The 57,671-nt window shown below is 54.9% G+C and carries 49 protein-coding genes (2 of these 49 only partly in view); 14 read left to right on the forward strand and 35 right to left on the reverse strand.

Translation table 11 applies throughout. The annotated features are described in order from the left end of the window. Both FHW66_RS04465 and FHW66_RS04470 read left to right on the forward strand, forming a co-directional pair. On the forward strand, positions 1–684 hold the 3' portion of the coding sequence (locus FHW66_RS04465) for an 8-oxoguanine deaminase (RefSeq protein ID WP_183378490.1). Its footprint begins 678 nt before the window's first position; only the last 684 of its 1,362 coding nucleotides appear in the window; the start codon falls outside the window, past its left edge; the stop codon is at positions 682–684. 175 nt (positions 685–859) lie between these two features. Further along, a complete protein-coding gene (locus FHW66_RS04470; RefSeq protein ID WP_183378491.1) occupies positions 860–1,333 on the forward strand; it encodes a hypothetical protein in 474 nt (157 codons plus the stop codon). 167 nt (positions 1,334–1,500) lie between these two features. Here the strand turns inward: FHW66_RS04470 and pyk are convergent, their stop codons facing one another. The 5 genes from pyk to gcl form a co-directional block, all read right to left on the reverse strand. Beyond that, entirely contained in the window at positions 1,501–2,919 is a 1,419-nt protein-coding gene (pyk, locus tag FHW66_RS04475) for a pyruvate kinase (RefSeq protein WP_183378492.1), read from the reverse strand. Between the two features lie 61 nt (positions 2,920–2,980). Further along, positions 2,981–4,246, reverse strand: a complete 1,266-nt coding sequence (locus FHW66_RS04480; RefSeq protein ID WP_183378493.1) for a glycerate kinase — start codon at positions 4,244–4,246, stop codon at positions 2,981–2,983. 199 nt (positions 4,247–4,445) lie between these two features. Further along, positions 4,446–5,333 (reverse strand): 2-hydroxy-3-oxopropionate reductase, encoded by an 888-nt coding sequence (glxR, locus tag FHW66_RS04485; RefSeq protein ID WP_183378494.1) that lies wholly within the window; start codon positions 5,331–5,333, stop codon positions 4,446–4,448. Between the two features lie 68 nt (positions 5,334–5,401). Then, positions 5,402–6,181, reverse strand: coding sequence for a hydroxypyruvate isomerase (gene hyi / locus FHW66_RS04490; RefSeq protein WP_183378495.1), 780 nt, complete (start codon positions 6,179–6,181; stop codon positions 5,402–5,404). Positions 6,182–6,242: 61 nt separating this feature from the next. Then, positions 6,243–8,018, reverse strand: coding sequence for a glyoxylate carboligase (gene gcl / locus FHW66_RS04495; protein ID WP_183378496.1), 1,776 nt, complete (start codon positions 8,016–8,018; stop codon positions 6,243–6,245). A 173-nt stretch (positions 8,019–8,191) separates the two neighbouring features. On the opposite strand from gcl, the gene FHW66_RS04500 reads away from it, so the two are divergent. The 6 genes from FHW66_RS04500 to guaD all read left to right on the forward strand — a co-directional run bounded on the left by FHW66_RS04500 (position 8,192) and on the right by guaD (position 17,354). Beyond that, positions 8,192–9,100, forward strand: coding sequence for a LysR family transcriptional regulator (locus FHW66_RS04500; protein WP_183378497.1), 909 nt, complete (start codon positions 8,192–8,194; stop codon positions 9,098–9,100). 336 nt (positions 9,101–9,436) lie between these two features. Beyond that, a complete protein-coding gene (locus FHW66_RS04505; protein WP_183378498.1) occupies positions 9,437–10,735 on the forward strand; it encodes an NCS2 family permease in 1,299 nt (432 codons plus the stop codon). Between the two features lie 203 nt (positions 10,736–10,938). Further along, positions 10,939–12,468 carry a xanthine dehydrogenase small subunit gene (xdhA, locus tag FHW66_RS04510; RefSeq protein ID WP_183378499.1) on the forward strand — a complete coding sequence of 510 codons (1,530 nt, stop codon included), beginning with the start codon at positions 10,939–10,941 and terminating at the stop codon, positions 12,466–12,468. 22 nt (positions 12,469–12,490) lie between these two features. Beyond that, positions 12,491–14,869, forward strand: a complete 2,379-nt coding sequence (gene xdhB / locus FHW66_RS04515; RefSeq protein ID WP_183378500.1) for a xanthine dehydrogenase molybdopterin binding subunit — start codon at positions 12,491–12,493, stop codon at positions 14,867–14,869. Between the two features lie 11 nt (positions 14,870–14,880). Further along, on the forward strand, positions 14,881–15,963 hold the full coding sequence (xdhC, locus tag FHW66_RS04520) for a xanthine dehydrogenase accessory protein XdhC (RefSeq protein WP_183378501.1): 1,083 nt from the start codon (positions 14,881–14,883) through the stop codon (positions 15,961–15,963). 92 nt (positions 15,964–16,055) lie between these two features. Continuing rightward, the gene (guaD, locus tag FHW66_RS04525) at positions 16,056–17,354 is read left to right on the forward strand and encodes a guanine deaminase (RefSeq protein ID WP_183378502.1); all 1,299 of its coding nucleotides are present in this window, start codon (positions 16,056–16,058) and stop codon (positions 17,352–17,354) included. 60 nt (positions 17,355–17,414) lie between these two features. Here guaD and FHW66_RS04530 read toward each other — a convergent pair whose 3' ends face one another. From FHW66_RS04530 to frc, 4 genes are all read right to left on the reverse strand, one after another. After that, the gene (locus FHW66_RS04530) at positions 17,415–18,116 is read right to left on the reverse strand and encodes a YoaK family protein (RefSeq protein ID WP_183378503.1); all 702 of its coding nucleotides are present in this window, start codon (positions 18,114–18,116) and stop codon (positions 17,415–17,417) included. Positions 18,117–18,139: 23 nt separating this feature from the next. Beyond that, complete coding sequence (gene yfdE / locus FHW66_RS04535; protein ID WP_183378504.1) at positions 18,140–19,315, reverse strand: CoA:oxalate CoA-transferase; 1,176 nt, start codon at positions 19,313–19,315, stop codon at positions 18,140–18,142. Between the two features lie 77 nt (positions 19,316–19,392). Beyond that, on the reverse strand, positions 19,393–21,114 hold the full coding sequence (gene oxc, locus FHW66_RS04540) for an oxalyl-CoA decarboxylase (protein ID WP_183378505.1): 1,722 nt from the start codon (positions 21,112–21,114) through the stop codon (positions 19,393–19,395). 76 nt (positions 21,115–21,190) lie between these two features. After that, a complete protein-coding gene (frc, locus tag FHW66_RS04545; protein ID WP_183378506.1) occupies positions 21,191–22,441 on the reverse strand; it encodes a formyl-CoA transferase in 1,251 nt (416 codons plus the stop codon). Positions 22,442–22,874: 433 nt separating this feature from the next. Between frc and FHW66_RS04550 the strand changes: the two genes are divergently transcribed. The 3 genes from FHW66_RS04550 (at position 22,875) to FHW66_RS04560 (ending at position 27,579) form a co-directional block, all read left to right on the forward strand. Continuing rightward, on the forward strand, positions 22,875–23,441 hold the full coding sequence (locus tag FHW66_RS04550; RefSeq protein ID WP_183378507.1) for a histidine phosphatase family protein: 567 nt from the start codon (positions 22,875–22,877) through the stop codon (positions 23,439–23,441). A 425-nt stretch (positions 23,442–23,866) separates the two neighbouring features. Beyond that, positions 23,867–26,503, forward strand: coding sequence for a DNA mismatch repair protein MutS (mutS, locus tag FHW66_RS04555; RefSeq protein ID WP_183378666.1), 2,637 nt, complete (start codon positions 23,867–23,869; stop codon positions 26,501–26,503). Then, a complete protein-coding gene (locus tag FHW66_RS04560) occupies positions 26,500–27,579 on the forward strand; it encodes a hypothetical protein (protein ID WP_183378508.1) in 1,080 nt (359 codons plus the stop codon). Before mutS ends, FHW66_RS04560 begins: the two co-directional genes overlap by 4 nt. A 79-nt stretch (positions 27,580–27,658) precedes the next feature. Here FHW66_RS04560 and FHW66_RS04565 read toward each other — a convergent pair whose 3' ends face one another. Continuing rightward, on the reverse strand, positions 27,659–28,216 hold the full coding sequence (locus FHW66_RS04565; protein ID WP_183378667.1) for a peptidylprolyl isomerase: 558 nt from the start codon (positions 28,214–28,216) through the stop codon (positions 27,659–27,661). A 28-nt stretch (positions 28,217–28,244) separates the two neighbouring features. Then, on the reverse strand, positions 28,245–28,370 hold the full coding sequence (locus FHW66_RS20865; RefSeq protein ID WP_255458811.1) for a hypothetical protein: 126 nt from the start codon (positions 28,368–28,370) through the stop codon (positions 28,245–28,247). Positions 28,371–28,462: 92 nt separating this feature from the next. Between FHW66_RS20865 and FHW66_RS04570 the strand changes: the two genes are divergently transcribed. Together FHW66_RS04570 and FHW66_RS20870 are read left to right on the forward strand one after the other, a co-directional pair. Next, positions 28,463–29,587, forward strand: a complete 1,125-nt coding sequence (locus FHW66_RS04570; RefSeq protein WP_183378509.1) for a cupin domain-containing protein — start codon at positions 28,463–28,465, stop codon at positions 29,585–29,587. Positions 29,588–29,870: 283 nt separating this feature from the next. Beyond that, on the forward strand, positions 29,871–30,113 hold the full coding sequence (locus tag FHW66_RS20870; RefSeq protein WP_255458812.1) for a hypothetical protein: 243 nt from the start codon (positions 29,871–29,873) through the stop codon (positions 30,111–30,113). A 79-nt stretch (positions 30,114–30,192) separates the two neighbouring features. Here the strand turns inward: FHW66_RS20870 and FHW66_RS04580 are convergent, their stop codons facing one another. From FHW66_RS04580 to FHW66_RS04625, 10 genes are all read right to left on the reverse strand, one after another. After that, positions 30,193–31,002, reverse strand: coding sequence for an MBL fold metallo-hydrolase (locus tag FHW66_RS04580; RefSeq protein WP_183378511.1), 810 nt, complete (start codon positions 31,000–31,002; stop codon positions 30,193–30,195). Positions 31,003–31,063: 61 nt separating this feature from the next. After that, a complete protein-coding gene (bamC, locus tag FHW66_RS04585; protein WP_183378512.1) occupies positions 31,064–32,230 on the reverse strand; it encodes an outer membrane protein assembly factor BamC in 1,167 nt (388 codons plus the stop codon). A gap of 65 nt (positions 32,231–32,295) precedes the next feature. Beyond that, positions 32,296–33,174: a 4-hydroxy-tetrahydrodipicolinate synthase gene (gene dapA / locus FHW66_RS04590; protein WP_183378513.1), complete on the reverse strand. Its 879-nt coding sequence runs from the start codon at positions 33,172–33,174 to the stop codon at positions 32,296–32,298. 137 nt (positions 33,175–33,311) lie between these two features. Then, positions 33,312–34,511 carry a tryptophan--tRNA ligase gene (locus FHW66_RS04595; RefSeq protein WP_183378514.1) on the reverse strand — a complete coding sequence of 400 codons (1,200 nt, stop codon included), beginning with the start codon at positions 34,509–34,511 and terminating at the stop codon, positions 33,312–33,314. A gap of 9 nt (positions 34,512–34,520) precedes the next feature. Beyond that, the gene (locus tag FHW66_RS04600; RefSeq protein WP_183378515.1) at positions 34,521–35,204 is read right to left on the reverse strand and encodes a site-2 protease family protein; all 684 of its coding nucleotides are present in this window, start codon (positions 35,202–35,204) and stop codon (positions 34,521–34,523) included. Positions 35,205–35,416: 212 nt separating this feature from the next. Then, entirely contained in the window at positions 35,417–36,043 is a 627-nt protein-coding gene (locus tag FHW66_RS04605) for an L-threonylcarbamoyladenylate synthase (protein WP_183378516.1), read from the reverse strand. A gap of 81 nt (positions 36,044–36,124) precedes the next feature. After that, positions 36,125–37,000, reverse strand: a complete 876-nt coding sequence (htpX, locus tag FHW66_RS04610; RefSeq protein ID WP_183378517.1) for a protease HtpX — start codon at positions 36,998–37,000, stop codon at positions 36,125–36,127. A 97-nt stretch (positions 37,001–37,097) separates the two neighbouring features. Further along, positions 37,098–37,934, reverse strand: coding sequence for a 3',5'-nucleoside bisphosphate phosphatase (locus FHW66_RS04615; RefSeq protein WP_183378518.1), 837 nt, complete (start codon positions 37,932–37,934; stop codon positions 37,098–37,100). A 128-nt stretch (positions 37,935–38,062) separates the two neighbouring features. Next, entirely contained in the window at positions 38,063–38,941 is an 879-nt protein-coding gene (locus FHW66_RS04620) for an alpha/beta fold hydrolase (protein ID WP_183378519.1), read from the reverse strand. An 82-nt stretch (positions 38,942–39,023) separates the two neighbouring features. Then, positions 39,024–40,049, reverse strand: coding sequence for a patatin-like phospholipase family protein (locus tag FHW66_RS04625; protein ID WP_183378520.1), 1,026 nt, complete (start codon positions 40,047–40,049; stop codon positions 39,024–39,026). 197 nt (positions 40,050–40,246) lie between these two features. Between FHW66_RS04625 and FHW66_RS04630 the strand changes: the two genes are divergently transcribed. Continuing rightward, positions 40,247–40,846 carry a TIGR00730 family Rossman fold protein gene (locus FHW66_RS04630; protein WP_183378521.1) on the forward strand — a complete coding sequence of 200 codons (600 nt, stop codon included), beginning with the start codon at positions 40,247–40,249 and terminating at the stop codon, positions 40,844–40,846. A 68-nt stretch (positions 40,847–40,914) separates the two neighbouring features. Here the strand turns inward: FHW66_RS04630 and FHW66_RS04635 are convergent, their stop codons facing one another. The 14 genes from FHW66_RS04635 to leuD form a co-directional block, all read right to left on the reverse strand. Beyond that, on the reverse strand, positions 40,915–42,156 hold the full coding sequence (locus FHW66_RS04635; protein WP_183378522.1) for a cystathionine gamma-synthase family protein: 1,242 nt from the start codon (positions 42,154–42,156) through the stop codon (positions 40,915–40,917). Positions 42,157–42,308: 152 nt separating this feature from the next. Continuing rightward, entirely contained in the window at positions 42,309–43,829 is a 1,521-nt protein-coding gene (purF, locus tag FHW66_RS04640) for an amidophosphoribosyltransferase (protein WP_183378523.1), read from the reverse strand. Positions 43,830–43,854: 25 nt separating this feature from the next. Then, entirely contained in the window at positions 43,855–44,343 is a 489-nt protein-coding gene (locus FHW66_RS04645) for a CvpA family protein (RefSeq protein WP_183378524.1), read from the reverse strand. Positions 44,344–44,382: 39 nt separating this feature from the next. Beyond that, entirely contained in the window at positions 44,383–45,432 is a 1,050-nt protein-coding gene (locus FHW66_RS04650) for an SPOR domain-containing protein (RefSeq protein WP_183378525.1), read from the reverse strand. Between the two features lie 65 nt (positions 45,433–45,497). Continuing rightward, positions 45,498–46,811 (reverse strand): bifunctional tetrahydrofolate synthase/dihydrofolate synthase, encoded by a 1,314-nt coding sequence (folC, locus tag FHW66_RS04655; RefSeq protein WP_183378668.1) that lies wholly within the window; start codon positions 46,809–46,811, stop codon positions 45,498–45,500. A gap of 132 nt (positions 46,812–46,943) precedes the next feature. Further along, the gene (accD, locus tag FHW66_RS04660) at positions 46,944–47,816 is read right to left on the reverse strand and encodes an acetyl-CoA carboxylase, carboxyltransferase subunit beta (protein WP_183378526.1); all 873 of its coding nucleotides are present in this window, start codon (positions 47,814–47,816) and stop codon (positions 46,944–46,946) included. Between the two features lie 116 nt (positions 47,817–47,932). Then, the gene (trpA, locus tag FHW66_RS04665; protein ID WP_183378527.1) at positions 47,933–48,730 is read right to left on the reverse strand and encodes a tryptophan synthase subunit alpha; all 798 of its coding nucleotides are present in this window, start codon (positions 48,728–48,730) and stop codon (positions 47,933–47,935) included. 100 nt (positions 48,731–48,830) lie between these two features. Beyond that, on the reverse strand, positions 48,831–50,090 hold the full coding sequence (gene trpB / locus FHW66_RS04670; RefSeq protein ID WP_183378528.1) for a tryptophan synthase subunit beta: 1,260 nt from the start codon (positions 50,088–50,090) through the stop codon (positions 48,831–48,833). A 66-nt stretch (positions 50,091–50,156) separates the two neighbouring features. Beyond that, entirely contained in the window at positions 50,157–50,816 is a 660-nt protein-coding gene (locus tag FHW66_RS04675) for a phosphoribosylanthranilate isomerase (protein WP_183378529.1), read from the reverse strand. A 50-nt stretch (positions 50,817–50,866) separates the two neighbouring features. After that, positions 50,867–51,721: a tRNA pseudouridine(38-40) synthase TruA gene (truA, locus tag FHW66_RS04680; RefSeq protein ID WP_370543404.1), complete on the reverse strand. Its 855-nt coding sequence runs from the start codon at positions 51,719–51,721 to the stop codon at positions 50,867–50,869. A gap of 183 nt (positions 51,722–51,904) precedes the next feature. Further along, the gene (locus FHW66_RS04685; protein WP_183378530.1) at positions 51,905–54,574 is read right to left on the reverse strand and encodes a FimV/HubP family polar landmark protein; all 2,670 of its coding nucleotides are present in this window, start codon (positions 54,572–54,574) and stop codon (positions 51,905–51,907) included. Positions 54,575–54,882: 308 nt separating this feature from the next. Continuing rightward, on the reverse strand, positions 54,883–55,989 hold the full coding sequence (asd, locus tag FHW66_RS04690; RefSeq protein WP_183378670.1) for an aspartate-semialdehyde dehydrogenase: 1,107 nt from the start codon (positions 55,987–55,989) through the stop codon (positions 54,883–54,885). Positions 55,990–56,066: 77 nt separating this feature from the next. Then, positions 56,067–57,137 carry a 3-isopropylmalate dehydrogenase gene (leuB, locus tag FHW66_RS04695; protein ID WP_183378531.1) on the reverse strand — a complete coding sequence of 357 codons (1,071 nt, stop codon included), beginning with the start codon at positions 57,135–57,137 and terminating at the stop codon, positions 56,067–56,069. Positions 57,138–57,245: 108 nt separating this feature from the next. Beyond that, a protein-coding gene (gene leuD / locus FHW66_RS04700) for a 3-isopropylmalate dehydratase small subunit (protein ID WP_183378532.1) crosses the window boundary here: on the reverse strand, positions 57,246–57,671 show its 3' portion. Its footprint extends 222 nt past the window's final position; the window shows 426 of its 648 coding nt (coding positions 223–648); its start codon lies beyond the right edge, outside the window — the gene reads right to left on this strand; the stop codon is at positions 57,246–57,248.

Below are 57,671 nucleotides of genomic sequence, written 5' to 3' on the forward strand. Positions count from 1 at the left end.
CAGGTTTCACTACATACCCATCTGGCAGAAAACGTCAACGACATTGCCTACAGCCGCGAGAAATTCAACATGACGCCGGCTGAATATGCCGAAGACTGCGGCTGGGTCGGCCAGGATGTCTGGCATGCGCACTGCGTGCAACTGGATGATCACGGTATCAATCTGTTTGCCCGCACCGGCACCGGTGTGGCCCACTGTCCCTGCTCCAATATGCGGCTGGCATCCGGCATTGCCCCGGTGCGCAAAATGATTGATGCCGGTGTTACGGTCGGTCTTGGGGTCGATGGTAGTGCCTCCAACGATGGAGCCCACATGCTCGGTGAAGTCCGTCAGGCCATGCTGCTGCAACGGGTCGGTTTCGGCCCCGATGCGATGACAGCCAGACAGGCATTAGAAATCGCAACCCTGGGTGGTGCCAAGGTCTTGAACCGCGATGATATCGGTGCACTCAAGCCCGGCATGTCGGCTGATCTGGTACTGTTCAAACTGGACCAGATTGCCTTCGCTGGTGCCCTGCATGATCCGGTAGCAGCGCTAGTGTTTTGTACGCCGGCCAATGTTGACTACAGCATCATCAATGGTCGCGTGATTGTGCGTGAAGGCCAATTCGCGACTATTGATCTGGGTGCGGTAATCGAGCGGCATAATGCACTGGCCTATCTCTTGGCGGCAAAGTCCAGCTGAGCTTGAAGACATCAACGATGTGGCGAAAGCTGCATCGCATCGCCACGCTCCGCTCTCGATAATTCCTCCGGTCCGATTTCGGTCAAAATCTACACTAGGGACAGCGAGCCTTTAACCTTTCATCACCATAGACCTATACGTGATAGGTCAGGGACAAATGAAAGGTAGGACTCAAATGAAAACTATCAGCAGGTTTAGCGCCACTTTACTTCTGTTGTTTTTGTGTGCGAGCTTGAATGCAAACGCGGCAGATCCAGAACAAGCGATGTCTCCTTGGACTTGTCAGTTAGTGAATGCAAGATCAAGTGGCACTCAAATTCCAGAGCCTTTTGTGTTCAATTTTTGCCTGCAATACAGTGTAGACGGTCAGGTCAGGCTCGGCATCTCCGAACTCATGGATGGACGCGGGCAACTTAATGGTCCGATGACGCCGCAATACCGACTAACGGCCGAGCTCACTTCAGGGACGCAAATAGTGAATTCAGCGGTGACCAATGCCAACATGCTGTTTGATCTTTCGAGATACGGGCGCACTCCAGCCAGATTTACCCTGTCAGGAGTAGGAAGCTGGATAGCGCCTGACGGGCAAAGAATTCCGCCATTGGACGTCACTCCTACCTCGATCTCAATCGTAATTGGAGGTAGATAAGTCTTATCGGTAGCTGGCGCTGATCATCTCGCCTTAGCGGCATGACTGCCGCCTCGATCGGCTCCACGAAATTGGTTTTCCGAATCGGATAGATCAACGCAAGCAACACACCAACAAAAGACGGGGTTACCATCACCGGCAACCCCGCCTTAAATCATGACTTCAGACTAGCCCCATATTTTTGCCAGCCGCAGCAGATTGGTACTCCCCGGCTGCCCGAACGGCATACCGGCAGTAATCGCAATCTGGTCTCCGGCAACAGCAAAACCTTCCTTCAAAGCAGTCTCGCAGGCAGCGCTCACCATCTCGCTTTCGTTATGAACCTGAGCGCTGATGGTCGAATGTACTCCCCATACCAATGCCAGCTGACGTGCCGTACTGAGCTTGGGCGTAATGCTCAGTATCGGTGCCATCGGCCGCTCGCGCGCCGCCCGCAGGCTGGTATGACCGGAGCTGGTATAAGTCACCGTCGTGGTAGCACCCAGGATACGGGTGACATCGCGCAGTGCCGAGCAGATTGCATCCGAACTATTGGCCTGCGGTACTTCATGCTGGGCGTCTAGCATGTTGCGGTAAAGCGGGTCAAGCTCGACTTCTTTGATCACACGATCCATCATCGTCACCGCCTGCAAGGGATAGGTACCATTGGCTGATTCAGCGGACAACATGACCGCATCTGAGCCATCATAAATGGCACTGGCAACGTCAGAGACTTCGGCCCGCGTCGGTACCGGACTGGTAATCATCGATTCCAGCATCTGGGTCGCGATCACGATTGGCTTACCCTGCTGGCGGCAGCTGCGCAAGATACGCTTTTGCGTGCCCGGCACACGCTCCGGCGGTAACTCCACGCCAAGGTCACCACGTGCCACCATGATCGCATCGGAGGCCGCCACAATGGCTTCCAGCTGATCCAGTGCAGCCGGCTTTTCCAGTTTGGAGAGCACGGCGGCACGACCAGCGATCAGGACGCGCGCCTCTTCCACATCTTCCGGCCGTTGTACAAAAGACAGGGCAATCCAGTCCACACCGAGCTCCAGCGCGAAGGCCAGATCACGTTTGTCCTTCTCGGTCAGCGCCGGAATCGGCAGCACCGCATCCGGCACATTCACGCCCTTGCGGTCCGACAAAATACCGCCATTGACGACCTTGGTCAGAATCCGTTGGCCGTCGCTGGCCAGCACCTGCAAACGCAGCTTGCCGTCATCCAGCAGGAGCGACTGACCGGCCGCAATCACCTCGAACAATTCGGCGTGCGGCAGACAAACACGGTGCTGGTCGCCGGGACGGTTATCTCGATCCAGCACAAAATCCTGTCCGGCCTGTAACTCGACCTTGCCGGCGGCAAACTGCCCGACGCGCAACTTGGGTCCCTGCAGGTCGGCGAGGATAGCGATAGGACGTCCGACTTCACGTTCGACCGCACGCACAATCTCAAACCGTGCGTGATGATCGGCATGGGTGCCGTGACTGAAGTTGAAGCGAAATACATCGGCACCGGCCTCGAACAAGGCCTTGATCATGTCCTTGGTGGCACTGGCCGGACCGAGTGTGGCGACAATTTTTGCCTGGCGTTGACGTCGCATGGACGGGTCTCCCTTTTATTGGTTGGAACGCACTTACTGGATCAGAACAAAATGATGAAAGCTACAAAATTAAAATCGCGCGAAAATCATTGACGTTGGTACGGGTTGGTCCACTGACCACCAGGTCATCAAGGGCGCTAAAGAAACCGTAGCCATCATTGTTTTCCAGCAGCGCTTTGGGATTGAGTCCCAAGGCTTGCGCCCGCTGGATCGATTGCGGCTGGTAGAGCGCGCCGGCATTGTCTTCGGAGCCATCAATACCATCGGTGTCGCAGGCAATGGCATGAATGCCGGGAGCCCCGTTGAGCGCCGTCGCCAGACTGAGCAGGAACTCGGCATTGCGTCCACCACGCCCGCTACCGCGCACAGTGACCGTCGTTTCGCCACCAGAGATCAGAACACAGGGCTTCTTGAACGGCTGATCGTATTGCGCGACATGGCGGGCAATCGCGGCATGCGCCAGTCCGATATCACGCGCCTCGCCTTCCATGTCATCCGACAGAATATAGGGCGTGATCCCTGCTGCCAGCGCCTGCGCTGCTGCAGCCTGCAATGCCTGACGGGCAGTGGCAATCACGTGATGGGTATTGGCAGCCAGACGCGGGTCACCCGGCTTGGGCGTCTCATCACGCCCATCCAGCAGATGCGCACGCACCTCGGCTGGTACCTCGATCTGGTATTTATCGAGTACCGCCAGCGCGTCAGCACAGGTGGTAGGATCGGCCATTGTCGGGCCGCTGGCAATGATGCCGGGATCATCACCGGGAATATCGGAAATCATCAGCGTCACCACCCGCGCGGGTGCGCAGGCCAACGCCAGTCGCCCCCCCTTGATGGCCGAGAAGTGCTTGCGGACGCAATTCATTTCAAAAATGGTGGCACCGCTCTTGAGCAAGGCCTTGTTGATGGCTTGCTTCTGCGCCAGATTGATGCCAGCCGCGGGTAATGCCAGCAACGCCGAGCCACCGCCGGAGATCAGACATAACACCAGATCATCGGCAGTCAGCCCCTGCACCATCTGCAGCATGCGGGCAGCAGCTTGCCGACCAGCTTCGTCCGGCACCGGGTGCGATGCCTCGACCACTTCAATGCGACCACAATCGGCGCCATGTCCATAACGCGTGACCACGAGTCCTGACAACTGACCGGGCCAGTGCTGCTCCACGGTTCTGGCCATGGCAGCAGCACCCTTGCCAGCGCCGATGACGAGCGTGCGACCACGGGTCGGTGGTGGCGGCAAAAAGGCTGGCAGACATTTGTCGGCGCTGACAGCAGCGACTGCACTGTGATATAGGTCGAGCAGGAATTGACGAGGTTGCAATGACATGGAGTCGGTTTCCTTATGAAGGCAAGGCGGCAATCAATGACGAGGAAGTGCGATTGAAACTGGAGGGACATGCGGATTGGATAAATCAGATCCGTCGAGGCAGCCCCTCCCTCTGCCCCGACGATCTGAGAGCAAGCGCAGCCGTGTCTTATTGCACGGTTGGAAACTTGTGCGCGCTCATCACAACGGTGCAGCGTGATCAGCCTTGTGCGATCTGATGATTCGACATCAGCTCGATTGCCCGGCACAACGCCGAGTGATCCAGACCGCTCATGCCATTGGCGGCGCAGGCATTCATCAATTCCTGCGCCGCCGCAGTGTTCGGCAGACTGACGCCGAGTGCCTTGGCGCCCTGCAGTGCCAGATTCAGGTCCTTCTGATGCAACTCGATACGGAAGCCAGGCGTGAAAGTACGCTTGACCATCCGTTCGCCATGCACTTCCAGAATCCTGGACGCAGCAAAGCCGCCCATCAGTGCCTGACGCACGCGTGCCGGATCGGCACCGGCCTTGGACGCGAACAACAGCGCCTCGGCGACGGCCTGAATATTCAGTGCCACGATGATCTGATTGGCGACCTTGGTGGTCTGACCATCACCGTTGCCACCAACCAGCGTGATGTTTTTGCCCATCAGTTCAAACAGCGGCTTGACGTCATTGAAAGCCGATTCGTTACCACCCACCATGATGGTCAGCGACGCTGCCTTGGCACCGACTTCGCCACCGGAGACGGGCGCGTCCAGATATTCGCAACCGAGTGCATTGATCTTTTGTGCAAAGCCTTTGGTGGCAATCGGCGAAATTGAGCTCATGTCGACGACGACCTTGCCCGCGCTCAAGCCTTCTGCCACACCGCCCTTGGCAAACAGAACCGCTTCCACATGCGGTGTGTCCGGCACCATCACGATGATGATGTCTGCGCGCTTGGCCACTTCTGCACCGGATGTACAAACGGTAGCACCACCTTCGATCAACGCAGCTGGTGGGTTCTTCTGGTCATGCAGATACAGTTTGTGACCGCCCTTTTGCAGGTTTTCTGCCATGGGCGATCCCATGATGCCTAACCCGATAAATCCGACTTTTGCCATGATGTGTCTCCTCTGAAAATAAAATGACTATCTTGAATCTCGTGAATTGCGTGAATCCCGCTGTCTGATCAGACCCAGTGGGCGGCACGCCAGCCCAACCCTTCAACCGTACCTGCACGCGGTTTGTACTCGCAGCCGATCCAGCCCTGATAGCCGATCGCATCCAGATGTGCGAACAAGAAGCGATAGTTGATCTCACCAGTACCGGGCTCGAAGCGACCAGGATTGTCGGCCAGCTGGACATGCCGGATCAGAGACAGATTGGCTTTGATCGTGTTGGCCAGTTCGCCTTCCATCCGTTGCATGTGATAGATGTCGTATTGCACGAACAGATTGTCTGAGCCGCTGGCGGTAATGAGCTCCACAGCCTGCTTGGTGGTGCTGAGGAAGAAGCCCGGAATATCGAAGGTATTGATCGGTTCGATCAACAAGGCAATACCCTCTGTCTTAAGTTTGTCAGCGGCAAACGCCAGATTGGCTAGCAAGGTTTGTCGCTCCACTTCGACGCTCACACTGGCAGGCTTGATGCCAACCAGACAGTTGAGCTGACGCACGCCCAAGGCCCTGGCGTAGCGGATCGCCAGATCGACTCCCTCACGGAATTCTTCCACCCGGTCAGGATGGCAGGCGATACCACGCTCACCTGCCTCCCAGTTACCGGCCGGAAGATTGTGCAGCACCAGCTCCAGTTCGTTCTGGCGCAGTTGCTCGGCCAGTTGCTCTGGCTCGAACGGATACGGAAACAAAAATTCCACCGCCTTGAAATTGGCTTGTGCGGCGGCACGGAAACGCTCCAGAAATGGCAGCTCGGTAAAGAGCATGGTCAGGTTGGCGGCGAGTTTGGTCATGATGTCAGACTTCCTTTGTAATCAACTGTCTTGTCGTGCTTCTCTATATAGATGGACAGCATCAGTCCAACAGGCTGATGGCAGTCGGTGCATGCTCACGGCGGGTCGCCAGTTCTTCGAATTCATTGATGGCGTTGATTTCGGTGCCCATCGCGATATTGGTGACGCGCTCCAGAATGATTTCCACCACTACCGGTACCCGGAATTGCTCCATCCAGCGCTTGGCCTGTGCGAAGGCGTCCTGAATCGCATTCGGATCAGTCACCCGAATCGCCTTGCAACCCAAGCCTTCAACCACGGCCACGTGATCGACACCGTAGCCATTGAGGTCTGGTGCATTGATGTTTTCAAACGCCAGCTGCACGCAGTAGTCCATCTCGAAGCCGCGTTGTGCCTGGCGAATCAATCCCAGATAGGAGTTGTTGACCACTACATGCAGATACGGCAGGTTGAATTGCGCACCGACGGCCAGTTCTTCGATCATGAACTGGAAATCATAGTCGCCGGAGATCGCTACCACCTTGCGTTGAGGATCGGCGGCGCAGACGCCAAGTGCAGCAGGAATGGTCCAGCCCAGTGGTCCGGCTTGACCGCAGTTAATCCAGTGACGCGCCTGATACACATGCAGAAATTGCGCTGCCGCGATCTGCGACAAACCAATTGTGCTGACGTAGCAAGTATCACGACCGAAAGCACGGTTCATTTCTTCGTAGACGCGCTGTGGCTTGATCGGCACTTCATCAAAATGGGTCCGGCGATGCAGTGTTCGCTTGCGCTCCTGGCATTCTGCCAACCACGCCGAACGGTCGGCAAGCTTGCCAGCTGCACGCCACTCCTTGGCGACCTCGATGAACAAGGTCAATGCCGCCTTGGCATCGGAGACGATGCCAAAGTCAGGACCGAACACGCGACCAATCTGCGTCGGCTCAATATCCACATGAACAAACTGACGGTCCTTGGTAAATACATCGATGGAACCGGTATGGCGGTTCGCCCAGCGATTGCCGATACCAAGCACGAAGTCGGATGCCAGCATGGTCGCATTGCCGTAGCGATGGCTAGTTTGCAAACCAACCATGCCAGCCATTTGCGGATGGTCATCCGGAATCGCGCCCCACGCCATCAGGGTCGGAATCACCGGCACGCCGGTAATTTCAGCAAATTCGACCGCGAGACCGGCCGCATCCGCATTAATCACGCCACCGCCAATGGTCAGCAAGGGACGTGTTGACTGGTTCAGCATGTGCAGCGCCTTTTCGATCTGGGCGCGGGTCGCACTGGGACGATAGACTGACAACGGCTCATAGGTATCGGGATCGAATTCGATCTCGGCCATTTGCACATCAAACGGCAAGTCGATCAAGACCGGTCCGGGACGGCCCGAGCGCATCAGATGAAAGGCTTGCTGGAATACACGTGGCACCAGCGCTGGCTCCCGCACCGTTACGGCCCACTTGGTCACCGGCTTGGCGATGGACTCAATATCGACTGCCTGAAAGTCTTCCTTGTAGAGCCGCGCACGCGGTGCCTGACCGGTAACGCACAAAATGGGAATCGAATCAGCCTGCGCCGAATACAAGCCGGTGATCATGTCAGTACCAGCCGGGCCTGAGGTGCCAATGCACAGCCCGATATTGCCGGCCTTGGCGCGGGTATATCCTTCGGCCATATGCGATGCCCCCTCAACGTGACGGGCCAGAACATGCTTGACACCGCCGTGGCGCTTCAAGGCCGCATAGAATGGATTGATTGCTGCACCCGGAACACCGAAGGCTTGCAGGCAGCCCTCCTTTTCCAGAACATAGACCGCTGCGTCGACTGCCTTCATCTTTGCCATATTGCCTCCTCGTTGGAATCTGATTGCTGGTCGGTCGCGGCCCAAAGACGAGCCAACTCAACCGTTGGAAGCATCCTATAACCAACAATAAAGTTTGATAAGAAGAAGAAAAGTCTATTTATTCGATACAAAAAATATGGAAAAATACAAAAAGTATTGAATAAGGAGATATTTTGGACAAACTCAAACAAATCGAAGCCTTTGTCAGCGTGGTCGAAAAAGGCAGTCTGGCGGCCGCTGCGCTGGCAGAAAACATCACCCCGGTGATGCTCGGGCGTCGTATCGATGCGCTCGAAAAACGTCTGGGCACCAAGCTCATGCATCGCACCACACGGCATCTGACGGTGACCGAACAAGGCAGTGTGTTTCTCGATCATTGCCGCAAATTGCTGGGCGACATCGAAGTGGCGGAAAAAAGCATTGCCGAAGGTCGGCACAAAGCCACCGGCCATCTGGTGGTTTCAACTCCCGCCGCCTATGGTCGCTTGCACGTGGCACCGCATGCACCGGCTTTTCTGGCACGCAATCCGGAGGTACAGATTTCGTTCAACCTGACCGACCGCGTAGTGGATCTGGTGCGTGAGGGCTATGACCTGGGGATTCGCATCGGCGGCAGCATCGAACCCAGCTTTGTTGCGGTCAAGCTCGCCACTAACCGACGCGTGGTGTGTGCGGCACCGGAGTATCTGCATCGCAACGGCATACCGAAGACGCTCGACGATCTGGCACAGCACAACTGCCTCGCCTTTAACTTGCAAGGCGGTCAGCAACGGGGCTGGTATTTTCAGCAGAACGGCAAGCCCGTCATCATCCGTGCGCAAGGCAATCTGGACTGCAATGACGGTGAACTGTTGCACCGTTGGGCTTGTGAAGGATTGGGACTGGCCTGGCGCTCGACCTGGGAGATCCAGTCCCAGCTGGCATCGGGCGAGCTGATCACAGTACTCGATGACTATGCGTTGCCGCATTACGACATCATGGCGGTGTATCCACAACAACATCATTTGCCAGCCAAGACACGGTTTTTTATTGACTATTTGAAAGAAGTGTATTCACAGCAAGATTACTGGACCACCTTCTGAGAATCTTGTTGGAAGTCGTCGGTGCCGCACTGGCAAAGGCGTAGCGCCGGATTAGGATGCACACTTATATTGCAGGACGTATAGCTTATATGTGCGAAAAAATGAGATTTCCGGAAAAAATTCACCGACAGTACCTGACGCTGAAGCCAAAGCGCGCAAAAATAGAACGAGCACGAATCATCGAAGTGAGGACTTTGATTGCTAATCGTGCCGCCGATAGTACAGAAATCCGCATTGGTGACAGGCAGACAATAACAGCGCCTTTTTGACGAAAGTGGGATACTTCCACGCTTTTTTCGGCGCACAACGCGCAAGCGATAAACGGAGACAAACTTCATGAAACTGCTGGACAACTTTTTCAAGCTGAGTGAGAACGGGACCACGGTACGAACCGAATTACTGGCCGGTTTGACCACCTTCCTGACGATGGCCTACATCATTTTCGTCAATCCATCGATCCTTGGCGACGCCGGTATGCCCAAGGATTCCGTGTTTGTGGCGACCTGTCTGGCCGCAGCCATTGGCACGCTGATCATGGGTCTGTACGCCAACTATCCGATCGGCATGGCACCGGGCATGGGGCTCAACGCCTACTTTGCCTACGCCGTGGTCAAAGGTATGGGCTTTCCATGGCAAGCCGCACTGGGCGCGGTTTTCATCTCCGGCTGTCTGTTTGTGCTGGTGAGTCTGTTCCGTATCCGCGAATTGATCATCAACAGTATTCCGCATTCACTGCGTAGTGCGATACCGGCGGGTATCGGGCTATTTCTTGCGCTCATCTCCCTCAAAACTGCTGGGATCGTAACCTCCAACCCAGCCACCTTCGTGACCCAGGGAGATCTGCACAAGGCTGCACCGGTACTGGCGATTATCGGCTTCCTGTCCATCGTGGCAATGGACCAGTTGAAGGTGCGTGGTGCCTTGCTGATCGGCATTTTGCTGGTCACCATCCTGAGCTTCGTGTTTGGCGGGAATCATTTCTCGGGCATTTTCTCGGCACCACCGTCAATTGCGCCGACCTTGTTGCATCTGGATATCAAGGGTGCCATTTCGATGGGCCTGATCAATGTGGTACTGGTGTTCTTCCTGGTCGAACTGTTTGACGCAACCGGCACCCTGATGGGCGTGGCGCAACGCGCCGGGCTGATCAAGGATGGCAAGATGGCGCGCATCAACAAGGCATTGCTGGCTGATAGCGGTGCGATCGTCGCCGGCTCTCTGCTGGGCACATCGAGCACAACCGCCTATATTGAAAGTGCAGCAGGCGTGCAAGAAGGTGGCCGTACCGGGTTGACCGCTGTGACCGTGGCTGTGCTGTTCCTGCTGGCGCTATTCATTGCGCCATTGGCAGGTGTGGTACCGGGTTATGCAACCGCACCGGCGCTGTTTTTTGTAGCTTGCCTGATGTTGCGCGAGTTGACTGAAATCAACTGGAAAGACACCACCGAGTGCGTACCAGCGGCAATTACTGCCCTGATCATGCCCTTCACGTATTCGATCGCCAACGGTCTGGCATTGGGTTTCATCAGCTACGCCGGTCTGAAGTTGCTGACCGGCCGGGCCCGGGAAGTGTCGAAGGTGATCTGGGTCATCGCGGCAATTTTCCTGTTCAAGCTGGTCTACCTGGGCGCATGATGGCAGTCAGGAAATAGCAGTGATACGGTCGACAGCAAGCACGTCTGACGCGCGCTGTTGATCGCATCACAAAAATCAACTGCAACAATCGGCCGCAACAATTTTCTGCTGCAAAGTTGCACGGTATTTCCGACAACCCGGCACAGATCTTGTATCAACAAAAAGTCATCAACGTTATTTTTACGGCAGAACAAGAAAACACCATGTCCGATCCAATTCGCTTCTATTTCCGCGGTGCGGTCCAGCAAGTGGAGACCCACGCTGGCGCTACCGGCAAACCCGTCACCCGCACTGTTTTACAGCATCTGCGCGAGGACCTGCACTGTACCGGCACCAAGGAAGGCTGTGCCGAAGGCGATTGCGGTGCCTGCACTGTCGTCATCGGTGAACTGCGCGACGATGCGCTAGAACTGAAAACAGTCAATTCCTGCATTCAGTTCCTGCCCACTCTGGATGGCAAGGCCTTGTTTACCGTAGAAGATCTGAAACAGCCCGACGGCTGCCTGCACCCGACCCAGCAAGCCATGGTCGAATGCCACGGCTCCCAGTGCGGTTTTTGTACACCGGGCTTTGTGATGTCACTGTGGGGCTTGTACCTCAAGCATGAGCAGGATGGCATTGCTCCCAGCACCCGCGAAATTGACGATGCGCTGTCGGGCAATCTATGCCGTTGCACCGGCTATCGTCCGATCATTGATGCCGCCCGCCGCATGGGTGAATTACCCAAAGTCAATTTTGATCGCGCACCGGTAATCGAAGCGTTGCGCGCTCTGCAACGCGAACAGCCCCTGCGCGTGAGCTACAACGGTCAGACCTTCCATGCGCCACAAACCCTGGAGCAACTGGCCAGCCTGCGGGATGCCTTGCCGAAGGCACGTATCCTGTCCGGCTCGACCGATGTCGGCTTGTGGGTGACCAAGCAGATGCGCGATCTGGGTGACATCATTTATCTGGGACAAGTCGGCGCCCTCAAGCACATTCACGCCGCCGATGGCTGGCTGGAAATCGGTGCCGGCGTGACACTGGAACAAGCCTACGCAACTGCCAGCGCCTACTATCCGGAGGCACTGTCGGAACTGTGGCAACGCTTTGCCTCGCTGCCGGTGCGTAACGCCGGCACGCTGGGCGGCAACGTCGCCAATGGCTCGCCGATTGGCGACTCGATGCCCTGGCTGATCGCCTTGGGGAGCGAAATCGTGCTGTATGGCGTCAATGGTCAGCGCACCATGCCGCTTGAAGATTTCTATATCGCGTATCAAAAGTCGGCATTGCAAGCCAATGAGTTTGTACAGGCCGTGCGCGTTCCCTTACCCGGCGGTGCCCGCGACAAGGTGGTCTTGCGTACCTACAAATTGTCCAAGCGCTTTGATCAGGATATTTCAGCGGTCTGCGCGGCCTTTGCCTGCACGCTCGATGGCGGCAAGGTGGTCAATGCGCGACTGGCCTATGGTGGTATGGCCGCAACGCCAAAACGGGCTGCACAAGCTGAGGCAGTCTTGCAAGGTCAGGACTGGAATGAAGCCAACGTCAAGGCTGCAATGCAGGCATTGGCACAAGACTATGCACCGCTGTCGGATATGCGCGCATCCTCCGGCTACCGCATGAAAACCGCGCAGAATCTGCTCTATCGATATTGGCTGGAAACCCGTGCGGACGCGCCACTGGCACCAACTTCGTTACGTGCGTTTGCGCACGGCAAGCCGGCCATTCCTCTGGTACAGAGCGTCGCGTAGAGAAACAGGCGAGGACATCACAATGAACAAGCAAACTGAAGAATTCATGGCGAGCAAAAGCACCCATTTGCAAGCCGATTTACGGTCCAACTGGCACGAGGTCGGCAAGTCTCACGCGCACGAATCGGCACTGCTGCATGTGGCCGGTGAAGCGACTTACACCGACGATATTGTCGAGCTGCACGGCACGCTGCATGCAGCACTCGGTCTGTCACAAAAAGCCCATGCAAAATTACGCTCGATCGATCTGACCAAGGTCAAGGCAGCAGCGGAGGTAGTCGCCGTCTACACCGCGGCAGACATCCCTGGCACCAATGACGTTGGTGCCATCATCCACGATGATCCGGTACTGGCGGACGGGCTTGTACAGTATGTCGGCCAACCCATCTTTATCGTCGTCGCCCGTAGTCACGATGCCGCACGCCGTGCAGCTAGACTGGCTGTGATTGAATACGAAGAGTTACCTGCCATTCTCACGCCACGGGCTGCCCACGCAGCGCAATCCTATGTGTTGCCTCCGATGCATCTGGCGCGCGGCAACCCGGCTGCAGCATTGTCGCAGGCTCCGCACAAACTGGTCGGCCAATTCGATGTCGGTGGTCAGGAGCAGTTTTACCTGGAAGGCCAGATTTCCTATGCCATTCCCAAAGAGGGACGTGGCATGCATGTCTATTGCTCGACCCAGCATCCCAGCGAAATGCAGCATCACATTGCGCACGTATTGCACGTAGCGTCGCATGATGTGCTGGTGGAATGCCGTCGCATGGGTGGCGGTTTCGGCGGCAAGGAATCGCAATCGGCGCTGTGGGCTTGCGCAGCCGCGGTTGCCGCAGTGAAGCTGCAACGCCCGGTCAAACTGCGCGCTGACCGTGATGACGACATGATGGTCACCGGCAAGCGTCACTGCTTCGCCTACGATTATGAAGTCGGGTATGACGATAGTGGCCGCATCCTCGGCGCCCGGATTGAGATGGTCTCGCGCGCCGGTTTTTCTGCCGATCTGTCAGGCCCGGTCGCCACCCGTGCGGTATGCCACTTTGACAATGCCTACTATCTGTCGGATGTCGATATCCGCGCCCTGTGCGGCAAGACCAATACCCAATCCAATACCGCGTTCCGAGGCTTTGGCGGACCACAAGGTGCGATTGCAATCGAATATATTATCGATGAAATCGCCCGTAATCTGGGCAAGGATGCGCTGGACGTACGGCGTGCCAATTTCTATGGCGCCAGCGATGCCGAAGGTCCGGATGCCCGCAATGTGACCCACTATGGCCAGAAGGTGGAAGACAATGTCATCGCGGCACTGGTTACTGAACTGGAACAAACCAGCGAGTACCAGCAGCGACGTGCTGACATCAATGCCTTCAACGCCGCCAATGTCATCCTCAAAAAGGGGCTGGCATTGACGCCAGTCAAATTCGGCATTTCGTTCAATGTGCCGCACTTGAATCAGGCCGGTGCGTTAGTGCACGTCTATACCGATGGTTCGGTGCTGGTCAATCATGGTGGCACCGAAATGGGCCAGGGGCTCAATACCAAGGTGGCGCAGGTGGTTGCCCATGCCCTCGGTCTGTCACTGGAGCGGGTACGCTGCAGCGCCACCGATACCAGCAAGGTTGCCAATACCTCGGCAACCGCTGCGTCGACCGGTAGTGACCTCAACGGCAAGGCCGCACAGGATGCCGCCCTGCAGATTCGCCAACGCCTGAGCGCGGTCGCCGCCAAAAAATTTGCCTGCGATGCCAGCGAGGTGCAGTTTGCCGATGGCGTCGTCAGCGCCGGTACGCAATCGCTGCCGTTTGACGAGCTGGTGATGCAATCGTATCTGCAGCGGGTTCAATTGTGGTCGGATGGCTTCTATTCAACACCGCGCGTGCATTGGGACGCCAAGACCATGACCGGTCATCCCTTCTTTTACTTTGCCTATGGTGCGGCGGTGGCGGAAGTCGTGGTCGATACGCTCACTGGCGAGTGGCGTCTGCTGCGCGCCGATGCACTCTACGATGCGGGTAACAGCCTCAATCCGGCAATCGACATCGGTCAGGTAGAGGGCGGCTTCATTCAGGGCATGGGCTGGCTGACTACCGAGGAATTGTGGTGGAACAAGGATGGCAAGCTGATGACGCATGCGCCTTCGACCTACAAGATTCCAGCGATCTCCGATTGCCCGAGTGACTTCCGGGTAAGGCTGTTCAAGAACAGCAATGTCTCCGATAGCATCCACCGCTCCAAGGCGGTGGGTGAGCCACCGCTGCTACTGCCATTTTCGGTGTTTCTGGCTTTGCGTGATGCGGTTTCATCGGTCGGCGAGCATCGCGTCAATCCACCGCTGCGAGCACCCGCTACCAGCGAAGCGATCCTCGATGCGATCGAAGCAGTCCGCGCCAGCCTGAACTGATCGAGATCAACATGACGACCTGGCTCAACGCACTCCGAGACCTGCACAGCAACGCCACCGCGGCGGTGCTGGTGACGGTTGCTGCGATTCAGGGTTCGACCCCGCGGGAAGCGGGCGCGCGCATGGTCTATACCGGCACCCAGCAATTTGACACTATCGGTGGCGGTCATCTGGAATGGCGCGCAGCGCAGATTGCGCGCGCCATGCTGGCCGCTGATCCGGCCTTGTTGAGTAGCACACGCAAACTGGAACGGATTGCACTTGGCCCTAGCCTCGGTCAATGCTGTGGTGGCGTGGTATTTCTGGCTTTTGAGCGGATTGATCCGGTCGCCGATACCAGTGTCGCAGTCATGCTCGACAATCTGGAACAACATCGGCGTAGCGGTCATGATGTCTGGCGTGCGATCCCACTAGAGGCCCTGCAGCAGCCGTTGCTGCTGGAACCCGAGGGTGATCACCTGCCTGCCCTGCCGTCCGTGGATGAGCAGCTACTCCGGCAAGGTACAACCCAGCTGGTGCGCGATAGCAGCGGCAAACAATGGCTGCTCGACCGTTGTCGTGCGCAATTGCCACAGGTCGTCCTGTTCGGAGCCGGGCATGTCGGTGCGGCGATTGTGCAAGTACTCAATACGCTGCCCTGTCGCCTGATCTGGGTCGATGCGCGGGAAGAGATGTTCCCGCAGAATCTGCCTGCCCACATTACGGTAGAAGCCACCGACGTCCCCAATGCAGTCGTCGATCAGGCTGATCCGGGTGCCTATTATCTGGTGATGACACATAGCCATGCACTGGATCAGCAATTGACCGAACGGATTCTGCTGCGGCCCGATATTGGCTGGTTCGGCCTGATCGGCTCCCGTACCAAGCGGCAGCAGTTTGAACATCGCCTGCTGGAACGGGGCATCACGCAAGAGCAGCTTAATCGCATGACCTGCCCGATCGGGATTCCTGGCATTTACGGCAAGGAACCTGCCAGCATCGCCATTGCCGTGGTGGCGCAGCTGGTGCAACTCTGGGAATGTCGGCAGTCACAGCCATACCCCGCCAAGTCTGGAACGAGGCTGACCACACAGGCTCTGGACGGCCGTCACTAGGACAGTGCCGGACCGTCACCTGTAGGGCATAATCTGTCGGCATGCCACTCAAGATTTCGGCCGACCTCACGTTTCATCAGGACTGCAAACCCATGACTTCTTCCGTACACGCCTACCGCGCCAGCATTCTCCATTTCCGCAACGATCCGGCGTTTGATGAACATGCCACTGCATGGCATAGCGATGGCTTGCTCATCGTCGCCGATGGCAAGATCATTGCAGCAGGCGACCATGATCAACTGATCGGAACGCTGCCTGCTGATACCACCCTGCACGACTACCGTGGCAAGATCATTACACCGGGTTTTATCGATACCCATGTGCATTATCCGCAAACCGACATCATTGGTTCACCGGCACCGGGCTTGTTACCTTGGCTCGAAACGTATACTTTCCCGGCGGAACGACGCTTCGAAGATGGCAGCCATGCGACTGAAGTCGCCGACTTTTTCCTGGCAGAACTGCTGCGCAACGGCACCACCACCGCAGCCGTCTATTGCACGGTGCACCCGCAATCGGTAGATGCTTTCTTTAGCCGCAGTCACGCACTGAACCTGCGCATGGTGGCCGGCAAATGCCTGATGGATCGCAATGCACCAGAATTTCTGCGCGATACCGCCGAGCGCGGTGCACGGGAGACCGAAGAACTGATCCAGCGCTGGCATGGTAAAGGCCGTCAGCACTATGCGATTACCGTGCGTTTTGCGCCGACCTCGACGCCGGAACAACTGAAACTTGCCGGTGAACTGGCGCGCCAGTACAGCGATACCTATATCCAGACACACGTTGCTGAAAACAGCGATGAAGTCAAATGGGTCAAGGAACTCTTCCCCGACAGCCGCAGCTATCTGGACGTCTATGACCAATATGGACTGATGCGCACGCGGGCTTTGTATGCCCATTGCATCTGGCTCGATGACGCCGACCGCGCGCGTATGGCGGCAACTGGATCGGCGGCGACAGTCTGCCCGACCTCGAATCTGTTCCTGGGCAGCGGCCTGTTTGACTTTGCCAATGCCGACAAGCTACGCATGCCGTACTCGCTGGCGACCGATGTCGGTGGCGGCAGCAGCTTTTCGATGCTGCAGACCATGAATGAGCTGTATAAGGTGGGTCGTATGGGTGGTACCCATCTGGCAGCGCAGCGCATGTTCTACCTGGCCACACTGGGCGGTGCGCGTGCGCTGCAACTGGAAGGGACGATTGGCAATTTCAACTCCGGATGCGATGCCGACTTCGTGGTGCTGGATCCGAAAGCCACGCCGTTGCTGGCTCGTCGCAGCGCCACCACTAACAGTCTTGAAGAGCAATTGTTTGCACTGGCGATCCTGGCCGATGATCGCGCGATTGCAGCGACCTATTCGGCTGGTGTCATTGTGCATATGCGCTGAAGTTGCATCACCCAGATCAGACGGGCTGCTTTGATAGCTGGCCCATCTGATCCGCTGTATTCATGATTCAGGTAGACGCAACAGGTCTACTGTAATCACCACCAGTAACAAGGCTGGAATGACCAACGGTTGTCTGATCCAGCCATCTACCACCGCCCCCACTGCAGCTGCCACGCTGTAAGTTAGCCAGGCCAGACCCGGCAACAGGACTTCGGCAAGCTCAGGACGTTTGGCACGCTCGGCTTTTTTTCCAAAATAGCGACCAACAAATGCATCCGCAAACTTCACCATATTGTTGGTCACCACCAGCGTCTGCAACGACACAGCACCAAAGCGACTGATGGCTTCGCCTTGCATGGCCAGCGCCAATGCCAATAACGGTAATTCAACCGGCACTCGCAAGGCGGGATGGGTACGTACCAGACCGGTAAACAGCAGCAACATCGCCATCAAGGACAGCTCCAATGCCGGCCGTCGCAAATGGCGACGAATTACACTGGCGATCATGCAGCCGACAAAGAAGGCACCAATTGCGAAAGCCAGCAAGCCGAATCGTGACCAGCTCTGCTGTGCCAACGTCCAGCCTAGCTGCACGGTATTGCCGGTCATGATGGCAGGATAGATACCGCCGACATCCTTGTAACCGATGACCTCGACAAAACCACACACGGTCGTCAGTGCCACCACCCGACGCAGATTGACAGCCATGGATGGGACAGCAGGTGCAGCAAGGGAAATCACATCTTGCGAGAGCGTCGTCATATCAGGTCCTTTCCCCAAGAGAGTCAGACAAGCGCATCGGTATGAGCAAATTCTTGCCTCAGCTCTGCACCATGCTGGTCCAGTTGCGGAGCGCCGGGACGCATTGTCGGATCGGCATAGGCACTAAGCTTGATCGGATTACCAGGCATGCGCAATCCACCGGCCTCAATCAGCATATTGCGCGCCGCCGTCTGCGGCAATTGCGCAGCCTCGGCAATATTGAGCAAGGGACCAACCGGTACACCTGCAGCGTGAATCACGTCTAACCAATGCGCTGTATCCTGCTGCTGCAAGACGGCTTCGATTTCCTGTTTGAGCGCGGTTTGATTTTCCATCCGTTCATGGTTGACACTGAAGCGTGGGTCGCTGAGCAGTTCCGGACGATTGAGGGCATGACACAGCTTCTGGAACAAGGCGTCATTGCCACAGCACAGCACCAGTTGCCGATCACGTGCCTGGAAGACGTCGAACGGTGCCATGTAAGGATGACGGTTGCCCATTCGCTCTGGCGCTTGTCCGGTCGCTACATAGGACATGAACCCATGTTCCATGAACGCCAGCGTGGCATCAAACATGGCGATATCCACATGACAGCCTTTGCCGGTGCGTGTACGGTCATACACAGCACTGGCAATCCCGCTGAACAGGTAAATACCTCCACACAGATCGGAAAGGGACGTACCGACCCGGGTTGGTGGGCCGTCCGGGAACCCGGTGCCGTTGAGAATCCCACTCATACCCTGAACAATAGTGTCATAGGCCGGATAGCTTGCCAGTGGGCCTGTCTGACCAAAACCTGATGACGAAGCGTAAATCAAGCGTGGATTGATTTTGGATAATTCGGCGTAAGAAAAACCAAGCTTCTCCATGGTACCGGGACGATAATTTTCTGCCAGTACGTCAGCCTGACGAACCATATTCAAAAAGACGGTACGGTCAGCCTCTGCCTTGAGATCCAGCACAATGCTCTCCTTGCCGCGATTGACGAAGCTGAAGTAGAGCGACTGACCGTCGACAAACGGCCCAAGCAGGCGCGTGTCATCACCATGCCCGGGTTGTTCCACCTTGATCACGCGCGCGCCCAGATCAGCGAGAATATTGGTGCCGAAAGGCCCATTCAGGACATGCGTTAGATCAACCACCAGCAAATCGGAAAACGGACCGGCGGGACGTGCAGTATTACCTGTTGCTTGATTCATACTTGCCTTCCAGATTGAAAACCGGGCGGAATGGATTGTGTCCACCCGGTCGATATCAGCATGCGATGACGACGCTCTTATTGTGCTGGCGCCAATGCACTCTTTGGGTTGAGGTTTTTCAGATGTCCGCTTTCAGTACCGGCATGCGGGTCGATCACACAGTTGATCAGAGCAGGTTTGCCACTACTCTCGGCAGCGGCCAACGCTGTTATCAATGCATCGGACAGTGCTGCAGGGTGCGTCACGTGATAACCAGTACCACCGAAGGCCTCGATCAGCCGGTCATAACGCGCTGCGGCCGTCAATACCGTCGGACTGGGATCGCTTCCGTTACCGCGATTGACATCATCGCCGCGATAAATGCCACCGTTGTTGAATACGACAATCACGACTGGCAATTGATAACGACAAATGGTTTCAAGCTCCATGCCACTGAAGCCAAACGCACTATCACCTTCGAGCGCCACTACCGGTGCACCAGTACTGACCGCCGCACCGATCGCATACCCCATACCGATTCCCATCACTCCCCAGGTACCGGCATCGAGACGTTTGCGCGGTAACTGCATATCGATGATATTGCGCGCGGAATCGAGAGTATTTGCCCCCTCATTGACCAACACCACGTCCGGCCGGGTAGCCAACACATCGCGAACTGCACGCAAGGCACTCTGAAAAGTCATGGGGTCAGGATCGGCCTGCAGGTTGAGCGCCATCTTTTCTTCGTTGTGACGGCGACGCTCGGCGATGGCGGCGCGCCAGTCTGTTGGTGACTTCACTCCAGTGGTATTAAGTCCCGCACGCAAAGCCTGCATGACCGAGACGATATCGCCAGCCAAGGGGGCGGCGATGGCACGGTTACTATCGAATTCTTCTGGGGCGATATCGATCTGGATCAAACGTACATCAGCGGCCCATTGTGGTGCCTTGCCATGTCCCAGTAACCAGTTCAGACGCGCCCCAACGAGTACCACCACATCGGCCTGCGCCAGTGCGTAGGAACGCGCCGCGGCTGCCGACTGAGGATGACCATCCGGCAATAAGCCCTTGGCCATCGACATGGGCAAATAAGGAATACCGGTTTGCTCAAGGAAAGCAAGCACCTCATCTTCAGCCCGGGCGTAGGCCGCGCCCTTGCCTAAGATCACCAATGGTCGCTTGGCACCAGCCAGCAGGCTCAGCGCTCGAAGAACGGCATCCGGCGCAGGGAGTCTCGCCGGTGCCGGATCGATCACTTTGACCAGACTGTCGAGGGCACTTGCCTGCGTGGCCGCAGCCAGTGCGGCGGCCGTCATATCCAAGTAAACGCCCCCAGGTCGACCCGATACCGCTACCCGAATCGCGCGGGCAATACCGATACCAATGTCCTCTGGTCGGTTGATACGAAATGCCGCCTTGGCATAGGGCTTGGCAGCATTGAATTGATCCAGTTCTTCATAGTCACCCTGCTGCAAATCAACGATATTGCGATCGCTTGAGCCGCTGATGAGGATCATCGGAAAGCAGTTGGTCGTCGCATTCGCCAGCGCAACCAGTCCATTGAGAAAACCAGGTGCAGACACCGTCAGACAGACGCCCGGCCATTGATTCAGGTAGCCAGAAATGGCGGCTGCATTACCGGCAGACTGTTCATGTCGGAATCCTAGATAACGGATACCTTCGGCCTGTGCCAGCCGCGCCAGATCAGTAATCGGAATACCGGCAACACCATAAATTGTCTCGATACCATTGAGTTTGAGGGCCTGCACGACAAGATGAAAACCATCCGTCATGGCGTCCTGAGGGGAATTGTCTTCCATGTTGTTATGTTCCATGAATTGAGACGGGGGAAGCTAAAAATGGCCAGTATCAATATGGTGCTGGCCATTTCTTGCATCAGATCACCTTGGCTTCACGCAGGTGGGCAATTTGCTGTGCGGAGTAACCAAGTTCGGTGAGAATTTCCTCATTGTGCTCACCCAATAATGGCGCTCCCTTGATCGCTGGCGTAAAGCCTGAGAATTTAATCGGGCTGCCAACGGTAAGATACTTGCCGCGTTTTTTCTGCTCCACTTCCACTATCGTACCGCTGGAGCGTAAGGACGCATCGCCAGCAATTTCCTTCATGGTCAACACCGGAGCGCAAGGCACATCAAACTTTCTCAGATACTCGACAGCTTCAAATTTGCTCTTTTCGGCGAGTGTCTTTTCAATCTCTGCGAAGATATCGAACAAGCGTGATTGTCGTGCCTTGGCCGTGACGTAATTAGGATCATCCTTCCACTGCGGCTTGCCAATGGCGTCGCAGGTTGCTGCCCAGTTCTGTTCCTGAATAGTGAAATAGATATAGGCATTCTGATCGGTCTCCCAACCCTTGCATTTGAGAATCCATCCAGGCTGACCACCGCCACCGGCGTTACCTCCACGTGGAACGACGTCGGTGAAGCTGCCATTGGGATATTGCGGATACTCTTCCAGATAGCCAACCTTTTCCAGGCGCTGCTGGTCACGCAGCTTGACCCGGCAGAGATTGAGCACACTGTCCTGCATGGAGATCGTCACGCGCTGTCCCCGTCCGGTTTTTTCACGGCCGATCAATGCGGTCAACAATCCAATCAGCAAATGCATACCAGTGTTGCTATCGCCTAGTGCCGCTGCGCTGATGGTTGGCGGACCATCCCAGAAGCCCGTCGTTGAGGCTGCACCGCCAGCACATTGCGCAACGTTTTCATAGGCTTTGATATCAGCATACGGCGAGTCATCATTAAATCCCTTGACCGAACCAAAGATCAGACGCGGATTAAGTTTCTGCAAATGCTCCCAGGTAAAGCCCATGTGATCCATCGCGCCCGGATGGAAGTTCTCCACCAGTACATCCGCTTCCCGGATCAACTGTTCCATGATCGCCTTGCCTTCAGGTGTCTTGGTATTGAGCTCCAGTGAGCGCTTGTTACTATTGAGCATAGTGAAATAGAGCGCATCCAGTTCAGGAATATCACGCAGTTGATTACGGGTGACGTCACCTACGCCAGGACGCTCGACCTTGATCACTTCGGCGCCATACCACGCCATCATCTGCGTGCAGGCAGGACCAGATTGAACGCCGGTAAAATCGATAACCTTGATACCACTGAGAGGGAGATCCATGTTCTATTCCTTGGGTAAATGGGGAGATAGCTAGTACGTGAAAATTGACTAGGCATGAATTCAGTCTATAGCCCTAGCGGGGGTCTAAACCTTGACGTGGATCAAGCAGTAGCTAACGTTACAGAAACGTTACAAATTCAACAGGGATTGGCATTGCAGCCATTAGTGGCTGCCGCATCCAGCCCCGGCGCCGGGATCGAAAAATGGCTCGTCTTTGAATATCAACGACACCCCTTGCACAACGTAGTGGAGAATTTTTAATCTGCAAACATGCTCATTTTTTACTCGTTTACTGACTGCGCTGTGCAATGACTGCTGTATTCGAAGGGAGACTGAAGCAAAGCTGATTTACCGGTAGACTAAGTTTGCCGATTCACACCAATTTTCCCCAGTGTGCTATTCATCAGCTTCGCTACTTAGGCATCTACCGATCATGACAAAACTCATTGCGAGCATTTTTTGCCAGTTAATGCTGATTAACAGTGCAAATGCCTCAGAGCTATCAGAGCAACTGGCCAGTCCGAACTATGTCTTAATCATGCGCCATGCGCGTGCGCCCGGTATTGGAGATCCCGATCGATTCTCACTCGATGACTGCGGGACCCAACGCAACCTAAGCGACGAAGGCCGGGAGCAAGCCAGAAAAGTGGGGCTTTGGCTGCATCAGCAGAATATACAGAGCGCGCTGGTGGTTAGCAGCCCATGGTGCCGTACCAAAGAGACGGGGACCTTGCTCAACTATGGCACCGCACAGCCTGATAGCGCACTGGCCTCCTTCTTCGATGATCCAGCTAGTGCTGACAGTGCCAATATCCGGCTAGAGCAATTCATCGTGAACGCGGTCGACCAAAAACATCGACGTGCCCTGATTCTAGTAACCCACGAAATCAATATCGAGCGATGGATTGGTGTCAGCGTTGCAGCGGCTGAAATGGTATTGGTTCATATCGATGCGCACGGAAAGCCACTCTCACACAAGGTCTATCCTCGACCTGAATAAGGAACCTCACGGGCAACTCTGTACGTAAGTTCGCTCGTCTCGTCGTCTTACCCTCTGTGTCACCATTGCCAACGCACGCGATCCTTTGCGGAAGAATCCAAGAAAACACCTACCCAACCAAACTGGGCTGGGAGAACTTCTGCATGCGCCTTCTGTCGGAAATTTCATCGTGATCAACTATCATTTCCCTTCACCAATCCAGTCTCCAAAAGAGGCTTGCGGGCAGTGGAAGAGTAAAATTAGGCCTCTCGTAATTTAGCCGTGACTGGACCTTTTCAGGGTCTCCGGCAAATGCATCATGAATTGCGTTTTTCCAACAGAGCGAAAAATAGATAAGTCATTGAATGAAAACGGAAAAAGAGAATTTAAGCAGCAAAAAGGCAGCAGCCCAGCAGGAGGACAACAGTGCAGCCAAACATACGCCCATGATGCAGCAGTATCTGCGCATCAAGGCTGAGTATCCGACCACGCTCGTGTTTTACCGCATGGGAGATTTCTACGAACTGTTTTTCGATGATGCAGAAAAAGCGTCCCGCTTGATGGGTATCACGCTGACCCAGCGCGGCAGTTCCAATGGCACACCAATCAAGATGGCGGGTATCCCGTTTCATTCGGTCGACCAGTATCTGGTCAAGCTGATCAAACTGGGCGAATCGATTGCCATCTGCGAACAGATTGGTGACCCTGCCACCAGCAAGGGACCGGTCGAGCGCAAGGTAGTGCGGGTGATTACGCCTGGTACGCTCACCGATGCCGATCTGTTGCCAGAAAAATCTGATCAGGCCTTGCTGGCCATCAACATGGTTATCAGCAAGCAGCGCAAAACGACAGTCGGTCTGGCCTGGCTCGCTATGGCCAGCGGTGCGCTCAAATTGATGGAGTTCACAGTTGCCGACAACCTGCTGGAGACGCGACTGAAACAGGAGCTGGAGCGCATTTCTCCGGCCGAGATTCTGATTGGCGACACTCAGGAGCAAAATTGCACGGCTTTACTCGGCTTGAGCAGCAAGTCCACTACCGTACCCGACTGGCATTTCGATCAAGCCAGTGGCAACCGTTCTCTGCTGGATCAATTGTCAGTAGCAACGCTGAACGGCTTCGGGGCGGAAGGAATGACGGCGGCCATCGGTGCTGGTGGCGCCCTGTTGCGCTATGCCCTGTCGACGCAAGGCAAAGGCTTGCAGCACGTACGCACGCTCACGGTCGAATCGGAAAACGAATTCATTGGCTTGGATGCGGCGACGCGGCGCAATCTGGAGCTGACCGAAACCATTCGCGCACAAGATGCCTCAGCGCAGGCACCGACGTTGTTCTCCTTACTCGATCATTGCCGCACGGCGATGGGCTCACGTCTGTTGCGGCATTGGTTGCACCATGCGCGCCGTGACCAGCACGTTGCTCGCGCCCGCCATGCGGCAGTCAATGCGCTCATGCGTACGGACGCCTGCGCCGGTCTCTCGAGCACGCTCGCTTCGGTCCCCGACATCGAACGTATCACCACCCGGATTGCATTGCTTTCAGCGCGCCCGCGTGATCTGGCAGGATTACGCGCTGGCTTGCAACAACTGGGCTCGTTACGTGCCTACGTCGCCATGTGCAGCCGGGATGCCGATGCCCCCTTGCTGCTGAATCTGCAGGAAGCACTAGCAACGCCGACTGACTGTCTTGATCTGCTGGAGCGGGCCATCATGCTGGAACCAGCGGCAATGGTGCGTGATGGTGGTGTGATTGCGCGTGGCTACGATGCCGATCTGGATGAACTCCGTGGTCTTTCAGAAAATGCAGGACAGTTCCTGATCGATCTGGAAACCCGGGAACGGGCTCGCACCGGCATTGCCAACCTGCGCGTCGAATACAACAAGGTGCATGGTTTTTATATTGAAGTCACGCATGGTCAGACTGACAAAGTGCCCGATGACTATCGTCGCCGGCAAACCCTGAAAAACGCCGAGCGTTACATCACGCCAGAGCTCAAAGCGTTCGAAGACAAGGCCTTGTCGGCGCAGGAGCGCGCGCTAACCCGCGAAAAATTCCTTTACGATCAGGTATTGCAGGATCTGGCACCACACATCGTCACGTTGCAGGACATCTCGCATGCCCTCGCGCAGCTCGATACGCTGGTTGCATTGGCCGACCACGCAGCGCGCCATAACTGGTGCGCGCCGATGCTGGTGGACGAGCCCAGCATTCAGATCGAGCAAGGACGCCACCCGGTGGTGGAAAACCAGATCGAACGCTTCATTGCCAACGATTGTAGTTTTAGTGCCGAACGCAAACTGTTGCTGATCACGGGTCCCAACATGGGTGGTAAATCGACCTTCATGCGTCAGGTCGCACTGATTACGTTGCTGGCCTATGTCGGCAGTTTCGTGCCCGCCAACAGTGCCACAATCGGCCCAATTGATCGTATCTTCACCCGGATTGGTGCTGCAGATGATCTGGCCGGCGGCCGTTCTACCTTCATGGTGGAGATGACGGAATCGGCAGCCATCCTCAATAACGCGACGGAAAACTCACTGGTGCTGATGGATGAAGTCGGCCGCGGCACCTCGACTTTCGACGGTCTGGCGCTGGCTTGGGCCATTGCCAAACACTTGATTGATATCACGCGCAGCTTCACCTTGTTTGCCACGCACTATTTCGAGCTGACGCAATTGCCTGAATTGCATCCAAGTGCAGCCAATGTGCATCTGTCAGCGGTGGAGCACAAGGACAGCATTGTGTTCCTGCATGCGGTGCAAGCTGGCCCGGCGTCACAGAGTTATGGTCTGCAAGTGGCGCAACTGGCGGGTGTACCGACACCGGTCATTCGTGCTGCGCGCAAGCATCTGGCTGCGCTGGAATCGCAGTCGGTACAGGCAACACCACAGTTTGATCTGTTTAATGCACCATCCGGCACCATCAATGACAGTGATATTGAAGAGGTCGCGGCGCTACCTTTGGTACCAGCGAGTGATCGCGCGCTGAGTGAGGCACTGGCCGAGATTGACCCGGATGCTCTAACACCGCGTCAGGCACTGGATGCCTTGTATCGTCTGAAGCAGCTGAGTCACGAACAATGACGACGACACTGACTAGCGTGCAAGGTAAAGCAGGCATTCTGGCTAGTCTCGGCAGAACGGTTTGCATGACTGCGTTGACCATGACTGCGCTGCTAAACCCAATGGTGAGTATGGCGCAGAGCAGCTTCCAGTTCGGCGTGGTGGGACATTCATTTGCCAGTAATGCGGATGATGCTGTGTTGCGTCGTGCCCTGGCTGACAGTGATAACGAAAATCTGGCATTTCTGATCGTCAATGGCATCAAGGCCAGTGGCGAACCGTGCTCTGATTCACTGTACGAAGAGCGCCGCGACCTGCTGCAAACCTCGCAACACGGTGTGGTGGTCGCCGTGGCTGCCAGCGACTGGGTGAGCTGTCGCAATCAAAGCGGGAACGTAGCTATCGAGCGTCTTAACCGGCTGCGTGAATTACTGTTCACCGATGAATTCTCATTGGGCGCAACCAGAATCCCGCTGCTGCGGCAGTCGCTGATGCCACAGTTTCGTGCTTATGCCGAAAATGCGCGTTGGGAGTTTGGAGACATCCTGTTCGCCACCATCAATATTCCGGTGACGAACAATCACTTTGTCCAGGAAGGCGGACGCAATGGAGAATTCGAAGACAGGCTGATTGCCAACAAGGATTGGTTGCAGCGTCTGTTCAAGCTGGCGGCCCAACGCAGGTTACCAGGCATCGTGCTGTTTTGCGATGCCAATCCACTGGCACAACCAGGTCAGCGACCGTTTTTGCTGCATGGTCAGCGTGACGGTTTTGCTGAGATGCGCCTGCGCATCAATCAGCTTGCCGCTGGCTACCATGGCAAGGTGTTGCTGGTCCACGGCGAGAGTCTGAAAAGCGAGTCATCAGCGAACGGTATCGTCTGGCATCACAATCTGGGAAGTCTCGGTGTTGCCTCTGGCTGGGTCAGGCTGAAGGTGGATAATCACAGTACCGCGTTGTTCGCTTTGGCAGGCAATGGCAAAAATGGAAAATCTACCAAAAACCGAAAAAGCACGCCGATAGTGCCCCAATATCCAGCATCGCCACAGTTGCCACAGTCCACCGAGCAACCCGAACCAACTGAACAGTCACAATAAAAAACGCAGCCTGGGCTGCATTTTTTGCGTGACGATCGTTGACGTCAACTGCTGAGCAGTACGTCAATCGATTCGTACTTTAATGGATTGGATGGCTGCGGAAGTGATCACCCTCTTCACCATCACCACCCTCATCATCGCCGTGGTCATGACCATGGTGATGATGACCATGCGGGCCATGTACGTGCTGATGTTCAATTTCTTCCTCAGTGGCGGCGCGGACTTCAGCAACGCTCAGCTCGAATACCAGCGCAATGCCAGCCAGCGGATGATTGCCATCGAGGACGACGGTATCTTCGGCAATTTCAGTCACAGTGAAAATCACTGCAGACTGCTGCTCGTCATCTGGCGAGCCTTCAAACTGCATACCAACTTCGATCGGCGATGGCAGACGGTTCTTGGGCTCGGTCTTGACCAGATCAGCGTCGTATTCACCGAACGCATCGGCTGGCTCAACCTTGATGGTGGTGTTGTAACCAGTTTCCTTGCCATCGAGTGCTTCTTCGATCTTGGGCAATGTGTTTTCATAGCCGCCATGGAGGTACACCATTGGCTCACGGCTCTCTTCGATCAATACGCCCTGCGCATCGGAAAGTTTGTAGTTCACGGAAACTACGGTATTTTTGGCAATCTTCATGTATGCCCCTTCTCTGGTATCTGGTTCATCAATCATTGCAGGTCCTTGAAGCACCGGATTGGCCGGTGGCGACCTGCGCTTGTGCTGCTGGACCGAGCGGCAAGGCCAGACAATGTCTGGCGACCTTGCATTCGGCCTCAAGAAGGCATGACATGGTAAGTGTGCTGCAATCTGCCCGGCAATTATACCTGTTATCGCCATGCAAACCGGCTGCCACGAGGGCCAAGGGGATTCTATAATGGCATCATGAAAAATTCCCTGACACTGTTTGGCGGCATCAGTCCCGCCGTCTTCCTGCGCGACTATTGGCACAAGAAACCTTTGCTGATTCGCCAGGCCATCCCCGGCTTTGCTCCCTTGCTGTCGCGACAGGCCCTGTTTGACCTGGCTGCCCGTGATGATGTTGAATCACGTCTGATCCAGCAACGCGATGACAACTGGAAAATGGATCATGGCCCGCTTGCCAAACTCCCGCCATTGAAACAGTCCCAATGGACCATGCTGGTACAAGGCGTCAATCTGCATGATGACCAGGCCGATGACTTGTTGCGGCAGTTCCGCTTCTTGCCGGATGCACGTCTGGATGACCTGATGATCAGCTATGCCACTGATGGCGGCGGCGTTGGTCCGCATTTTGACTCCTATGACGTGTTCCTGCTGCAGGCACACGGAAAACGTCGTTGGCAGATCAGTTCGCAGAAGGATTTATCACTGGTGGATGGCATGCCACTAAAGATTCTGAGCAATTTCCAGGCGGAGCAAGAGTTTGTCCTGGAGCCGGGCGATATGCTCTATATACCACCGCATTACGCCCATGATGGCGTCGCCGTCGGTGAATGCATGACCTATTCGATCGGCTTCCGCGCTCCGGCATTCCAGGAACTAGGCGAAGCTTTTCTGCAATTCATGGCCGATTCCATTGATTTACCGGGACGTTATGCTGATCCGGAACTGAGCGTTACCAAACATCCGGCAGAAATCCCAGCACCGTTGCTGACGCGTGTAACCGAAGAAATCAATAAAATGCGCTTCACGCAGGATGACATCACCATCTTCCTTGGTGAATATTTATCCGAGCCGAAGGCATCAGTGTTCTTCGATCCAATCGATAAACCGTTGACTCCTGCCCGCTTTGAGCAGGCTGCAAAAAAACGTGGCATTCGACTTTCACGCAAGACCAGCATGCTTTACCGCGGCAAACATGTGTTCATCAATGGTGAGTCTTTTGCCGTAGGTCGCGCTGACAAAACACTTCTGAGCACCCTGGCGGACATGCGACATCTGGACAAATTAGGACTCCAACATGCCTCTCAGGATGTTCTGGAGGCCTTCCATGGCTGGTATCAGGATGGATGGATCGAGCTTGCATAAACGTGTGCAAAAAACGCTGTTTTTCACTACGTAACTCTGGAGTGAAAGCCGCAAACCTGCATGGAGACAGGCCTGACGCCAAGCTGACAAAGGTCAGCGAAATCTTACAAATGCTTACAGAAACGAATAATTCACATGTGAATTTTCGAAAAGTTGGCTATAATGTTGGGCTGGAAAGCTTTCGTTGTTTGGTGAAAGTACGAAGCGGCGAAAACATCCTGTAGAGCGATAATTACCGGTAATTATTCATCGCAAAATTTTGATTATTATTGAAGGAATATTCATGAAAAAGACTCTGTTGATCGCATCTTTGTTGGCTGTTGCTCTGGCAGCTTGCGGTAAAAAAGAAGAAGCACCTGCACCAGCACCAGCACCAGCAGCTGAAGCTCCAGCAGCACCAGCAGCAGCTCCAGCAGCTGACGCACCTGCAGCAGCCCCAGCAGCAGCTCCAGCAGCTGACGCAGCAGCTCCTGCTGCAGCACCAGCAGCTGACGCAGCTAAGCCAGCTGACGCACCAGCAAAATAATCAACTGATTATTGAAAAAGCCGACCAGTGGTCGGCTTTTTTTATGCCTGCTCGCCTGATTCGCTTCGCGGAATCAAATTCAAGCAATCACTATCCAGTCGAACCCCTGCTCCTGACAGGCGATCATGACCTCGGCAGAATGCTGATCAAGTGCAGTCGTGAGCGCAGCGCGTGCCAGATCTGGCGTATTGTTCTTGAGACTCAAATGTGCGCCCACCACCATCTTGAGCCTGTGCTTGTCGAGTGCAGCCAATATCTCCGCACTGATATCATTGGCCAGGTGACCGTAAGGACCACCAATACGCCGCTTTAACGACGGCGGATACACTGAGTCGGCCAGCATCTGCCGATCATGGTTACACTCCAGTACCAAAGCATCACAGCCTCCCAGTGCCTGCAACAGATGCCCGGTCGACTGACCTGCATCAGTCAACACACCTAATTTGCAGTCGCCATCGGTAGCAACGAACTGCACCGGCTCTCTGGCATCGTGCGGCACGGTATAGGGCTGCAGTGTCAGATCACCAATGCGGAATGCCTCACTGTCACGACAGAAATGCAGATCGACATCCTTGCAGACTGATGCACCGACCGCTTGAAAGGTGCCATAAGTCAGCCATACTGGAATTTCATAACGACGTGCAAATTTGAATACACCACCAACGTGGTCGGCATGCTCATGGGTGACCACGATACCAGAGATATCCTCGGGCGTTCTACCAAGCCGGCTCAGACGATGTTGGGTTTCCTTGATGCTGAAACCACAGTCGAGCATGACCGTGGTGCATCGGTGTTGAGTAGATTCACTATCAGAATTACCTCCAGGATCAGAGGTAGAAATGAGGAGCGAATTGCCTTCGCTGCCACTGCCCAGACTTGCAAATTTCAACAGTGGCCCCGCGAAGACAATCTTGACGAACGAATTTCGATAACAACAATGACAATAATGATTACTTCAGCTGGTCGTTCAGCAATCCAAGAATGCTGTCAGCTGCTTCTGATACTTCCTGCTTGCCGTCGTTATTTTGAACAATGATCATGCTGTTGTCGCCGCTAGGCTTGACCAGAATCTGGTAGCGCGCAGCCTGTTTGTCCTTGTCTTTGGTCGTAAAGACACGTGCAAAGAAACCACGGTCATCCTTGGCCTTGGCATCCGTATTCTGATCAACATAGCGAACAAAATAAATGCCCTTGGTGCGATCACGATCTTCCACGGTAAAGCCGACACGATCCAGCGCCAGACCAACACGACGCCATGCACGGTCAAAGCTTTCATCCACCTGAACAGTCGACCCATTGGCTGTCTTGAGCAAATGGGAGCGTGCCTGTACTGCAGGTGCGCTCGCGACAGCTGCCTTCGCCTTTTCCTGCTCGGCACCCAGACGCACCATCAGACGCGACAGGAATTCAGCTTCCAGCCCCGGATCCGAAGGACGTGTAGTCCAAACCGAAGTTTCCTTGGATTGTCCAGTCAACACCTCTACTGCGCCGCGATGACTGATGAAAATTTCGGTGGTGCCGTTTGCACCGCGCTCAAGGCGCGTGCGGAATTTGTCACGCTCGCCGGTCGAATACAGCGAGTCAAACACTTTACCCAGGGTATTACGGATAAAGTCCTGGGGGATTTTGGCACGATTTTCTGCCCAGTCAGTTTCCATCACACCAGTATCAGGAGACTCCACATTGATCAGGAATCCAGAGTCTTGCCAGAAATCCTTGATCTCCGGCCACAATTGTTCTGGCGATTTGTTGACGACCAGCCAGCGCTGTGTACCGTCACGCTCAATACGGATATCCCCCTTGGACGCCGGTGCCACGGCAGCCGGTTCATTCGAAGGTGCAGCCGCCGCCTGCTGCTGATTGAAGCTCGATGCAGTAGCAACACCCTTGGCTGCGTCCGGCAGGGCGTAACGGTTGTCTCGCTGCAACTGGGTCAAGTCAGGTGGTACCTCCAGGCGCGGTGTCTGCACCTTGTCCGCACTCTTGTAATCGATACGATCACCTTCCAGCATGTTGTTGACAGAGCTACATCCTGCCAGTGTGATGAGCGCCAGCGCGATCAAACTACGTTGCGGGAAAAGGTGTGAAACAGAGTGAACGTTCTTGCGAATTGTCATATCGTTACAATGAAAAGCGGATTCGGGTTCAAGGGTAAACGACGTTGCCGTTTAGCTCTAATCAATTATTTAAATACAGCGGATTCGCGCAATGCTGCACGCACGGTATCGTGGAAGGATGCATCCAGCGGTGCCAGCGGCAAACGCAATCCAGATTCTATCAATCCCATTTCCATCATGGCCCATTTGACTGGAACCGGATTGGGCTCGACGAATAACTTGTTATGCAGTGGCAACAGTTTGTTGTTCAGCGCGATCGTCATCGCCACATCGCCATTCATTGCGGCAACACACAAGTCATGCATATCACGCGGCGCGACATTGGCGGTTACCGAAATATTGCCCTGGCCACCATACAGCATCAGTGCAAAGGCAGTCGGATCATCGCCTGAATAAACCGCAAAGGATTTAGGCGCCAGACGGATCAGATCAGTACCACGACCAAGATTGCCGGTCGCATCCTTGACGCCGACAATGCCATCGACCTGTGCCAGGCGCAAAATGGTCTCATTGCTCATATCGGCAACAGTGCGTCCTGGGACGTTGTACAGGATCACTGGAAGATCAACCGATTCGGCGATTTTCTTGAAATGCTGATACATCCCCTCCTGGGTTGGACGGTTGTAGTAAGGCACAACCTGCAACGACGCATCGGCACCGACCTGCTTGGCAAATGCGGTCAGTTCGATCGCTTCAGAGGTGGAATTGCCACCCGTGCCGGCGATGATAGGAATGCGTTTAGCCGTGTGCTCGACCGCCACTTTGATGAGTTCGGCATGCTCTTCAACCGAAACCGTTGGCGATTCGCCTGTGGTGCCGACAATCACGATGCTGTCGGTACCCTCGGCGATATGCCAGTCAATCAATTTGCGCAGGCCCGGGAAATCGAGACTGCCATCCGGATGCATCGGCGTGACGATGGCGACTATGCTGCCCTTGATCATGATGTTAATGCGTAGAAAGTAATACGTTGAAAGGGAAAAAGTCCGATTGTAGCGGATCGCCGCAACTACCGGTCATTTTGTTCAAGTTTCCCGGGCTCGACCTACAGCCCGGGCGATTTACAACCGTGGCAATCAGCTCAATAACCGAGACCCATTGCCTCACGTACATCGCGCATGGTGTCTTGCGCCAGCTTGCGCGCATGATCGCAACCGTCCGCAATAATCGCACGAACCAGCGATGGATCGTCAAGATATTGCTGTGCGCGCTCAAGCATTGGCTGCTGTTCCTTGAGAATGGCATCGATGACCGGCTGCTTGCATTCGATACAGCCAATACCCGCCGAACGACAGCCCTTGTCAGCCCATTGCCGGGTAGCGTCATCGGAGTAGACCAGATGGAATTGCCAGACCGGACATTTACCCGGATCGCCCGCATCGGTGCGACGCACACGCTGTGGATCAGTTGGCATGGTCCGAACCTTCTTGGTCACGGAGTCCTTGTCTTCGCGCAGCGCAATCGCATTACCGTAGCTCTTCGACATTTTCGCGCCATCCAGTCCAGGCAGGCGGGATGCATCCGTCAGCAATGCCTGTGGTTCAGTCAGGATCAACTTGCGGCTGCCTTCCAGATAGCCAAACAGACGCTCACGATCAATCATAGAGAGATTCTGGGCATCGTCGAGCATCGCCTTGGCCTGCTCCAGCGCCTCTTCGTTACCTTGCTCCTGAAATTCGGTACGCAGTTCAAAGTATAACTTGGAGCGTTTGCTGCCAAGCTTTTTGACCGCTTCGCGCGCCTTTTCCTCGAAGCCTTTTTCCTTGCCGTAAAGATGATTAAAGCGGCGCGAAATTTCCCGCATCATTTCGATATGAGGAATCTGGTCTTCACCTACCGGTACTTGGCTGGCACGATAAATCAGTACATCGGCAGCCTGCAACAGCGGATACCCTAGAAACCCGTAGGTCGCCAGATCACGGTCGTTGAGCTTTTCCTGCTGATCCTTGTAGGTCGGCACGCGCTCCAGCCAACCCAGCGGTGTCGCCATCGACAACAACAAATGCAACTCGGCATGCTCAGGTACACGCGACTGAATGAACAGCGTCGACTGGGACGGATCGACACCGGCTGCGAGCCAGTCGATCACCATTTCCCATGTGCTGTGCTCGATGACGCTTGGATCATCGTAATGAGTCGTCAGGGCGTGCCAGTCAGCCACGAAGAACAGACAGGGCAACTCGGATTGCAGTCTTACCCAGTTTTTCAGAGCGCCGTGATAGTGGCCCAGATGGAGCGCACCTGTAGGACGCATACCGGAAACAACGCGATCAGGGTACATGATGATTATTTAGAGTGAATTAAACAACAACGAAAACAGAATGGGGAATGATAACGGGGTTATCAGGCTCAGGAACCAGCAGGCAGCGTAAATCAGCGGAAACATCCACCAGGTGTAAATAACGTTGAAGAACACCAGCGCCATGACAATAAAAAATCCATAGGGCTCAATCTGGGCAAACTTATAGGCATAACGATTCGGCAGCAAACTGGTCAACACACGACCACCATCAAGCGGCGGGATCGGGAACAGGTTGAATGCCATCATGACCAGATTGGTAAAAATACCTGCCCTGGCCATTTTCAGGAAGAAAGGCTCCTGCACACCGACCACTACCATCAGGTAGATAGCGTAAGTCCACAGTACTGCCATGATCAGATTGGCAGCGGGACCTGCCAGTGCCACCCAGGCCATATCGCGTTTGGGTTTGCGCAATTTGCCAAAATCCAGCGGCACCGGCTTGGCATAACCAAACAGAAATTTACCGCCGGAAACCAGATACAACAGCACAGGAATGACGAGTGTACCGAACGGATCAATGTGCTTGGCGGGATTGAGGCTCATGCGCCCCATCATGTAGGCGGTGGTATCACCAAAGTATTTAGCCGCATAGGCGTGCGCGGCCTCGTGCAAGGTAATGGCAAATAATACGGGGAGCGCATAGACTGCGACAGTCTGGATAAGATCATTCATGGGTGCGAATTTTAGCAGAGGGGCTGCCAGCAGCCGCGCAAAAATCAGCGCGTGCTATTTACAGAGAAGCATTTCAGCCGAAAATGAGCTTATCTTTTAGCTTATCTATACGCTTGTCGATAGGCTTGCAACGATACCAACATGTATCGCCATTGCAATTTCATTTTCACTCGGACACACTACGTACAAGACAGAAACTTTCTTCCTGGAAATTAAAAACCAAATGCTGCAGCATCCCCGCGCCCCTGGCGCAATAACAGTGGTTCATCATCATTGCTCAGGTCAATCACTGTCGTCGGCTCAAGGCTACAGGCGCCGCTATCGATCACCAGTTCAATCTGCTTCTCCAGACGTTCGCGTATATCGTCAGCATTGGTCAAGGGTTCTTTCTGATCCGGCAAAATCAACGTGGTCCCCAGCAAAGGTTGGCGCAATTCTTCCAGCAACGCATGAGCAATCCGGTTTTCCGGCACTCTTAAACCAATGGTCTTGCGAGAGGGATGACTAAGACGGCGCGGCACTTCCTTGGTGGCTTCCAGAATGAATGTGTAAGGTCCCGGCGTGGCCGCCTTGAGCAAACGATATTGCCGATTGTCGACCTTGGCATATTGTGCAATTTCACTCAGGTCGCGACACAACAGGGTGAGATGATGCTTGTCATCCACACCACGAATGCGCCGCACACGTTCCACAGCATCTTTGTTATCAAGTTGACAAACCAGTGCGTAACACGAGTCGGTCGGCAGCGCGACGATACCGCCGGCATTGATGATCTGTGCCGCCTGCTTGATCAATCGGAGCTGCGGATTATCAGGGTGAATTTCAAAAAACTGACTCATGCGTCTTTCTGCAAATGAACTCAACAGGCTTATAAAGGCAAAACGGCGGCTTAACGCCGCCGTCTTGTCAGATTACTACTTTCAGCGCTGACCGCGCAAGGCGGCGATGCGCTGCTCCAACGGTGGATGACTGGAAAACAATGCCATAAAGCCAGGCTTGTCGTTAATGCCCATGGCAGCCATTGACTCCGGCAAACCGCTCACAGGAATACCGCCCAGTCGCGCCAGCGCATTGATCATTGGTTGCGAATTACCAAGCAGACGCGCGGATCCGGCATCAGCACGGAACTCGCGATAGCGAGAAAACCAGGCCACGATGATGGAAGCGCCAATACCGAACACGATCTGACACACGATGACCGTCACCATGTAGCCGATACCGGGACCGGAGTCATTGTCGTTGCGACGCAGTGCAGAATCGACAAAATAACCAATCACGCGCGAGAGAAACACGACGAAGGTATTTACGACACCCTGAATCAGTGTCATGGTGACCATATCGCCGTTGGCAATGTGCGCCACCTCATGCCCGAGCACAGCCTCGACTTCTTCCTTGGTCATGCCTTGCAACAAACCGGTTGAAACTGCGACGAGTGCGGAATCCTTGAACGCACCGGTGGCAAACGCATTGGGCTCGCCATCATAAACGGCCACTTCAGGCATGCCAATGCCCGCGCGTTGGGCCAGCGTCGATACGGTGCTGACCAGCCAGGCTTCCGTACCATTGGACGGTGTATCGATGACGCGCGCACCAGTGCTCCACTTTGCCATCGGTTTGCTCATGAGTAGCGAGAAAATGGAACCGGTAAAGCCAACCACCAGCGAAAAAACCAGCAGCATGGACAGATTGAGACCTGAGCGTGTCATGAATTTGTCTACACCGAGCAGTGACAAAATCACGCTCATGACCACCAGTACGGCGATATTGGTCGCGAGGAAGAGGAATAGGCGTTTCATGCTGAAGCTCCTGTCGGCAACGTGCCGCTATAAAAGTGCCTATTAAATAGGATCAGGAGGGTGAAAATCAAGAGGCGGCGCGCTGCCCGCTCCAGAATCAGAGCAACCAGTCACGCCAGACAGGAATTAAACCTGATGGCAATGGCGGCAAATGTCCGAGATCAACACGCGACTCACCAGGGCCATGAAAATCCGACCCTATCGATGCCTGAAATCCGTAATATCGGGCGACACGGGCATATTCCTCATATTGGTCCGGCGTGTGGCTACCGGTTGTGACTTCGATCGCCGCACCACCGAGTTGCTTGAACTCGTCAAACAAGGCGCCGAATTGCACATCGGTGTATTGATAGCGCCCTGGATGCGCAACCACTGCCACACCACCTGCTCCCAGAATCCAGCCGACTGCCTCACCCAGGCTCGCCCAGCGGTGCGGGACATAACCCGGTTTGCCTTCGCTCAAGTAATTGCGAAAGACTTCTTTAGTGTCTGCGCAATAACCGCATTCCACCAGATAGCGGGCAAAATGGGTCCGCGACATCAGGTCGGGATTACCTACATGCTTGAGCGCGCCTTCAAAGGCATCGGGAATGCCAACTTTTTCCAGCGCTGCGGCAATATCACGGGCACGACGCTCACGACCATTGCGGGTTGCAGCCAAACCGCGTACCAGAGTGTCATTGGTTTCATCAATACGCAAACCGACAATATGCACCGTCTGAGCGGCCCAGGTCACTGAAATTTCCACTCCTGCCACATGCCTCATGCCGCATGCGTTAGCTGCCTCACGTGCTGCAGCAACGCCAGCGACCTCATCATGATCGGTGAGTGCCCAGACATCCACACCATTGGCCTTTGCCCGCGCAGCCACCTGCTCTGGCGGTAGCAAGCCGTCAGAAACATTGGAATGGCAGTGTAGATCAACGTTAAGCATGGTCAGATTTCAGAGGATTGGTACGATCAATATCAATTCATTGTACGCCGCATCCGCCCGATTTGCTGCACGTGCACAGTCGTGCCCTGCTCAACGCGGCAAACAGGATTTCCTCTACCAGAGAAAGCTCATGCCAGCAAAAAACGCTCAACCGTAGCAGCCAGCAATTCAGGTTGATCGTGATGCAGCATATGACCGGCTTCAGGAATCATTTCCACCCGCACGTCACCCAGGTAAGTCATGCGTCGATCGATTTCCTCACGTGCAAGAGCGTTCTCACCAAACCAGCGCCAGATATCGGTGTGCTCAGCCTCGACCCACAGCACAGGCGCAGTGATTTGCTGCCAGCAGGCAGTCACCTCATCGACATGATAAAGAATGGGATTAACGTTCTTGTGCGCGGGGTCACCAAGAATCTCCCATTGTCCCTCATCGTTCTGACGGGACCAATGCGCCGCCAGAAAAGTGGCGCGTTCATTGCTCAAGCGTGGATTGGTTTTTTTTAGTCTGGCGATCACACCTTCCAACGCAGAATAGGTGCGCAACTCGGGACTGGATTGCAATTCATCGAGCCATTTGGCGTAGCGCCCGGGTGCCTGTTGTGGCTTGGTGGTCGGCAGACCAAATCCTTCCAGATTAACCAGGCGAGCGATACGATGTGGGCGTACACCGGCATACATGGCAACAATATTGGCCCCCATGCTGTGCCCGAGCAAATTGACCGCTTCTTCTGGCGCATAGTGTTTCAAGATTGCATCAAGGTCGGCCAGATAATCGGGATGCCAATAGGTATCTGCCTGCGGCCTGTCAGTCAGCCCAAAGCCGCGCCAATCTGGCGCAATGACATGCCAGTCACGCTGCAGGTGGTCGACCATGAATTGAAACGATGCCGACATATCCATCCAGCCATGCATCATGAATAGCTTGGGAGCACCAGGCTGCCCCCAGTGACGAACGTGATAGCGCAAGGAACGGATGGTGAGGAATTCGGAACGGGATGGCTTCATGGCGAGGATGGACGACGAAAAACGCTAGTATAAGTGGACTCGCTGTACAGCGCAGCCAACACACAAGCAGCCATCACGCAGGCTATTGCAGATAACGTCCGAGATCAAACGATGAACGAATACCGAGTACGTGAAAATGATCGAGCAACCACTGCTCTGCGACGGCACGTCCTTCCGTATGCAACGCGTGAATAAAGGACGTTTTCGTGTTTAGCTTGCTCATCACATCGAGCTGATTCATCAGGTCGCGGGTTTCTAGCATATGCATGTTGAGGCGCTTGAGACGTCGCTCCAGCGTACCAAAGGCGAACATACTGCTTTCCGCTTCACGCTTGGCCAGTGCAAGTCCTCCGAGCTCGGTAAAAAAAGCAGAGCTGAAACTGATTTCACTGAGCCGGTGGCCGATATCTACAATCGTCGTTGGTGTGCCGGTGCGACTACAGGGGTGCAGCAAGACGACCATCAAGTCACGTGCAGAACAAAGATGCAGCAGCGGGAAAATAGGTGGATTGGCGGTCAGGCCGCCATCCCAATACGCCTCGCCATCAATCTCCACCGGACGATGTATCGACGGCAAACACGCTGAGGCCAGCAAGGCATCCAGCGTCAGGTCAACATTTCTAAATATCTTCAGCGTACCCGTGCTCACCCGCGTGGCAGCGATGAACAACTTGATCACGCCGGTCCGCCGTAGATGTTCGAAATCAATCTGCTCCTGCAGAATGTCGCGCAGCGGATTGATATCAAATGGATTTAGTTGGCTCGGCGAAAAAAACCGTGTCATCGCCAGAAAGGCTTGCATCGCAGCCGGTGCCGACTGATTGAAGAGATTACCAGCGGAGGACTGGAATTCAGGCGCCAGAAAGCTGAACGGCTCCTTGATGGCAATGCGATCCCAGAATGCAGCCAACGCCTCGCGCGCGCCCTCGCGGCCACCGCGACTGTATCCGTGTGCCAGCACCGCTGCATTCATGGCACCGGCACTGGCACCGCTGATGCCCTCAATCTCAATGCGTGCATCTTCCAATAGACGGTCCAGTACGCCCCAGGTGAATGCGCCGTGCGATCCGCCCCCCTGCAATGCCAACGTCACAATTTTGTTGTGCATGTCGCTCCTCAGATTCATCGCATCAGGGCCGAATAGCCTGACGCCAACTCATTCGACAATCAATCCACGACGGCCTGAAACAAATGAAAATCGGCAGTGTCGCGGGACGTCACAATACGGTCATTTTGAATCGCTATCGTCGCCAGCAATTGACATGTTATAACATGCCTTGCTACCTCTCTTCGCAGGAAACAACTATGAAATCGATCTGTGTCTATTGCGGCTCATCATCCGGAGCCTCTGAAATTTATGCTGAAGGTGCACGGGCACTGGCACAACAACTGGTGAAGGACAACATTGCGCTAGTGTATGGCGGCGGCAACGTTGGCCTGATGGGCGTGATTGCCAGCGAAGTGATCCGTCTTGGCGGTGAAGCCACTGGCGTGATCCCTAAAGCCTTGCTCGACAAGGAACTCGGACACCATGGTCTGACCCGCCTACATATCGTCAAGGACATGCATGAACGTAAGGCACTCATGGCTGAATTATCGGACGGTTTTATTGCCATGCCAGGTGGCATTGGCACGCTCGAAGAATTATTTGAAGTGCTGACCTGGGCGCAGCTCGGCTTTCACTACAAACCAATTGCCCTACTTAATGTTGCAGGCTTTTACGACAATCTGATTGCTTTCATCGAGCATTTGGTCTCGCAACGCTTCCTCACTGCCGAGCAAGCACTCCTGATGATGCACGAAAATGATCCGGCAGCACTACTGAGCCGGTTCAAGAGTTTCAAGCCAAGCTACACCAACAAGTGGTCTGAATCCGGTTCATCAGCGCTGCGCAGCCCGGATTAAATCAACCTATCGTATTGACATGCTCGGGCAAGCATTTGTCTGCCCGAGTATGGCATCGAACACGTGGCTCAGCTATCGAGCGCCTGACGGAAATCTTCCACCAGATCGACCGTATCTTCCAAACCGATCGAGACCCGGATCAGGGATTCTGCAATTCCCATACTGGCACGACGCTCTGCACCCATTTCATAAAAAATCGTGTGCGCCACCGGAATCACCAGCGTACGCGTATCACCCAGATTACTGGCGGGAACTGCCAGTTGCAAACGATTGAGATAGTCGAAGCAATCGATACCGTCTTTTAATTCAAAGCTGAGCAGACTGCCATAGTGACGGAACAATTGCGCCGCTAGTGCATGTTGTGGATGACTGGGAAGTCCTGGATAGTGCACCGCCGCCACACGTGGGTCAGCCGCCAGCATCTGCGCTACGGCCAATGCATTGGTACATTCACGCTCTTGTCGCAAGGCGATGGTTTCGGCACCCGCGGCAATGTGATGCGCCGCCTCTGGCCCCAGCGAAGCGCCAAAATCACGCAAACCCTTGGCACGAATCTGCGCCATGCCCCATTGCGGCTGCGGGTTTTTCTTGTAGTTGTCGGCGATGTGCGGATAACGCGACCAGTCGTACAGACCGGTATCAGTGAGCGCACCACCCAATGCGTTGCCATGGCCGGCGATTGACTTGGTCAGCGAATTGACCACCAGCCCAGCACCGACGGTACGTGGTTGAAACAGGTAAGGCGATGTCATCGTGTTATCGACGATATACAAAATCCCGCGTTCACGGCATAACTCGCCGATACGCTTGAGGTCGGCAATCTGGGTCCGTGGATTAGCGATAGTTTCCACGAAGACGATGCGTGTTTGCGGTGTCAGTGCTTGCTCGACTTCACGCACATCGGTGGCATCGACCATCGATACTTTGGCGCCTTGCGCAGCGACCGTGAGCCACATGCTATTGGTATTGCCAAACAGGAAGGCGGAAGACACGATGTGATCGCCCTCACGCACCAGACTTTGTACTACCGCACCGATGGCCGCCATGCCGGTGGCGAAACAGATCGTGGACAATCCGCCTTCCATTCTGGTGATCTTGTCTTCCAGTGCGGATACGGTCGGATTGCCCTGCCGACCATAGCGATAGCCAGGTTGCTTGCCTTGAAATACTTCAGCAAGTACCCGCGCATCCTTGTAGCCAAAGGCGACAGACGTATGAATCGGTTTATGCAGCGAGCCGTGTTCAATCGATTTTTGACGGTCGCTGTGCAAAATGGTGGTGGTAAAGCCGAAATTCTTTTTATCGTTCATGGTGAGCAAGTGAAATAGCGGACAGACTTACGCAGGAGTATGCAGAATTGATGATGATAAGCCAGTTCAGCGACGCTCGCAGCGGAAACAAAAACGCCGGATGGCATTCCAGCGATCCGGCGTTTGAGCAGCGTCGTAAGACAGCGGTAACTTTACTCCGCGCGTGCGAGGTTCAGATTGAGCTGCGAACGAACCACATCTTCGAGCGCCGGCTTCGGATTCTTGCGAGCAAACTCCAGACGATCCAGATAATCACGTGAAATATCACCGGTAATGTAATGTCCGTCGAAACAGGAAGCCTCGAAGTTCTTCAACGCCGGATTGACATCAGAGATGGAACGCTTGAGCGCTTCCACGTCCTGATAGACCAGTGCGTCAGCGGTAATTTCACGGCACACTTCTTCATCGGTACGACCGTAGGCGATCAATTCGTCACGCGTCGGCATATCGATACCGTAGACGTTGGGATATTTCACCGGTGGCGCTGCCGAGGCAAAAATGACGCGCTTGGCACCTGCCTCACGAGCCATTTGTACGATTTCACGGCTGGTTGTGCCACGCACGATGGAATCATCCACCAGTAATACACTCTTGCCCTTGAATTCAGAACCAATGGCGTTGAGCTTCTGACGCACCGACTTCTTGCGTAAACCCTGGCCAGGCATGATGAAGGTACGACCGATGTAGCGATTCTTGATGAAGCCTTCGCGGTAATCCAGATTCAGCTTTAATGCCAGCTCCATTGCCGCTGGACGTGACGAATCCGGAATTGGCATGACCACATCAATATCACCACCGGCAATTTCGCGACGGATCTTTTCAGCCAGCAATTCACCCATTTTTAGTCGTGTCGCATAGACAGACGCGCCATCAATAACCGAGTCAGGACGCGCAAGGTAGACGAATTCGAATGCACATGGATTGAGTGTCGGATTCTCGGCACATTGCTGGTTATACAGCTTGCCATCGTTGTCGATGAAAATCGCTTCACCCGGCATCACATCGCGCAGGAAGCGGAAACCCAGACCTTCGAGGGCCACTGATTCGCTGGCCAGCATGTATTCCGGACCGCGGTCGGTTTCATTGAAACCGAGGCACATCGGACGAATACCGTAAGGATCGCGGAAACCCAGCAGACCATAGCCAGCAATCTGGGCCACCACTGCATAAGAACCACGCACACGCTTGTGGACCATGCCGACTGCCTTGAACAGGGCTGCCGGATCGAGCGAGTAGCCGGTGGTTGCCTGCTGCAGTTCGTGCGCAAACACGTTGACCAGCACCTCGGTATCGGAATCGGTATTGAGGTGGCGACGGTCGTTCTTGAACATCTCTACCTTGAGCTGCTCGGCGTTAGTCAGATTGCCGTTATGCGCCAGGATGATGCCAAATGGCGCATTGACGTAGAAGGGCTGTGCCTCTTCTTCACTGGAGGAACTGCCTGCAGTGGGATAACGCACCTGACCGATGCCAGTATTGCCCGGCAATGAGCGCATGTTGCGTGTGCGAAACACATCACGCACCAGGCCATTGGCCTTGTGCATCGAAAAACCACTCGCGTGATTGGTTGCGATACCGGCAGCATCTTGTCCACGATGCTGCAAAAGCAATAACGCATCGTAGAGCAACTGATTGACTGGACTTTGGGAAACGACGCCGACTATGCCACACATGGTGGACTCCTAAACAAGAACAAAATTAAAAATGGACATGTTGCGTAATCTGGCCCGGTAAATGCGGCTCAACCACTGCGATGGCTTGCTCCGCCCAAGGGCTGAACAAGGCATTCTTCCAGAACGGCTGCTGCGGTATCTCTGTGGTCCCACACAATAAAACAACCACCAGCACAATCACCACGCCGCGCGCCAGTCCGAATACCGCACCCAGCGCGCGATCAATCAGCGACAGGCCGCTCGCCTTCACCAGCTCCTCCACCGCCCTGGTCAACAGTGCCATCAGCAGGCGCGTACCAATAAACAAGGCAATGAAAGCCACAATCAATCTTGTCGACTCACCCGGAAACACATCGGGCAACATTGGCGTCAATGCTTCACCATAGGCGTTAGCGACAACGAAAGCAATAATCCAGCTTGCCAGAGACAACAATTCCCGCACTAATCCGCGCAACATGCTGATGACAATCGAGCATCCGAGCACCAGCAAGACCAGATAATCAAAGATAGTCACGACAACCTGTCTGCAAGATGCGAACCGAGGTCACACATTTCAAGGTGCCACGATGGTGGCATTCAAGCCAAGACGATTGATCTTGGCCCGCATTTTATTGGCTTCTTCGTGTGTCGCAAAAGGACCAACACGAATCCGCGTACGTTCACCATCCTGAGTTGCCACCTTCTGGATGAAAGTTGGAATGCCAGCCTTGCTCAGTTTACCCCTCAACTCATCGATCTTTTCCTGGGTGGCCAGTGCCGCGACCTGGATCACGACCTTGCCGCCGTTGGCTACTGGCTTCTTGCTGGAATTGTCCTTGTCAGACTTGACTGACTTGTCGGACTTTCCTTCAAGAATCGCCATGGCACGCGCACTATCGTCACTCTTTGACTTATCAACATCTTTGGCAGCATCTTTTTTGGCGACATCGTTGTCGCCGGACAACTTGACGCTATTCCTGTCGTCGCTCTTGGCATTGCTCTTGTTGCCAGCAACGTCCTTTGTGTCGACTTTCGTATCGGTTTTTGTCAAGGCGCGGGCGTTGTCAGGCTTGTCTGAAGTGGACTCAGGCGAGTCCGGCAACGCCGCGTTCGTCGCATTCAACGGCAATGCTTGCGCTGCCGAGGCTACCGGTGATGTGGATGCGACCTGTGCGTTTCGTCCCGCAGCCGACTGGTCTGCCGCAGCATTCGCCGGATCCACGACCTCTTCCTTGGGAGCCAACCCAGAATCGGCTGGCTTGGCGGCATTACCTGCATCTTTGGCACCATCCTTGGACGGAATCTGGATAGCGATATCGTCAGACAGCGGGCGTGGCTTGGAATCGAAAATCATCGGTAACACGATCACCATCGCCAGGACCAGCGCAATGGCACCAATCAAGCGCCGCCGGGCACGTTTCTTTTCTGGCAACATCGGATCATTGGCTTCATCTTTGGCGGACTTGCGGCTACCGCCACGAGCGGCACCGCTTCCGGCACTATTGCGGCTGCCGGTGCTGCGACCACGCGCCGCTGCTGATTCAGTGGCGGAACGAGAAAGGAAATCGCCCTGACCCGAAGCAGATTCCTGCTTGTTTTTACGAAAAAACGAGAACAAGCCCATGCTGATCTATGTGAGGTAGTCGGAAAATAGCGGAGAACAGAGCTTCATCCTCCACGCTGCGCAATTCAATGCAACTCCAGTTTACGTGCTGTCATGACGCCCGCAACCGTGAGGAAAGATCCAAAAACCACAATTCTATCATTCTCACTGGCGCGACTTTGCGCATTCGCAAATGCTGCCGCTGGCGAATCAAAGGTTTCGATGGTGCATTGCGCCTCAGGCTTGAACTCTGGCTCAATTCCGGCTTCCAGCAGCTTATCCTTGAGCTGTTGCGCAGTTGCTGCACGCGGCAATGGCAAACCGGTGACGCACCAGTGGTCAATCTTGCCGCGGAGCTGGGCGATGACACCTTCAATGTCCTTGTCCAGCATGGAACCGAACACCGCATAGGTGTAGGGATGAAAACCCATATTATCGAGGTTCTGTGCCAAGGTAGCCGCCGCGTGAGGGTTATGCGCCACATCGAGAATCACGGTTGGCTGACCAGGCAAGACCTGGAAGCGCCCCGGCAATTCGACCGTCGCCAGTCCCGTACGCACTTCCTGTGCACCAACCGGCAAGCGGTCGCGCAGAGCTTCCAGCGCCGCCAGTGCGGCCGAGGCGTTAAGTAGCTGGTTAGCGCCGCGCAAGCTTGGATATGCCAGCGAATTGCGACGCTGGGCACGCCCACCGTAGGCCCACTGCTGCTTGTCGCCCATGTAATTGAAATCACGCCCCATCAGCCATAAATCCGCTCCGATGGTCTCAGCATGCTTGATCAGCGATGCCGGCGGCACAGGATCGCCGCAAATAGCAGCTTTGCCAGCACGGAAGATACCGGCTTTTTCAAACGCGATCTGGTCACGTGTATTCCCCAGATATTCGGTGTGATCGATATCGATGCTGGTGACCACGGCGACATCGGCATCTACCACATTCACAGCATCCAGACGACCGCCCAGACCCACTTCCAGAATCACCACATCCAATTTGGCATCGGCCAGCAACTTCATGATGGCCAGTGTGGTGAACTCAAAATAGGTCAGGGAAATCTCGCCGCGCTGCGCCTCAACCGCTTCAAATGCGGCGATCAGCGCGCCATCGCTGGCAGATTCGCCAACTACACGAGCTCGCTCATTGAAATGCAGAAAGTGCGGTTTGATGTAAAGGCCAACGCGATAACCGGCGCGCAGCAGAATAGACTCCAGCATAGAACAGGTCGACCCCTTGCCGTTGGTCCCAGCGACCATGATTACCGGGCAATCAAAGCGAATGTCGAGCTTTTCCTTGACCGCCCTGACACGATCAAGACCCATGTCGATCGCCTTGCTATGGCGCGTTTCCAGAAGTGCCAGCCAGTCGGCCAGCGTCGAGGGAGTAGTTGTTGCTTGCGTTTGCATCACGTGAACTCGGAGGACGCCTTTTTCGTAGTAAAGGCTGTGCAGTGAATCAAATACGATAAAAACAAAACCCGAACTTGCAGTGCATATCAAGTTCGGGTTGGCAGATCAGCTTGCCGAGGCAATCCGCAATCAGGACACCGTTTCAGCGGCCTGGTTTTGCAGCAATGCCAGCAGACGGGCGATTTCTTCGCGCATCTTGCGGCGATCGACGATCATGTCGATCGCGCCCTTGGTGACCAGGAATTCGGCGCGCTGGAAGCCTTCCGGCAATTTTTCACGAACCGTATTCTCGATCACGCGCGGACCAGCAAAACCGATCAGTGCCTTAGGTTCGGCCATCACGATATCGCCCATGAACGCGAACGAGGCAGACACACCACCCATAGTCGGATCGGTCAATACGCTGATGAAAGGCAATTTCTTTTCAGACAGCTTGGTCAGCATCGAGGTTGTCTTGGCCATCTGCATCAGCGAGAGCAAACCTTCCTGCATGCGCGCACCACCAGTGGCGGTAATGCAGATAAATGGTACTTTTTGCTCCAGCGCCATCTGCGCGCCACGGGCAAAACGTTCACCGACGACAGAACCCATGGAACCGCCCATGAATTCGAATTCAAAGCAGGCAACCACGACCGGCAAGGTCATGATGGCACCGCCCATAACCACCATGGCATCCGTTTCGCCGGTGGATTCCAGCGCGTCTTTCAGACGGTCCGGATATTTTTTGCTGTCCTTGAACTTGAGCGTGTCAACCGGCAAGGCTTCCTGGCCGATTTCATAGCGACCACCTTCGTCGAGCAGCGCATCGAGGCGCGCGCGGGCGCGAATACGCATGTGATGGCTGCACTTAGGGCAGACGTGGAGGTTTGATTCCAGATCGGTACGATACAGCACCGCTTCGCAGGACGGACATTTGACCCACAGACCTTCAGGGACCGATTTCCGGCTTGTGGAATCACTACGTTGAATTTGAGGCGGAAGTAATTTCTCTAGCCAACTCATAGAAACCTCTTTCTAATTTCAGGTGGCGCATTGTACCAGAGCGCAAGGCGCGAAAACGCGCACACCTGCTTGTTTGCAGAACGACAATTTCCCTGCGGAAAATGTCGCACCCGACATCAATGATCCATTGCGTACCGGATATCACTGACGAAAGCCTGCACTGCTTCCACCGCACGCTCCTGCGGCGTGTTTTCCAATTCCTGAATGATGCGGCTACCGATCACAACCGCATCTGCAACCTGGCTGACTGCCTTGGCAGTGGCGCCATCGCGAATACCAAAGCCAACGCCGATTGGCAATTTGACATGCTTGCGGATGGCGGCGATACGGGCTGCCACCTCGGCTGTGTCAATATTGCCAGCACCGGTGACGCCCTTGAGTGACACGTAGTAACTGAAACCACTGCTGACCTTGGCCACCTGTTCAATCCGTTCTTCAGTCGAGGTCGGTGCCAGCAAGAAAATCGGATCAAGCCCTTGCGCCTGCATTTTCTGCGCAAACTCTTCACATTCTTCCGGCGGATAGTCGACCACGATGGTGCCATCTACACCCGCATCCTTGGCCGCGGCGATGAAGGCATCGACACCGAAGCGCTCGATCGGATTGGCGTATCCCATCAGCACCACAGGCGTTGTGTTGTTGGTCTTGCGGAACTCGCGCACGTAATCGAGCACATCTCGGGTGGTAACACCAAACTTCAGCGCCCGTTCGCAGGCACGTTGAATCACCGGCCCTTCCGCCATTGGATCGGAAAACGGCACACCAAGTTCGAGAACATCAACACCGCCGGCCACCAGTGCATGCAACAGTGGCACGGTCAGTTGCGGCGCCGGATCTCCCGCCGTGATGAAAGTGATCAGCGCTTTTTTATTGGCGGCAGTGAGCGCGGCGAAAGTAGATTGAATACGAGACATGTTGTGGATGATGTGATGTTGTTCAGGTCCACAACCCACCGATTTACATCAGTTGATCATGGACCAGTGACTAAGCCTGGGATCGATTAGGGATCAAGACTCAGACCTGTTGCTGTTGGACGGTATGCATATCCTTGTCACCACGACCCGACAGATTGACCAGGATAATCTTGTCCTTGGGCAGCGTCGCCGCAAGCTTGGCGGCATAGGCCAGGGCATGGCTGGATTCCAGCGCCGGAATGATACCTTCGATACGGCAACAGGTATGAAACGCCGCCAGTGCCTCTTTATCAGTGATACATTCGTAGCTGGCGCGGCCACTATCCTTGAGCCATGCATGCTCTGGACCGACACCCGGATAATCCAGACCCGCCGATACCGAATGCGTCTCCATGATCTGGCCGCTAGCATCTTGCAACAGATAAGTGCGATTGCCATGCAGCACGCCAGGCGAACCCAGCGTCAACGAGGCCGAGTGGCGCTGCGTGTCGATACCGTCACCGCCGGCTTCAACGCCGACCAGCTTGACTTCGTGATAATTGATGTAGGGATAGAAAATCCCCATCGCATTCGAACCACCGCCCACCGATGCCAGCACGTAATCTGGCTGGCGACTGGCAATCTCAGGCATTTGCTCCAGGCATTCGTTGCCAATCACGGACTGAAAATCTCGCACCATCATCGGATAAGGATGTGGACCTGCGACGGTACCGATGATGTAGAAGGTGGTTTCTACGTTAGTCACCCAGTCACGCATGGCTTCGTTCAAGGCATCCTTGAGCGTCTTCGATCCAGACTCGACCGGCACCACCTTGGCACCCAGCAACTCCATGCGGTAGACGTTTTGCAATTGACGTTTGACGTCTTCACTACCCATGTAGACAATGCATTCCATGCCAAACCGCGCACAGATAGTGGCAGTCGCCACACCATGCTGACCGGCACCGGTTTCAGCGATGATGCGTTTTTTACCCATGCGCTTGGCCAGCAAGGCTTGCCCGATGACGTTGTTGATCTTGTGAGCACCGGTGTGATTGAGATCTTCGCGCTTGAAATAGATCTGCGCCCCACCGGCTTGTTCGGACCAACGTCTGGCGTGATAAATCGGGCTGGGACGGCCGACAAAGTGCTTCAGCTCACTGTGAAATTCAGCCAGAAATTGTGGATCGTGTTGATAGTGCGCATAGGCCTCGCGTAACTCCTTGAGCGCATAGGTCAGCGTTTCCGACACAAAACTACCGCCGTACTGACCAAAGTGGCCGCGTGCATCGGGCAGATTGTAAGGGGCGACCTGATGCAGGGCTGCAACAGGAACGGGTTCACGCTCGGCAACATTACCGAGGGCTTGTAATTCTTTCATGGAAACTCCTTTGATGGCAGCAACCCCGTGCTAATGCGCGGGGACCTGCGATACCTGGACATGGTCTCAGGTGCAATCCGCCAGACGAACTGCGTTAATAAAGGCGTTGATCTTGGCGGCATCCTTGATACCTTTCGCGGCTTCGACACCACTACTGATGTCGACGGCGTGCGGGCGCACGCGCTGGACTGCGTCAGTCGCGTTTTGTACGCTCAAGCCACCACTTAAAACGACCCGAGGCGCGAGTTCTTTTGGAATGAGAGACCAATCGAAAACCTTTCCACTACCGCCATATTGCTCAACCAGAGTGTCAAGCAACAGCCCACTGAAGAAGGGGCTGGAAGACCGATATGCTGATTCGTATTCTAGCAAATTCGCAGCAGTCGTGTCGGCCCCGATACGCGCTGCCCGCAGAAAGGGGCGTTTGACTGCTGCGGCGATCTCGGCACACTGCCGCGGTGTTTCATCGCCATGAAATTGCAATAATGACAATGGCGCTTGCGCCAATACCTCACTGACTTCGCTAATACTGGTATTGACGAACAGCCCAACGGTCGCGATGAACGGCGGCACGCTGGCAACCAGTTGCGCAGCCTGACTGGCCGTCACCGCACGCGGGCTGGCAGCATAGAACACAAAGCCTAGCGCATCAGCACCTGCTGCAGCAGCGGCGGCAATATCTTCGGTGCGGGTAAGGCCGCAAATCTTGATTCTGGTTCTGGACATAGTGAACGGAGATGGAGAAAAAACGGAACACCTGCTGCAAGGATCTGACTTTACCACCAAGGCCAGCTATGAGACTCCTGCGGCAACACCCACTGCGTCGGATAATCAACCCTGGCCAGATACAACCCATCCGGCATAAAGGTTGGCGCTGCGCGACTGCGATCTTTCTGCGCCAGCACCTGTGCAATCCACTCCGGCGGCTGGTTGCCGTTGCCGACAAAAATCAGCGAACCAACAATGTTACGCACCATGTGATGTAAGAAGGCATTGGCTTTGAGGGTGAATACGATCATGTCGCCATTTCGTTTTACCTGCAACGACTCCATCTGGCGTATTGGTGATTTGGCCTGACATTCAACCGCACGAAAACTGGTGAAATCATGTTCCCCCACCAAAAAATCAGCGCCTTGCTGCATCAATGCGACATCCAACGGACGAAACGTCCAACCTGCCTTGCCTGCCAGTAAAGGAGAGCGCACCGGATGGTTGTACAGCAAATAATGATAGGTCCGCGCTGTGGCGCTGAAACGGGAATGAAAGCCGCCCTCTCGATCTTGTGCAGTCCGCGACCGTGCGGCATCCACCTCCTCGATGGGCAATTCGCAGGCCCAGCGCACAGCAATTGATGCGGGCAGGAAGGCATTGACACCACGCACCCAGGAAAACTTGTCGCGCACGATCTCGGTATCGAAGTGCACGACCTGCTCCAGCGCATGCACACCCGAGTCAGTACGCCCGGCACAGGTTGTTGCGATCTCCCGCAACGTGAACTGGCGCAAGGCCGACTCCAGCTTGTCCTGCACGGTCAACCCATGCGGCTGGGTCTGCCAGCCCTGCCAAGACGCGCCGTCATATTGAACACCTAGCACAATCCGGCGCAGCGTTGAAACTTGCCCCGGCTGCACGGGCGTCGTCACGGATATCGATGAAAAAGAGGCTGTTGACACGATGGCACTACCTGAAGATGTTCTAGATGAACCGGCCAGTCATGACCGGGAAGACGACAAACGGGCGCCGCAGGGCGCCCGCTTTGATTTGCAACATTACGCCGTCAATACCGAAGCCGCATTGACAGCGCCAGCGCTGCGCTACATGAGTTTGCTCATCATGTCCTTGGCACGTTCAATCTGGCTGTCATTACCACCGCGAATGACTTCTTCAAGCAATTCCAGCGCACCTTCCTTGTCACCAATTTCCTGATAAGCCTCGGCCAGATCAAGCTTGGTTGACATCTCTGCGGCAAAAGCAGACTCATCATCCTCCATGCCAGTTGCCTCGCTCGCCGGGTCAGGCATCTCCAGCTCAATCGGTGCTGGTGCTGGTGCTGGTGCTGGTGCTGGTGCTGGTGCTGGTGCTGGTGCTGGTGCTGGTGCTGCCACAGGAGCCGCGACTTCAGGCTCTGGAGCAGGCTCTTCGGCAGCCGGTTCATTCGCACCACTGTCGAGTTCCAGATCAAAGTCAATCTTGCTGCCAATATCCGCTGCCGCGCTCGCTGCTGCAGGAATTTCTGCCCCCTTGAAATCATTCAGATCAAATTCAAGACCAGCATCCGCATCGGCCTCAGCGGCTGGCTTGGCTGGTGGTGCCGGTGGTGGCGGTGGTGGTGGCGGTGGCGGTGCAATTTCTTCCACCAACTCTTCCGGCTCTTCCACAGGCGCACTATAGAGTGGATTTTTCGGATCCAGCACCATTCCCATTGCGGCCGCAGCCTCCCAATCAGCACCTTTACCGCCGGTGGCATCATGCAACTGGAACGCAACAGTATTGAACGCTTCCGTATCCTTGCGTTTGTAGAAAATATCCAGCAACTTCGCATGCAACGCCAGACGTTCAGGTTCGTTTTTCAATGCGGCGCGCAAGATGGCCTCAGCCTGCTCGTCTCGGCCCATTGCAATATATTTATCTGCTTGCTCAATCGGATCACCGGTTACCTCAGGTTCAGCTGCAAGCGTATCGACTGCTTCGTCACCGCCACCACCTTCCACTTCGTGCCCATCATTTTCGCCTGCGCTAACTTCAGCGGCAGCGGCCTTTCTCTTGTTGCGAACACGAACAACACCCCATGCAGCCAACAATGCGACCAGCAAACCTGCTGAGGGAATCGCGAAAGGATTGTCCTGAATGCGATCAAAAAAGCCTGGCTTGCGAATCGGCACTGGGACCGGCGCAGGCTGCAGTTGCACTGGTGGTTTCGCCTCAACCGGTGGCGCAGCAGTGGTTGCTGGTGCGTCAGTTGCCGGCGCATCAGTTGCAGGCGGGGTTGTCGCATCGCCGGTTTTCTCAGCCATCGGCGCTGCAGACTTCTCGTCAGGCGCAGGCTTGGTATCGGCGTGCTTGGTCTGCGGAGTCATGTCAGCCAGCGTCTTGTTCTTGATCTCGAGCAGTTTTTGGAGATCGCTGACGTTCTTCTCCAACTCCTTGACCCGCTCATTTGCTTCGGCAATCGCCTTGTCCGCAGCAATCTTTTCTTCTGCAGCAGCCTTGTCACCACTGCCAACACCAGCCTTGGACAATTGCAGTTTATCCTTGGCGTCGCCGCTTCCGGACTTTTCTTCCACTCTGGCGGTAATTTTGCCGCCACCACTACGTTTGGCTTCACCGGCATCGCTCGCCGCACCGCTGGCGACCTGGCTTGCCAGCTTGTTACGATAGCGATTGAAATCCTGGGCCTGAGCGACTACGACAGCGCGTGCATCGGGCTGATTGATCGCTGCTGCTGTGCCGTTATCAGGCAAATTCAGAACGTGACCGGCACGCAGGCGATTCATGTTGTCGCCAATAAATGCATCCGGATTGGCACGGTACAGCGCTACCAACATCTGGTCCAGCGAGACGGTTGCATCCTTGCTGCGCCCGGCGATCTGGCCCAGGGTATCGCCTTCCTTGACGCGATAAGACTTGTCGCCCTGGCTATCTGCCATGCCATCGCTGTCCTTGTGCATATCGGCACGGCCCGCTCTGGATCCCTTGCCCGCCTTGCTGCCCTTGCCATCTGCCATCGCAGACTCAGAACCCAAGGTTTTCGCTGCTACCGCTGCAGGCACAGGGGCATTACTTGCATTGCTGTTGTCGCTGCGGCCATTCCGGATAAGGTCTTCCGCCAAAGCGGATGGCGCCGGTCTGCTGACAATGCGCGAGGTCGGCTCTTCATCATTGATGCTGGGTGCCGATGCTGGTGCAGCTGCTGGTTTCATTGCACCAGTTGCCATTGGCGCAGCCTCTGGCATAGCCGCCTTGGCCTCTGCCATTTTGGGCTCTGGCAGCATCGCCGGTGCCGTTTCTGCGGCCATCGGTGCTGCAGCAGGTGGCGAGACCTGTGCCGTCTGTGGCTTGCGCATTTCTGGCGGATCGAGCAGGAAAGTGTATTCACGTATTTGACGATTACCGCCGCGCAGCTCCAGCAACAAATCGATGAATGGCTCATTGACTGGCTGCGAAGACGTAATGCGAATCACCTGCTTGTCGCCTTGCTTTTCAACCGAAAACCGCAGCGATAACAGGACAGGATTCAGCTCAATATTGGCCTTACGAAACGCATCTTCAGGTGCCAGCCGGGCACCTAACGTGCCCTCTTCACTGGATGTCACCGATGTCAGTTCGATTTCAGCTCTCAGTGGCTGGCCCAGCGACGATAAAACAGTCAGCTTGCCCAAACCGGCAGCCTGCACGCTGAGCGGCAAGGTGAACACCAGAGTGAGGGCTACACTGAGTTTCTTCAGGCGGGAGAGCGGAAAATTATTATCAGTATGTAAAGGCATTTTTATATGGTTAGGTAGACGTTCTGCCAAAGAAGGCCTGAATCCCAAAAAATTATTTCATCAATGACCTAAAACCAAAAAACCGGGTGGCACTGCCAATCTACTGACATTGATGAAATAAATTCTGATTTTTCAACATATCATCAAGAACTTAGCCCTGCAAGTGTAACCAAGTTCTCAAAATGGTCAAAAACCCGCCAGGGTTCCGGCAAAGGAACACATGGCGGGTCAATGTTGCAAAATGACAACAAAATCGAAACAGGGATCGATGCTGCATCCCGCTGTTCCGAGATCGAATCAAGACCGCATTATTTACCAAGAATGATGCGCAACATACGACGCAGCGGCTCTGCAGCACCCCACAGCAACTGGTCACCAATCACGAATGCAGAAATATATTCTGGTCCTTGATTGAGTTTGCGCACACGACCGACACCAATTTCCAGACCACCGGTAATCGCTGCAGGCGTCAATTCCTTGACGGTGATACCACGATCATTTGGCACCCATTTAACCCATTGGTTGCCAGACTTGATGATCGCTTCGATTTCTGACAGGGGCAAATCACGCTTGAGTTTAATGGTCAGCGCCAGGCTGTGACAACGCATTGCACCGATACGCACACACAAACCATCAACCGGAATGATGTTGGTATTACCCAGGATCTTGTTCACTTCAGCCTGACCCTTCCATTCTTCCTTGGATTGGCCATTTTCCAGCTGAGCATCGATCCAGGGGATCAAACCGCCCGCCAGCGGCGCACCAAAGAACTCGGTTGGGACATCTTCGCGAATGGTCTTGGCAACCTTGCGATCAATATCCAGAATCGCCGACGATGGTGTCGACAGTTCTTCGGCAACCGATGCATTGATCACACCCATGCCCTTGAGCAGTTCACGCATGTGATTAGCACCGCCGCCAGAAGCCGCCTGATACGTCATCGAACTGACCCATTCGACCAGGTCTTCCTTGAACAGGCCGCCAACACCCATGAGCAGAATCGAATTGGTACAGTTGCCGCCGATGTAATTCTTGACACCCTTGGACAAGGCATCGCGAATCACATTGTCGTTGACCGGATCCAGCACGATTACGGCATCATCCTTCATGCGCAAGGTCGAAGCGGCATCGATCCAGTAACCATCCCAACCGGCTGCGCGCAGCTTGGGGAAGATGTCGGTGGTGTAGTCGCCGCCTTGCGCGGTAATAATGATGTCGCATTTTTTCAATGCTTCAATGTCGTTGGCATCTTTCAGCGTCGTTGCCGTTTTGGCAAACGACGGCGCTTTACCGCCCGCATTCGAAGTTGAGAAAAATACCGGTTCGATGTGATCGAAATCACCCTCGTCCTGCATGCGTTGCATCAGGACCGAACCCACCATTCCACGCCAGCCTACCAAACCAACCAGTTTCATCATCTTTCCCTAAGTCTAAGTAATACTTCCATGATTAAACAAACAACGTTAAAAAAACCACCTCAGTGCAGCTGATTTCAGCCCAAAGCCTTGACGACAGCGTCGCCCATTTCCTTGGTGCTGACCTTGGTGGTGCCTGCTTCATAAATATCAGCGGTGCGCAGCCCTTGTGCAAGCACTTTTTTTACGGCGAGCTCAATCCGGTCTGCCTGCGTTGCCTTGTTGAGCGAAAAACGCAACATCATTGCTGCTGAAAGAATGGTTGCCAGCGGATTGGCAATGCCCTTGCCTGCGATGTCAGGGGCCGAACCATGTGATGGCTCGTACAGGCCCTTGTTGTTGGCATCCAGCGATGCAGAGGGCAACATACCGATCGAACCAGTCAGCATGGCTGCAGCGTCCGACAGAATGTCGCCAAACATATTACCGGTCACAATCACGTCAAAATTCTTGGGTGCTTTAACCAGTTGCATGGCGGCGTTGTCGACATACATATGGCTCAGCTCAACGTCCGGATATTCCTTGTGCACGTCAGTCACGATGTCTTTCCAGAACTGGAAAGTTTCCAGCACATTGGCCTTGTCCACGCTGCACAGGCGCTTGCCGCGCTTAGCCGCTGCCTGGAACGCCACGTGTGCAATGCGACGGATTTCCGGCTCACTGTAGCGCATGGTATCGAAACCTTCACGGGCGCCCTTGAACGGACCGTCCGGTGCTTCACGCATGCCGCGCGGCTGACCGAAATAAATATCCCCATTGAGTTCGCGCACGATCAGGATATCCAGACCAGCGACCAGTTCAGGCTTGAGCGAGGAGGCACCGGTCAGTTCGGGATAGCAGATTGCCGGACGGAAGTTGGCAAACAGCTGCAGGTGCTTGCGCAAACCGAGAATAGCCTGCTCGGGACGCAAGGGACGATCCAGTGTGTCGTACTTCCAGTCACCGACCGCACCAAACAGGATGGCATCGGCATCCTTAGCCAGCTGCAGGGTTGAATCCGGCAACGGATGACCATGCGCCTCGTAACCTGCACCGCCGACCGGAGCGGTTTCCATTTCAAATTTTTCGTCGAGCTGGCCCAATACCTTCACGGCTTCGTCGACGATCTCGGGACCAATGCCATCACCTGGCAAAATTGCAATCTTCATATCGTTTCTTTTCAATCCTGAAAAATAATATTGCCGGCGCGATCCTCGACTGTAAAAACATCGAAGACTGCGCCGGCCAATCTGAAACTGCTATCCCTGCTTGAAAAATCAGATGGTGTTAGCCAACCATGGTTGTTCGTACAGGTGACGCTCTTCGAAGGCGCGGATTTTGTCCGCTTGGCGCAAGGTCAGACCGATGTCATCGAGGCCGTTGAGCAGGCAGTATTTGCGGAATTCACCAATCTCAAACGGGTAAGTCTGACTACCGTTGACGGTAGAAATGATCTGTTTTTCCAGATCAATGATCAGGCGGAAACCGGGGAATGCTTTGACTTCATTGAACAGCTGGTCGATCTGTTGCTCGGAAAGCACGATCGGCAGCAAGCCATTCTTGTAGCAGTTATTAAAGAAAATATCGGCGAAGCTAGGCGCAATCACGGCACGGAAGCCAAATTGATCGAGCGCCCAGGGAGCATGTTCGCGCGAAGAACCGCAACCAAAGTTCTTGCGTGCCAGCAAAATCGATGCCCCCTG

It is taken from the genome of Herbaspirillum sp. Sphag64 (assembly GCF_014192645.1).
Classification (GTDB): Bacteria; Pseudomonadota; Gammaproteobacteria; order Burkholderiales; family Burkholderiaceae_D; genus Herbaspirillum.

Coding starts and splice junctions, on each gene's coding strand:
- FHW66_RS04470 (WP_183378491.1), top strand. CDS start 860: ATGAAAACTATCAGCAGGTTTAGCGCCACTTTACTTCTGTTGTTTTTG.
- pyk (WP_183378492.1), bottom strand. CDS start 2,919: ATGCGACGTCAACGCCAGGCAAAAATTGTCGCCACACTCGGTCCGGCC.
- FHW66_RS04480 (WP_183378493.1), bottom strand. CDS start 4,246: ATGTCATTGCAACCTCGTCAATTCCTGCTCGACCTATATCACAGTGCA.
- glxR (WP_183378494.1), bottom strand. CDS start 5,333: ATGGCAAAAGTCGGATTTATCGGGTTAGGCATCATGGGATCGCCCATG.
- hyi (WP_183378495.1), bottom strand. CDS start 6,181: ATGACCAAACTCGCCGCCAACCTGACCATGCTCTTTACCGAGCTGCCA.
- gcl (WP_183378496.1), bottom strand. CDS start 8,018: ATGGCAAAGATGAAGGCAGTCGACGCAGCGGTCTATGTTCTGGAAAAG.
- FHW66_RS04505 (WP_183378498.1), top strand. CDS start 9,437: ATGAAACTGCTGGACAACTTTTTCAAGCTGAGTGAGAACGGGACCACG.
- xdhA (WP_183378499.1), top strand. CDS start 10,939: ATGTCCGATCCAATTCGCTTCTATTTCCGCGGTGCGGTCCAGCAAGTG.
- xdhB (WP_183378500.1), top strand. CDS start 12,491: ATGAACAAGCAAACTGAAGAATTCATGGCGAGCAAAAGCACCCATTTG.
- xdhC (WP_183378501.1), top strand. CDS start 14,881: ATGACGACCTGGCTCAACGCACTCCGAGACCTGCACAGCAACGCCACC.
- guaD (WP_183378502.1), top strand. CDS start 16,056: ATGACTTCTTCCGTACACGCCTACCGCGCCAGCATTCTCCATTTCCGC.
- FHW66_RS04530 (WP_183378503.1), bottom strand. CDS start 18,116: ATGACGACGCTCTCGCAAGATGTGATTTCCCTTGCTGCACCTGCTGTC.
- yfdE (WP_183378504.1), bottom strand. CDS start 19,315: ATGAATCAAGCAACAGGTAATACTGCACGTCCCGCCGGTCCGTTTTCC.
- oxc (WP_183378505.1), bottom strand. CDS start 21,114: ATGGAAGACAATTCCCCTCAGGACGCCATGACGGATGGTTTTCATCTT.
- frc (WP_183378506.1), bottom strand. CDS start 22,441: ATGGATCTCCCTCTCAGTGGTATCAAGGTTATCGATTTTACCGGCGTT.
- FHW66_RS04550 (WP_183378507.1), top strand. CDS start 22,875: ATGACAAAACTCATTGCGAGCATTTTTTGCCAGTTAATGCTGATTAAC.
- mutS (WP_183378666.1), top strand. CDS start 23,867: ATGATGCAGCAGTATCTGCGCATCAAGGCTGAGTATCCGACCACGCTC.
- FHW66_RS04560 (WP_183378508.1), top strand. CDS start 26,500: ATGACGACGACACTGACTAGCGTGCAAGGTAAAGCAGGCATTCTGGCT.
- FHW66_RS04565 (WP_183378667.1), bottom strand. CDS start 28,216: ATGAAGATTGCCAAAAATACCGTAGTTTCCGTGAACTACAAACTTTCC.
- FHW66_RS20865 (WP_255458811.1), bottom strand. CDS start 28,370: ATGTCATGCCTTCTTGAGGCCGAATGCAAGGTCGCCAGACATTGTCTG.
- FHW66_RS04570 (WP_183378509.1), top strand. CDS start 28,463: ATGAAAAATTCCCTGACACTGTTTGGCGGCATCAGTCCCGCCGTCTTC.
- FHW66_RS20870 (WP_255458812.1), top strand. CDS start 29,871: ATGAAAAAGACTCTGTTGATCGCATCTTTGTTGGCTGTTGCTCTGGCA.
- bamC (WP_183378512.1), bottom strand. CDS start 32,230: ATGACAATTCGCAAGAACGTTCACTCTGTTTCACACCTTTTCCCGCAA.
- dapA (WP_183378513.1), bottom strand. CDS start 33,174: ATGATCAAGGGCAGCATAGTCGCCATCGTCACGCCGATGCATCCGGAT.
- FHW66_RS04595 (WP_183378514.1), bottom strand. CDS start 34,511: ATGTACCCTGATCGCGTTGTTTCCGGTATGCGTCCTACAGGTGCGCTC.
- FHW66_RS04600 (WP_183378515.1), bottom strand. CDS start 35,204: ATGAATGATCTTATCCAGACTGTCGCAGTCTATGCGCTCCCCGTATTA.
- FHW66_RS04605 (WP_183378516.1), bottom strand. CDS start 36,043: ATGAGTCAGTTTTTTGAAATTCACCCTGATAATCCGCAGCTCCGATTG.
- htpX (WP_183378517.1), bottom strand. CDS start 37,000: ATGAAACGCCTATTCCTCTTCCTCGCGACCAATATCGCCGTACTGGTG.
- FHW66_RS04615 (WP_183378518.1), bottom strand. CDS start 37,934: ATGCTTAACGTTGATCTACACTGCCATTCCAATGTTTCTGACGGCTTG.
- FHW66_RS04620 (WP_183378519.1), bottom strand. CDS start 38,941: ATGAAGCCATCCCGTTCCGAATTCCTCACCATCCGTTCCTTGCGCTAT.
- FHW66_RS04625 (WP_183378520.1), bottom strand. CDS start 40,049: ATGCACAACAAAATTGTGACGTTGGCATTGCAGGGGGGCGGATCGCAC.
- FHW66_RS04630 (WP_183378521.1), top strand. CDS start 40,247: ATGAAATCGATCTGTGTCTATTGCGGCTCATCATCCGGAGCCTCTGAA.
- FHW66_RS04635 (WP_183378522.1), bottom strand. CDS start 42,156: ATGAACGATAAAAAGAATTTCGGCTTTACCACCACCATTTTGCACAGC.
- purF (WP_183378523.1), bottom strand. CDS start 43,829: ATGTGTGGCATAGTCGGCGTCGTTTCCCAAAGTCCAGTCAATCAGTTG.
- FHW66_RS04650 (WP_183378525.1), bottom strand. CDS start 45,432: ATGGGCTTGTTCTCGTTTTTTCGTAAAAACAAGCAGGAATCTGCTTCG.
- folC (WP_183378668.1), bottom strand. CDS start 46,811: ATGCAAACGCAAGCAACAACTACTCCCTCGACGCTGGCCGACTGGCTG.
- accD (WP_183378526.1), bottom strand. CDS start 47,816: ATGAGTTGGCTAGAGAAATTACTTCCGCCTCAAATTCAACGTAGTGAT.
- trpA (WP_183378527.1), bottom strand. CDS start 48,730: ATGTCTCGTATTCAATCTACTTTCGCCGCGCTCACTGCCGCCAATAAA.
- trpB (WP_183378528.1), bottom strand. CDS start 50,090: ATGAAAGAATTACAAGCCCTCGGTAATGTTGCCGAGCGTGAACCCGTT.
- FHW66_RS04675 (WP_183378529.1), bottom strand. CDS start 50,816: ATGTCCAGAACCAGAATCAAGATTTGCGGCCTTACCCGCACCGAAGAT.
- FHW66_RS04685 (WP_183378530.1), bottom strand. CDS start 54,574: ATGCCTTTACATACTGATAATAATTTTCCGCTCTCCCGCCTGAAGAAA.
- asd (WP_183378670.1), bottom strand. CDS start 55,989: ATGAAACTGGTTGGTTTGGTAGGCTGGCGTGGAATGGTGGGTTCGGTC.
- leuB (WP_183378531.1), bottom strand. CDS start 57,137: ATGAAGATTGCAATTTTGCCAGGTGATGGCATTGGTCCCGAGATCGTC.